The organism is Streptomyces sp. NPDC051987, from assembly GCF_040680735.1.
Classification (GTDB): Bacteria; Actinomycetota; Actinomycetes; order Streptomycetales; family Streptomycetaceae; genus Streptomyces.
Map to the genome: position 1 here is coordinate 1 of NZ_JBFAXI010000058.1, position 50,715 is coordinate 50,715.

A 50,715-nucleotide genomic window follows, 5' to 3' on the forward strand; every position below is an offset into this window, starting at 1 on the left:
GTCGTGGCGCCGGCGGCGCCGGTCGTGCCCTTGCGGCGGGCAGCGCCACGGCCGCCGGGCGCCGGGGTTCCGGCCGACGCCCCCGCGGTCGCGGACCGGAGGCCCGAGTCCCGGCCGCCCGTCCCGGGGGCCGCTTCGCTCCGGCCCCCGCCGCCGCGGCGGCGGGACCGCCTGCCCGAGCCCGGCTTGGTGTCGGTCTTCCGGTCCGCTCGGGGCGCCGCGGTCGGCGCAGGCTGCGGAAGTTCGATGACGACGGGCACACCGGAGGGCTCGCGGGCGCCGGTGATCGTGGCCAGCTCCGTGTCGCTCGACGTGACGCGGGCCGACCGGGGCCTGATGCCGGCGTCCGACATGAGCCGGGTGACGTCCCGCTTCTGGTCCGGCAGGACCAGCGTGACCACGCTGCCGGAGCCGCCCGCGCGCGCCGTGCGGCCGCCCCGGTGGACGTAGTCCTTGTGGTCGGTGGGCGGATCGACGTTCACGACGAGGTCGAGGTCGTCGATGTGTATGCCGCGGGCCGCGACGTTCGTCGCCACCAGGGCGGTGACCTGGCCGTTCTTGAACTGCTCCAGCGTGCGGTTGCGCTGCGGCTGGGAGCGGCCGCCGTGCAGTGCCGCCGCGCGGACACCGACGGCCAGCAGCCGCTTGGCGAGCCGGTCGGCGGACCGCTTGGTGTCGAGGAAGAGGATGACCCGGCCGTCCCGGGCCGCGATCCGCGTGGTCACGGCCTTCTTGTCGGTCTCGTCCTGGACGTGCAGCACGTGGTGCTCCATGGTGGTGACCGCCCCCGCCGACGGGTCCACGGAGTGCACCACCGGGTCGCTCAGGAACCGCTGCACCAGACGGTCGATGTTGCGGTCGAGGGTGGCCGAGAAGAGCAGCCGCTGTCCGTCGGGCCGTACCTTCTCGATCAGTTTGGTGATCTGCGGCAGGAAACCCATGTCGGTCATCTGGTCGGCCTCGTCCAGCACCGTGATGCGGACGTCGCCGAGCACGCAGTCCCCGCGTTCCACGAGGTCGTTGAGCCGGCCCGGACTCGCCACGACCACCTCGGCGCCGCGCCGGAGGGTGGCGGCCTGCTTGGTGATCGACAGCCCGCCGACCACGGTGGCCAGCCGCAGGTTCACCGCCGTCGCGTACGGCGTCAGCGCGTCCGTCACCTGCTGGGCGAGCTCACGGGTGGGCACCAGGACGAGGGCGAGCGGCGCCCTGGGCTCGGCGCGCAGTCCGGCCGTACGGGCCAGCACCGCCAGCCCGAACGCGAGGGTCTTGCCGGAGCCGGTGCGGCCGCGTCCCAGCAGGTCACGGCCGGCCAGCGAGTTGGGCAGCGTGGCGGCCTGGATAGGGAACGGGGTCGTCACACCCTGCGCGGTCAAGGTTTTCAGCAGCGCCGCGGGCATGTCCAGGGCGGCGAAGTCGTCGACGGCGGGAAGCGCGGGTGTCGTGCTCTGGGGCAGCCGGAACTCGCGCGGTGCCGACCCGGACGGCGGCGCCGACGGGGCCGAACGGGCCGACGAGGTGCGCCTGTTCGGCGTCTGGGGCCTGCGGGACATGCGGTGGTCTGCCTTCCTGGAAACAGCGCAAACCGGGGTCCGCACCAGTGACGGTGCGGACCCCGGTGAGCGGATACGCGTCCGGCGATCAGGCGGGGACGATGTTCTCCGCCTGCGGGCCCTTCTGGCCCTGGGTCACGTCGAAGGAGACCCGCTGGCCCTCCTGGAGCTCACGGAAACCCTGGGACTGGATGTTCGAGTAGTGAGCGAAGACGTCGGGGCCGCCGCCGTCCTGCTGGATGAAGCCGAAACCCTTTTCGGCGTTGAACCACTTCACGGTTCCCTGTGCCATGACCTTCTCCTTCTGTAGGCAGAGGCCCCATCCGGAGATGCCGGAAAAACAAATAATGCGCCCGAAGGATAAACATTCCCGTCAGGCGCACATAGGTTCATGGGTACCACAACTGCAACGTCTCCAACCTTAGCACAGCTCCCCCGCAGACCGCCCGGCCCCATGCCGGCGATGGCGACGGTCGTGACCGCGTGACGTCGGGTCTCCTCTGGTCGTTCCGAGCCGGTACCAGCGCTGCGCGTGACGGTCTTGCTGGCCCATCCACACATGGCACCAGGCTGCGATCCTCGGGGTGCGCTCGTCACGGCTCGGCGAAGAGGAGCGTGACCGGCGGATCGCCCGCCTCTCCGTCTACGAGGTCTCGCCGACACGCCACGTCAACGCGTCGCCGGACCTCTCCGCCCTGGCCGCGACCCCGCTGCTCTGCGCGGTGTTGTGCAAGCTCCACGAGGTTCATGGCACCCGGCTCCCACGCTTCCGGCAGCAACTGCACGCGCGGACCGTCGACATGATGCTCGGCCTGCGCGACGCGGACCGTGAGGTGCCCGAGCCACTTCCTGGCCTGGACATCGAGCAACGCCGGGCGGTTCTCCAGGGACCGGATCACATGGGGCTGAGGTACTGACACCACCCCTCAAATCGGTAGCGGCGCAATGCCGGTGCCGCTAGGTTGATGTCCGCTCCACACGGTGGCTGTCGGCTGCCGTTGCCGGCCGAGCGAGGAACGGGAGGTGTTGACCGATGACTGTCGTTGCGATGGGCGCTGCCCGCGATCAGAAGTTCATCCATTCCACCTCCGCGGCCACCGGCTGACCTCTCCGCTTTCCGGGGCCGCCCTTGTGAAGGGTCACCCTTGACTTCCAGCTCTGCTGTTTTCTCCGCGCTCGCTCCCTACGGCTGGGACGAGACCTGGGCGAAGGCGTTCGCCCCCTACGACGCCGAAGGCCTGCTGGCCGGACGCGTCGTCCGGGTCGACCGCGGGCAGTGCGACGTGATGACCGCCGGCGGTCCGCTGCGCGCCGACACCGCGTTCGTCACGCCGCACGATCCGCTGCGCGTCGTCTGCACCGGCGACTGGGTCGCCGTGGAGCCCGGCGGCAACCCCCGGTACGTGCGCGCGTATCTGCCCCGCCGCACCGCCTTCGTGCGCTCCACCTCCTCCAAGCGGTCCGAGGGGCAGATCCTCGCCGCCAACGTCGACCACGCGATCGTCGCGGTCTCCCTCGCCGTCGAACTCGACCTCGGCCGCGTCGAGCGATTCCTGGCGCTGGCCTGGGAGTCCGGGGCGCAGCCGGTCGTCGTCCTCACCAAGGCCGACCTGGTCCCGGACCCGGCGACCCTCGCGCACCTCGTCCAGGACGTCGAGACGACGGCCCCGGGCGTACCCGTCCTGACGGTCAGCGCGCACGCCGGGGACGGCCTGGACACACTGGTCGCCCTCGTCGGCTCCGGCACGTCGGTGCTGCTCGGCCAGTCCGGCGCCGGCAAGTCCACCCTCGCCAACGCGCTGCTCGGGGAGGACGTGATGGACGTCCGGGCCGCCCGGGACGTCGACGGCAAGGGCCGGCACACCACCACCACCCGCAACCTCCTCGCCCTCCCGGGCGGGGGCGTGCTGATCGACACGCCCGGACTGCGGGGCGTGGGGCTGTTCGACGCCGAGACCGGGGTCGGGCAGGTGTTCGCCGAGATCGAGGAACTGGCGGAGGACTGCCGGTTCGCCGACTGCGGGCACGAGAGCGAGCCGGGCTGCGCGGTGCGCTCCGCGGTGGCGGCCGGGGAACTGCCCGTGCGCCGGCTGGACAGCTACCGCAAGCTGATGCGGGAGAACCAGTGGATCGTCGCGAAGACCGACGCACGGGTCCGGGCCGAGATGAAGAAGGACTGGAAGAAGCGGGGCGCGGAGGGGAAGGCGGCGATGGAGGCGAAGCGGGGGCGGTGGCGGTAGCCGTTCCGGCGCGGGCGCGTGGCGGCCAGGGGCGCGGGCAACCGCGCGACCTGCCCCCACGGCCCGCGGCTGCACACTCACCGTCGTCACTGCTCCACCCCGTCTCACCCGCACTCGAACGGTCGGCACCGCTCCACCCCGTCTCACCCGCATCCCCACCGTCGGCCTCCCTCCACTCCGTCTCACCGGCACCCGAACTGTCGGCCTCCCTCCACTCCGTCTCACCGGCACCCGAACTGTCGGCCTCCCTCCACTCCGTCTCACCGGCACCCGAACTGTCGGCCTCCCTCCACTCCGTCTCACCCGCATCCCCACCGTCGGCCTCCCTCCACCCCGTCTCACCGGCACCCGAACTGTCGGCCCCCCTCCACCCCGTCTCACCCGCACCCGAACTGGGAAGCGCCGCCCCGGCCCTCCGGTCGCCGACCCGCTGCGCCAGCCGGGTGGTGTGGCGGTCGGGTTGCTGTCCGGGGCGATCCCCGTGTGCCACCTTCCCCTCCAGTGGGCCTTCGGAAGGGCAGGTGTGGATGGGCACGGTCGGGCGACTGCTCGCGGTGGTGTCGCTGCTGGTGCTGGGGGTGACCGGCCGGGCCGGTGCCGGCGAGGGGCCCGCGCCGTGGGCCGGTAGCTGGGAGGCCGCGCCCTCCGGTACCGACCCGGCCGTGCCCGGCGCCGCGTTCCGCAACGTCCTTCACCTGAGCGTCGGGGGCGACGTGATCCGCGTGCGGGTCAGCAACCGGCTCGGCAGCGCCCCGCTCCGGCTCGGCGCCGTCACCGTCGCTCTGCGCCGGGGCGCCGGCCCGGACGCCGTACCCGGCTCGATGCGCGCCGCCACCTTCGCGGGCGCCGGCACCGCCGTCGTACCCGTCGGGCAGGACCTGGTCAGCGACCCGGTGCCGCTCACCGTCCCGGCCGCCGCCGATCTGCTGGTCACCGTCGAGACCCCCGGGGACTCCGGGCCCGCCACCTACCACCGGGTCGCCCTCCAGACCAGCTACCTCGCCGAGCAGGGCGCCGGCCGGGCCGCCGACGAGGACGGGGGCGCCTACACCCGCACCACCGGCCACTGGTACTACGTCACCGGCGTCGACGTCGAGGCCGCGGCCCGCGGCAGCGTGGTCGCCTTCGGCGACTCCCTCACCGACGGCAACGGCACCAGCATGGACGCCAACCACCGCTGGCCAGACCGGCTCGCGGCCCGGCTGCGGCCCTTCCGGGTCGGCGTCCTCAACGCCGGGATCTCCGGCAACCGGCTCCTGCTCGACAGCACCGGCGGACCGGCCGCCCTGCGGCGCCTGGACGCCGACGCGCTCGACCGGAGCGGGGTGCGGACCCTGGTCGTGCTCGAAGGCATCAACGACATCAAGGGCACCCCGGAGGCCACGGACCCCGCCGACTTCGTGCGGGCCTACCGGACCCTCGTCACCCGCGCCCACCACCGGGGGATCCGGGTGATCGGCGCGACCCTCACACCGTACGCCGGGTACAGCGGGTACACCGACGCCCGGGAGGCCGTACGGCAGGCGGTGAACGCCCTGATCCGCACCCGGCACGTCTTCGACGCGTACGTCGACTTCGACGCCGTCGTACGGGATCCGCAGCGGCCCGGCCGCATCCGGCCCGCCTACGACCCGGGCGACCACCTCCACTTCAACGACGCCGGCACGCGCGCCCTGGCCGACGCCGTCCCGCTCGCCGACCTGCTCCGGCCGGTCAGCCGGCCCAGATCACCGCGGTCAGCCAGCCGGCCGTGACCAGCAGGCAGGCGAACAGCTCCGCCAGCACGCTGGAGCCGCCCGCGTTCATGGTGGTGCGCAGGGCTGCCCGCGCCTCGGCGCGCCGGCCGAGACGGAGACGTTCGTGCAGGTAGATCCCGGCCATGAAACCGGGGATCGCGCCGAGCACGGGCACCACCACGAAGCCGAGGACGGCGCCGATGCCGGCGTACACGGCCATGCGGGGGGTGGCGCCGCTCGCCCGGAGCCGACGCGGCGGCAGGGCCCAGCGGACCGCCAGCGCCGACAGCAGCACCACGGTCGCCCCGACCAGGACCGTCCATGCCACCGGGCGCGGGTCGTACAGCGCCCACCACAGCACCGCGGCCCACACCAGGGCTGTACGGGGCACCCCGGGCACCAGCACCCCGCACAGGCCGAGCACCAGCACCAGGCCGACCAGCAGGAGTTCCCCTGGTCCCATCTGCCCAGAGTGCCGGACGGGGGCGGGAGGCGCAGGTCGTTTCGCACGGGAGACCGACCAGCCGTTCACAGCTGACCGTCAGGAAGGCCCGTCATCTGTCGCCGGGTGGTTCTCCCGTGGGGGGCGACCACCCGGCGACTCGCACGTCTCAGCCCGCGGCACCCCCGGCACCTGCGGCACTCCGGTCGGCCGTGCCTCGCCTGTGACTTCGCGCGGTAGATGGCCAGCGGCGGACAGAGAAGCGCAGGTCATCGCCTCGTGACCAGTCGTAGTTGGCCATTGTGACGACCGATAGTTGGCCAGTCGGGATGTCGACGGGCCATTCCCGCCGGGCGTTTGTCTTGTCGCTCCGGACAGGCTCATGGGCTGGCCGAGGCCGTATGTACCGAGGAGGACACGGAGGAACTGCGCAGGTCTGCCGTCGTGGCGCCCACCACGGCCACGGCGCCGAGGCAGAGCAGGCCACCGCTGACGAGGGCCGTTGCTCCCGAGGTGGCATCTGCCACGAGGCCGCCCCGCATGTTGCCGATGTCGGGCCCGGCTTGCCCGACAAGCTGTTCAGCTGCACTGACGCGGCCAAGTAGCTCGTGAGGTGTGTGCATCTGGACGACGGTGCTCCGGGAGACGACGGAGACGGTGTCGGCGGCGCCGGCTACGACGAGGAAGGCCAAACCGATCCATCGGTTGGGTGATATGCCGAACAGCGTCAACGCTGCGCCCCAGGTGGCGGAACCGCCGAGCATCACCAGGCCGGGGCGGGGGAACCGGGTGAAGGTGCCGGAGAAGAGTGACGCTGCAACGCCGCCGACAGCGATGGCTGTGAGGAACAGTCCGAGAGTGCGCGGGTTGCCGTCGAACCGTTCTGCGTTGATCAAGGGAAACAGGCTGATGGGCATCGACAGCACGGTGGTGGCCAGGTCTGTGAGCAGGGCCCCGCGAATGACGGGGGTGCGGCCCAAGAAGGCCAGGCCGTCCAGAACCCCCCGCAGGCCGGGCCGTGCAGGCTCGTCTCCGGAGTTCATCTGCGGCAAGCCGAAGGCACCGTAGAACGCGGCGACGAACGTCAAGGCGTCGATCAGATAGCAGGCGCCGACTCCCAGCCCGCCCACGATCAATCCGCCGAGCGCGGGACCAAGCAGCATGGCGCCCTGGAAGGCGATTCGTCGCAACGCCAGTCCTGCGGCCAGTTGCTGCTTGGGCAGGAGGTGCGGGATGAAGGTGCGCGAGGCCGGGCCGCCGCCTGCGACGAAGCATGACTGAAGGGCGACGAGCCCCAGCACGCCAGCGGCAGGACCATGCCCGAGGACGCCCTGCAGTGCGAGCAGGAGCGAACACACGGCCTGTCCGCTGGTCGTGAACAGGTAGAACTTCCGGCGGTCCACCCGGTCGACGAGCGATCCGGCGAACAGTCCGAGCGCGATGAGCGGAACCGCCTGGGCCAGCCCGACAGCACCCGTCCAGGTGGGGCTCTTCGTCAACTGCCAGACCTGGAACATGACGGCGACGAGCGTCATCTGGCTGCCGAAACCGGACAGGGTCTGGCCGATCCACAACCGCCGGAACGGTGGTGACGACCGTAAAGGAGTCACGTCGATCAGCGTGCGCTTCAGCCCCATGCGGGATCCTCCGCCAGCTTCTCGGCGATCCGGTCGTGGAAGCTCTTGCGCTCCAGAGCCCGCTCGATATCGGTGACGGCCTGGGAGAGCGGGTAGGGAATCTCGGCTTCCAGGTCAGCGACGGCGGCCTCGGTGGCCTGCCATTCCGCCGCCAGGCGATCCACGACGCGGCGGGCCTTGTCAGTGAGCGTCACCTTCCTGGTGCGTGCGTCCTCGCCCACGACGGTCTGAACCCAGCCGGCTGTGCGCATCGCGGCGACCTTCTGGCTGAGTGCCGAATGTGTGCGCTGGACTGACTCGGCCAGTTCCGCGATGGTCATGGGTCCGCAGGCGTGAAGCCGGAGCAACTCCATTACAAAGCTGGGCTTGAGCCCCTCGATCTGTTGCTCGGAGTAGATCCGGGCGATGTCGGCGTCCATGGACGCCTGCAGTAGGCGCAGGGGCCGCCAGAGGCTCTGCTGCGTCGGGTCGAGCGCGGGGGTGTCGGCCATGCTGTGCATCGTAAAGCACTTATATAAGCGCTGTTGTTTTTTACTCGGCTCTCGACGGGAACCTCAAACACTTGCCTGGTTGCTGGCGAGTTGGTCGGCGTACTCCGTCAGCAGCGACTTGAGCTGGGCGTCATGGGTGTTCGGTCTCGGGGTGGCGAGGCAGTTGGTGATCGATCCCCAGTGCCTTCGGTGCCGTAGCTGGGGCGGCAGGGCGGGGATGAGAGGGGCGAGCGCGCGTTCGCTGCCGGTGACGCGCGACCAGACGAATTCCGAAGCGGCCTGGTGCTTCCGTGGGCTGTCGACGGGTGGGGTGGTGCCGGGCCTCGGAGTGACCTGCGCCCAGACAGTGGCCCAGTGCGTTTGGGGCAGCGTCCAGGTCGCCAGGCTGATCCGGCGGTGGCGGTAGTCGGTGGTGCAGGTGGTGTCGCTGATCCGGTTCGCCAGGAGTTCGATCTCTCGGTCGTTGAGGAACAGGGCGATGGGCAAGCGTTGGTTGCCGGCTCGGCGCTCGGGCCAGGTATCGGGGATGCCGAGGAAGCGCGCCGCCGCCTGGACACCCATGTGGGACACCATCCGAATGAGCCGGACGGCGGCTGCACGACGCTGCATCGGATGCCGGAGGCGTGGGGCGAGGAGGTCGCCGTTGGGGTATTCCAGCCAGTGGTCAGGCAGCCATTGGGGGTGTGCTCTGGGCGGTAGCTGTCCGAACCGAGTCGGCTGCTGGGACCGCGCGCCAGATTCTGCGACCGGCGGTCTCGGGCCTGCATGACCGCGCTGCGAAAGGAGAGCGAAGCGTGGAACAGGTGAAGGTCGGTCCGCCCCCATTTCCCGGAGTCCGGGTCGGGCCCGGAGCGGAGCACCACTCACGCAAGCAGCACAGCAGCCCCACTCCTGCCCCGTGTACCGAAGGACGTACTTGATCAGAAGACGCGTCTCACGACCGCCCGATCGAGGGAGCCGGCCAAGGATCGAACGAGATGGCCAACTACCAGTCGACGTCACATCGCCCGTGTCGTCGATCCCGTTTCGCCGTACGGGTGTTCAGGACGTCACTCGCCATGCCGTTCGAGACGGGCTCGGGTGCGGGATTTTCCCGATGCCCCGTTTTCATCCGGCCCGTGCGGTGGACAATTAGGGGCATGAGCCAGCCAGGGGGTAGGCCCGCCCGTCATGACGACGACTGGTGGGGGCAGTTGTACGACGACTCCACCGAGGACACCGGGCCGACGGCCGCGCCGGATTCCCTGGACGACCGCTTCGCCTCGGCGAAGAAGACGGTGGGGGGCCGTCGAGGCGGCACCGCGGAACCGGGCGACGAGCAGCCACCGCCGACCGTGCCGGCCCAGCGGGCGCCCACCGTCCCCGCCGAGGGCACCGGGGCCGCTTCGACGGCCTGGCCGTGGGACGAGGAGGGCACCGGGGCCGCTTCGCAGGGCTGGCCGTGGGAGGAGGACCAGGAGCTGCCGGAGGCGGACGACGACACCCCGGCCGGTTCCCACCCCGCGCCCCGGCCCGACCTGACGGCCCCGCCCTCGCATCCCGCCCCACAGACGCCGCAGACGCCGCAGGCCCCAGCGTCGCCGGAGCCGCCGGGCGCCTCGTACGGCCCACAGCCGCCGGAGCTGCCGGAGGCCGCATACGGTCCGCAGCCTGCGGAGCCCCCGGAGGCCTCGTACGGTCACCCGCCGGAGCCCCCGGGCGCCTTGTACGGTGCGCAGCCCCCCGAGCCGCCGGAGGCCGCATACCCTCCGCAAGCTCTGCAGGCTCTGCAAGCTCCGCACGAAGCGCCCTCGGCGCCCTCGGCCGTCCCTTCGGCCCCTTCGGCCTCCTCCGTCGACTACGTCGGCTCCGGACCGCCCACCTACGATGCCGAACCAACCGCCCTGCCCGCCGCCGACCCCGACGAACTCGGCGACCTGGTCGCCGACACCGTCCTGGAGGGCGCCCGGTACGGCTCCTGCACCCTGCGGGCCGTCTCGCAGCGCGGAGACTCCGCCCGGTACCGGGGCGAACCGCGCCGCGACGCCCTGCTCACCGCCCGGTTCGGGGCCGGCGAACAGGCCCTGGTCCTGGTCGCGATGGCCACCGGCGCCCGAGCCACCCCCGGCGCGCACCGGGCCGCCGCCGAGGTGTGCCAGTGGATCGCACGGGCCGTCGGCCGCAGCCATCAGCGGCTCACCGAGGACATCCAGGCCGCCCGGCGCGGCGACCTGAAGTCGGGGCTGCACCGGCTCACCGACCGCAGCCTCGGCAAGCTCCGCGCCAGCGCCGCCGAACAGGGCATCGCGCCCGAGGAGTACACGGCCAGCCTGCGCTGCCTCCTCCTCCCCGCCCACCCCCAGTGCCGCACCCGCGTCTTCTTCGGGGTCGGCGAGGGCGGGCTGTTCCGGCTCCGCGGCGGCGAGTGGCAGGACATCGAACCGCGCGTCGACACCGACGCCGTCGGCGAGCCGGTGCTCGGCTTCGGCTCGCTGCCCTCCGAGACCCCGCAGGGCGACCGGCTCACCATGGACCTCGGCATCCCGACCCCGCCGAGCCCCTACGAACCGGCCCCCGAGCCGCCCCGAGACCCGTTCCTGTTCCGGGCCTCGGTAGCCCGGCCGGGTGACGCCCTCGTGATGTGCACGGGCGGCCTCGCCGAGCCGCTGCGCGGCGAGCCCGCGCTCTGCGCCTACCTGGCCCGACGCTGGTACGGGCGCACCCCGCCGGGCCTCGCCGCCTTCCTCGCGGACGCCCAGGTACGGGTCAAGGGGTACGCCGACGACCGTACGGCGGCGGCCGTCTGGGAGGCGTGAGCGCGGCCGTTGTGGATACATGGAAGGGCATCGCGGGGGGAAGCCGGAGATCCGCGCAGCCGAAGGGTGCCCGACCGCCATGGCCAAGCAGAACGTCGCCGAGCAGTTCGTCGACATCCTCGTCCGCGCCGGGGTGCGCCGCCTCTACGGCGTCGTCGGCGACAGCCTCAACCCTGTCGTCGACGCCGTCCGCCGCAACTCCGCCATCGACTGGATCCACGTCCGCCACGAGGAGACCGCCGCCTTCGCGGCCGGCGCCGAGGCCCAGATCACCGGCACGCTGGCGGCCTGCGCCGGCTCCTGCGGGCCCGGCAACCTGCACCTGATCAACGGCTTGTACGACGCCCACCGTTCGATGGCCCCGGTGCTCGCCCTCGCCTCGCACATCCCCTCCAGCGAGATCGGCCTCGGGTACTTCCAGGAGACCCACCCCGACCGGCTCTTCCAGGAGTGCAGCCACTACAGCGAGTTGATCTCCAGCCCGCAGCAGATGCCCCGGCTGCTGCAGACCGCCATCCAGCACGCGGTCGGCCGCAGCGGGGTGAGCGTGGTGAGCCTGCCCGGTGACATCGCCGACCGGCCCGCCCCCGAGCAGTCCGCCTCGGCGGCCCTCGTCACCTCCCGGCCCACCGTCCGCCCCGGGGACGAGGAGCTCGACAAGCTGGTCGCGATGATCGACGCGGCGGACAAGGTGACCCTGTTCTGCGGCAGCGGCACGGCGGGCGCCCACGCCGAGGTCATGGAGCTGGCGGAGAAGATCAAGTCCCCGGTCGGCCATGCCCTGCGCGGCAAGGAGTGGATCCAGTACGACAACCCGTACGACGTCGGCATGAGCGGGCTGCTCGGCTACGGCGCCGCCTACGAGGCCACCCACGAGTGCGACCTGCTGATCCTGCTCGGCACCGACTTCCCGTACAACGCCTTCCTCCCCGACGACGTGCGGATCGTCCAGGTCGACGTCCGCCCCGAGGTGCTGGGCCGCCGCTCCCGGCTGGACCTCGCGGTCTGGGGCGATGTGCGCGAGACCCTGCGCTGCCTGGTGCCGCGGGTGCGGGCCAAGGAGAACCGGCGGTTCCTCGACCGGATGCTGAAGAAACACGCGGACGCGCTGGAGGGGGTGGTGAAGGCGTACACCAGGAAGGTCGAGAAGCACGTCCCCATCCATCCGGAGTACGTGGCCTCGGTCCTCGACGAACTCGCTGACGAAGACGCCGTGTTCACCGTCGACACCGGCATGTGCAACGTGTGGGCGGCCCGCTACATCTCGCCCAACGGCCGCCGCCGGGTGATCGGTTCGTTCTCGCACGGCTCGATGGCCAACGCGCTGCCGATGGCGATCGGCGCCCAGTTCACCGACCGGCGGCGGCAGGTCGTGTCGATGTCCGGGGACGGCGGATTCGCCATGCTGATGGGCGACTTCCTGACCCTCGTCCAGTACGACCTGCCGGTGAAGGTGGTCCTGTTCAACAACTCGGCGCTGAGCATGGTCGAGTTGGAGATGCTGGTCGGGGGGCTGCCCGCGTACGGCACCGCCAACACCAACCCCGACTTCGCCGCCGTCGCCCTGGCCTGCGGGGCCTACGGGGTGCGGGTCGAGAAGCCCAAGCAGCTCGCGGGGGCGCTGAAGGCCGCCTTCAGGCACAAGGGACCCGCCCTGGTCGACGTGGTCACCGACCCCAACGCGCTGTCCATCCCGCCGAAGATCAAAGCGGAGATGGTCACCGGCTTCGCGCTCTCCGCGTCCAAGATGGTCCTCGACGGCGGTGTCGGCCGGATGGTGCAGATGGCCCGCTCCAATCTGCGCAACGTGCCGCGGCCGTAGCTCAGCCTTCGGTCGGCACCCACTGGCGGACGCCGTCGACGAAGCCGTACCAGTAGTGCGGCAGGCCCTTGATCGAGCTGGTGCGGAACGGCCGGCCGTGGTCGTCGATCCGGACCGTTCCGCTGCGGCCCTGTGACGACCAGTCGAGTTCGAGGTACCAGCGGCAGTCGCAGCCGACGGTGCCGGCCTGCACCCGCAGCACCTCCGGGTCGGTGGCGGAGACCCGGTACGGCAGGTGCATGGTGGAGACGGTCTTCCCGTCGGGGCCCTCACCGGCTACGGGCCGGGCGATCGGACGGTCCTTGTCCAGGTTCACGTCGAAGTAGCGCGGGGTGAGCCCGCCGCCGCAGCCGTCGGCCATCGAGTACGCGATGCCGGGCGCGGGAGCCGTACGGCCGACCACGCGCACCCGCAGGTCCTCCAGCACGACGGCGGTGGACGAACGGCCCTGCACGGAGACCTCCACGATGGTGTTGCCGCCGTGCACCGCGCCCTGGGTGGCCGCCCAGGTGCCGGCGTCCTGCGGGGCGGGCGGCGGCGGAACCTGGGCCGGCTGCTTGTCGATGACGTAGTCGTGGTCGCAGCCCAGGTCCCACAGCTGCGAGTTCGCCGTCCAGGTGAGGGGCACCGCGGCGGGCTCCGTGCCCGGCCCGCCGGAGGAGGAGGCCGCGCTGTCGCCCGACGCGGAGGACGAGGTGGACGAGGGGGACGGGGATGACGGGGAGGACGCGGAAGGGGACGACGGGGTGGCCGAAGCGTGGTCCCGAGCCGGGCCGGTGGCGCCGCCGCGGTGGCGCTCGGTGTCACCGGCGGCGGTGGTGGTGCGGGTGGCGGCGGAGCCGGTGCCGCGGGCGCCGGTGCCGTCGGCCTGACGGCCGTCCGGGAGGGCGGCCAGGCTGCCCAGCGTCGCCAGGACCACGGTGACCACGGCCGAGGCGATCAACGTGCCCCGCCGCCGGTACCAGGGGCGCGCCACGGAGGCCGCTGCCACCGGGGGTTCGACAGCGGCTCCGGAAGTCCCCGCCGCTGCACGGGCACCGGCAGGTTCGGGGGCATCGTCGGTGGTCGGCACGGTCTCCGTTCTCTCCGCCGGCTCCGTGTCCGTCGCGCCCTCCACGGCGCGCGGTCGCTGTCGGGCCGCCGCGGCTCGTAGCCAGCACTCGTGGAGTTCGAGGCGTTCCTGCGGTGTCGCTCCGCAGAACGCCGCCAGCCGCTCCACCGGCGCGAAGTCCAGCGGCACCGCCTCGCCCGCGCAGTAGCGGTGCAGGGTGGAGGTGTTCATGTTCAGCCGACGGGCCAGGGAGCCGTAGCTCCGGTCCGTACGGTCCTTCAACTGCCGCAGCAGCGCCGCGAACTCCTCGACGTCGTCGCGCACGGACGCCCTCCCCCCGGTCGTCGCCATCCCAGGCACTCATATACCTGCACGTCAACAGGGCTGGGATGGTTCCAGGGCGGGGAAACGGGCGGTCGCCGTTGCGGTTCACGCCGGTGACGGCCGATGCTCTTGGTGTCGCGACCGAACGGGCCGGACCGACCAGTCGGCCACACCGGCGACAGCCCACACCCATGCACCGAACCACGGGGGATCACCCATGCCCAAGCGCACCCGAGCAGGCGCGCTCACCGCACTCGCCGGCGCCGCACTCGTCGCCGGTACCGCGCTCGCCGTTCCCGCGGCGGCCGCGCCCAAGGCGCCCGGCTTCCTCAAGGCGGCCGACCTGCCGCCGCGGGCCGGCACGTCCTGGACGGCCGGCAAGGTCACCGCCGGCATCCCGGAGGAGGTCAAGGAGGACATCTGCATCGGCGTCGGGCTCGGCCGCGGTCAGGACTCCTGGTACCGGACGTTCCGCACCGACCTCGACACGAGCGCCCGCCAGGTCAGCGCGGAACTGCCCAGCGTCCGCCTGGCGAAGGGCCGGTTCGCGAAGCTCGACGAGGACATCGTGTCCTGCGCGGACCGGATCGAGATGGCGGACCCGCAGATCCAGGCCACGTTCCAGGACCACGGCACCCTGCCGGTCGGGGACGGCGCCCATGTCTACGCCCTGCGCACCGTGACCGCCTGGGGCACCAGTGACATCCGGCTGATCTCCATCGGCCGGGAGGGGCGCACCGTCACGGTCGTGGACTGGGGGCAGCTCGGCGGCTTCGTGGACGCGCCCGTGAAGGCCTTCAAGAAGACCACCGTCACGGCCGTGAACCGGCTCCACTGACCCACACCGACCGGGGCCGCCCTCTCGCTCGGGGGAGGAGAGGACGGCCCCGGACACGGAAAAACCGCGCACCAAGACCCACGCACGAAATCCCACGCACCAAATCCCACGCACGGACAACCCGCGCACGGACAACCCGCGCACGGACAACCCATCTTCAGAACACGGGGAACAGACATGAGCAGCAAGACCCGCGCCGTCCTCACCGCCGGCGTCCTCGCCGTGGCCCTCGGCCTCGGCGCCACCGCCCAGGCCTCGGCCGGCGCCCCGCGCAGCGTGAGCGGCAGCCCCTCCGACAACATCACCCGCATCTCCGACTTCTACGGCGCCTACATCGACGCCGAGAGCGACCCGGACGGCAGCGGCAAGCTGCCCACCGCGCTGCGCGCCTACTACATCGCCCCCTCCTACCTGAAGAAGCTGCGGGCCTGGGAGGAGCGCGAGCACGCCGACGGGGTGCTGCGGGCCCAGAACACCCCGCTCAAGTGGAAGGTCACGGACAACGGCACCAGGAAGTACACGGAGGCCGTCATCACGCTCACCTGGAGCAGCAGCAGTGCCACGAAGCTGGTCGTCGACATGACCCGCGACACCCACAAGATCGTCAACATCGGCACCAAGGGCCTCGGGAGCAAGTAGCCGGAAGGACAGATTTCGGCCAGGTTCGCCAGTGCCGTGGACCGGGGGAATCAGCTCGGCGGCTTGCCCGAGGGGCTGATTCGCGCCGGGTCCACGGCACCGGTGGCGCGTACGGGACGGTCCGGGCGAGGGCGTGCGGACCGGAGCGGATCCGGGACTTGGCCGAACACCCGGCGGTCATCGACGTGACATGACTGGCCCGTGCCCGAGCGGGCATGGATCCCCGTGAACGTGTTCGATCAGGAGGGGATCCGGTAACGGCGTGCGGGCGGGGGCCATGAACAGTCAGGCACGAGGGGGCGGTCCCGTGGCCGTCGGGGCCTCCTCGGCGCAGACGGCAGGGGAACAGACCGACACGACGGAGCGGAACCAGCCGCCGCAGTTCCGGCGCCGGCTGGGGCGGTCGGACCTGCGGGCGGTGCCCGAGGCGCGCAGGGAACTGCGGGAACTGCTGCGGCACTGGGGTTGTCCCGGCCGCTCCGAGATCGCGGAACTGCTCACCAGTGAACTCGTCACCAACGCGCTGGTCCACACGGACCGCGAGGCGGTGCTGACGGCGGTCGTGGCGCCGAGCCAGCTACGCGTGGAGGTGCGGGACTTCGTGGCCCGCAGGCCGCGGGTGTGCGTCCCGGACATCGATGACGGCACGCACGGCCGGGGCCTGGTGCTGGTCGACGCGCTGGCCGACGCGTGGGGCGTCCAGCCGCACGAGGTCGGCAAGTCGGTGTGGTTCGAACTGGACGCGGACGCCGCCTAGCGGGACCACGGCCGGGGTGCGCGACGGGACGGGGGCGTGACCCTGGCGGTCACGCCCCCGTCCCGAGATGCCGTACGGCAGCGGTCGGTCAGCCGAACTGCTGCTCGAGGTCCTTGAGCTTGCGCTCCAGGGAGTCCAGGCGCGGCAGCGCCATTGTGTCGTCCTCCGCGGTCAGGTCGACGGTGATCGGGTCAGACCCTTTGCGGACGGGCTGAAGGGAGGGCCGCTGGCGTACGGGCAACTGCTCCGGCGCCGCTATGGCAGGCTCCGCAGTGGGCTGGGAGGCGCGCTCCACCTGGTGCACCTCGTCCTGCCGGCCGCGTCCGACGAAGCCGCGGTGGCCCCGGCTTATGGCCTTGAGCTGGGCCCGCTCCAGGCGGTCCTGCTCGCGGCGGCGCAGCCGGTTCGCCTCCTTCTGCCGCTTGTCCTCGCGCACCTCGTCGACCGCCTCGTCCAGGCTGCGCACGCCCTCCAGGAGCATCAGCGACCAGGCCTTGTAGGTCTCACGGGGGGCACGCAGCCAGCGGACGATACGGATCTGCGGCAGCGGGCGCGGCACCAGGCCCTGCTCGCGCAGGGCGGCCTTGCGGGTCTGCTTCAGCGCGCGGTCGAAGAGCACGGCCGCGGAGAGCGACATGCCGGCGAAGAACTGGGGAGCGCCCGCGTGGCCCCCGCCCCTGGGGGCGTGCACCCAGTTGAACCAGGCGGACGCGCCCGCGAAGGTCCACACGAGGATCCGGGAGCCGAGCGCGGCGTCACCGTGGCTGGCCTCACGCACCGCGAGGACGGAGCAGAACATCGCGGCGCCGTCCAGGCCGAACGGGACCAGGTACTCCCAGCCGCCGGAGAGGTTGAGGTTCTGCTGGCCGAAGCCGACCAGTCCGTGGAAGGAGAGGGCCGCGGACACCGCCGCACAGCAGAAGAGGAGCACGTAGGCGGCGGTGGCGTAGATGGCCTCCTTGCGCCGGCGGCGCTCCTCGCTGCGCTCCCACGAGTCGTCCTTCGCGTGCTCCCCGCCGGACCGCTTGGAGCGCGTCAGCACCGCCACCGCGACCAGCATGCCCAGGAGCAGTACGGCGCCGGGAAGCAGCCAGTTCAGCGATATGTCGGTCAGTCTCATCTAGGGGTCCCTTGCATTGGGATAGGGCGTATCGCCCGCCATAGTGGCCCAATCCCACGGGCCCTCAGGGGGTTTCGGGGCAAGAGGCCGCCAAGGAAGTGCAAGGGGATGCCCCAGGACGGCATTCTGCTCGAACTGCCGCATGAGGGGCGGGAGTTGAGTTCGAGTAAGACTACCCATACGGGTGGTTCCTCGGAAAGTTCCTGCGGCAAGTGAGGAAGTTGTGAATTCCCTGTCGTCACAGGAGCGCCCTCGCTGTCGGCGATCTTAGTGGATGCCGCGGGGTGCCGTGACCCGGGGGTGGGGTGGCGGGTGGGCTGAGGGAGGCTCAGGCCGCCGCGGCCGCCGCGAGCTTGGCGATCCGCGCGTCGTCGCAGGTGCGCGGGCAGGTGGCGCAGGTGTCCTCCGGGCGCAGGGTGTAGTACATGCAGCAGCTCGCCCGGTCCCGGGTGGCCAGCGGTTCCCCGCCGGGACCGGTCAGCACCCGGAAGGCGGCCGAGCCGACGTACGGCGCCGTCGCGCCCGGCAGCAGCTGTTCGAGCTCGCGTACGGCTCGCGCTTCCTCGCCGAGCGGTCCGGCGACGTACCAGAGCCCCTCGACGACCTCGTCCGTCGCCATGCCCCACAGCGCCCGCCCGCGCCGCCGCATCCGCGGCCCGAAGCCGCCGAGGACCGGTTCCAGGTGCTCGGCGACGGCCGCCCGCACCTCGGCCCGCAGCGCCTCCTCGCCGGACATCACGACCGCGCCGGGCAGCGCCGCCGCCGGGTCGCCCGGGAGGCAGGCGAAGGAGGCGACGCGCACGGCCATCCGGCCCGCCGTCCGGTCGTACGACACCTCGGTCGCCGGGAGACGGGGGACCCGGCGGTCCAGGAACCAGGGGAGGGTGATCAGGAGGCAGGCGGCCCAGCCGTACCGGTGCAGCCCGAAGCCCGCGACCACGTCGGGGCGGGCCGGCCTGCCCTCGTCCCGCAGGATCTGCTCCTCGTCCCAGGCCAGGAAGGCGTCCAGGGCGGAGCCGCCGGCCGCCAGCTCGGCGGCGCCCACCCAGCCGCCGCCCCGGGGTGCCGTGTCCCCGGGACCCAGCTCCGTGACCACCAGGGAGGGGCAGGCCTCGGTGAGGCGCGCGTAGGCGGCGGACACGGGGGAGGGCATGGAGAACCACCGATCGGACGCGGGCTGCGGACCAACTGCCGGATAAGTAAGCCTTACCTTACTCAGTCGTACGGAAGTTTGAACCAGCGCCTTGTGCGCCTAAGGTGCTTGACGGACAAGTAACAAACCGCCGTTAATGACCCGAGTGCCGACGACCCGGAGGAGACCCGTGAACCAGCGCGCGCACGCGGCTCCCGCCGAGACGGCCAGGGTGCCGGCGCAGTCGCGGTCGGAGCAGTCGGTGCGCGAGGCGCCCGGTTTCCCCGCCGGCCCGCCGGTGGCCCGGGGCGAGCACACGCACGGCGAGCGGCCGATCCCGCAGCCGAGGGTCGCCGTGCAGCGGCCGTCCGTGCGCGGGCAGGTTCTCGACGCACTGCGTACGGCACTGGTCAGCGGGGACCTGGCACCGGGCGCGGTGTACTCGGCGCCGGCGCTGGGGGAGCGGTTCGGGGTCTCCGCGACACCGGTGCGCGAGGCGATGCAGCAGCTGGCGCTGGAGGGCGCGGTCGAGGTCGTGCCCAACCGGGGGTTCCGGGTCGTCGAGCGGGGCGCTCGCGAACTCGCGGAGCTGGCCGAGGTGCGGGCGCTGATCGAGGTGCCGGTGATCCTGCGGCTGGCGCGCAGTGTGCCGGCCGAGCGGTGGGCCGCGTTGCGGCCGCTGGCCGAGGAGACGGTGCGGGCGGCGGCGTCGGGGTGCCGGGCGACGTACGCGGAGGCCGACCGGGCGTTCCACCGGGCGGTGCTGGCCCTCGCGGACAACGAGCAGCTGGTGCAGATCGCGGAGGACCTGCACCGGCGGGCGGTTCCGCGGCAGCGGGGGCGGGCCGACCTGATGGCGGACGCCGGGGAGCACGCGGCGTTGCTCGACGCCTTGGTGGCGGGGGAGCTGGACGCGGTGCGGAGGCTGGTGGCCGGGCATTTCGCCGCCGGCTGAGGGGGCCGACGGCTGTCCGCCGTAGGGCTGCGGACCGGATGCCGGGTGCGGGTGGTGCCTGGCTGGTCGCGCAGTTCCCCGCGCCGCCTGCGGGGCGCTTCACACACATGGCTCGGGGGTCCGGGGCGCGTGCCGGGTGCGCGTCCGTCGTGGCTGGTCGCGCAGTTCCCCGCGCCCCCTGCGGGGCGCTTCACACACATGGCTCGGGGGTCCGGGGCGCGTGCCGGGTGCGCGTCCGTCGTGGCTGGTCGTGCAGTTCCCCGCGCCCCTTGCGGGGCGCTCATGCCGTGGCTGCTCCCGGTGGGGTGAGTTGTCTGGCCAGCCAGGTCGGGACGCCGCCCAGCAGGCGGAACAGGCGGCCCGCCTCCTCCCGCAGCCGCGACGCCTCCGGCTCGGACTCCGTGTCGGCCAGGGACGCGAGGGCGGGGGCCGTGCCCACCAGGTAGCCCAGTTCCTCCCTGATCCGCAGCGACTCGGCGAATCCGTGCCGCGCCTCGCTCACCTCCCCGTCCCGCAGCGCCAGACCGGCCAGGTGGCGCCAGGTGAAGGAGAGGAGGAGGTGGTCGGCGTGGGCCGTGGCCCCGGCGTGGGCGCGCCGGTAGGCGGCACGCGCGGCCTGCGGGGACCGGGTGAGGTTCTCCGCCAGCAGCCCCCGGCGGAAGTCGAGCAACGCCCGCCCCGGCGCCCCCGGAGGGATCAGCGCCGCCGCCCTGCCGAGCGCGGCCCGCGCCTCGTCGGCCCGGTCGCGGACCCCGTGCAGCGTGGCCGCGTAGGCGAGTTGGCCGCGCTCGCAGGCCGCCGCCCCCCGCTCCTCGTCGGACCGGGCCACCGCCTCCGCCGTCCGCAGCGCGTCCTCCGCCTCCTCCCAGCCCCGCTCGGTGTACAGGCACCGCTCGACCATCAGCCCCGCCCGCTGCAGGGTGGACGCCGGCGTGTCCGACGGCAGCAGGGCCGCCGCGTCGGCCCAGCAGGCCCGCGAGCGCAGCCGCCATACCGCGGTCTGGAGCGGATCGTCACCAGCGGTCGTTCCGTTCCCAGACATGGCGGAATACGCCACGTTGCCCTCCCCTAGCGCGCCGTCGAGCAGTGAAGTGGTGGCCGCATTCCAGCACCGATCGCCGCGCGGGGCCAAGAGGGTGGGTGAATAATTTCACAAAGTCGTGGGACGGCGGGGGCACTTGGCGGGAGCCGGTCGTACGCCCGCGTGACCTCAGCTCATCCGCAACGCCAAGAAGAAATCGAGCTTGTCCTCCAGCCGGGACAGGTCCCGCCCCGTCAACTGCTCGATCCTCCCCACGCGGTAGCGCAACGTGTTGACGTGCAGGTGAAGACGGCCGGCGCAGCGCGTCCAGGAGCCGTCGCAGTCGAGGAACGCCTCAAGGGTGGGGATCAGTTCGGCGCGGTGGCGGCGGTCGTAGTCCCGCAGCGGGTCCAGCAGCCGGGCGGTGAAGGCGCGGCGGACGTCGTCGGGCACGAAGGGCAGCAGCAGGACGTGCGAGGCCAGCTCCTGGTGGCCGGCCGCGCAGACCCGGCCGGGGCGGGCGGCGGCCACCCGGCGGGCGTGCCGGGCCTCCTCCAGGGCGCCGCGCAGTCCCTCCGCCGAGTGCACGGCCGCGCTGACGCCCACGGTGACCCGGCCGTCGTCGTCCAGGCCCGCCGACAGCGGGTGCCGTACCGACGCCAGCAGGGCGTCGGCGTGGATGCCGGCCCCGGAGCCGTCGTGCTCGGCGGTGACGGCGGGCAGCGGGACGAGGGCGATCGCCTCGTCACCGGTGTGGGCGACCGCTATCCGGTCGGACGGCTCCGGGCCGGTCGCCAGCGGGTCGACCAGGATCTCCTCCAGCAGGGACTGGGCGACCGGGCCGCCCGGCACCTCTCCGCCGTCCCACTCGACCCGGGCGACCACCACCTGCCAGTGCGGGGCGGCGCCGAGTCCGGGCAGCAGGACCGGCGCGGCCACCCGCAGCCGGGCGGCGATCTCGGCCGGTGCCGCACCCGCCTGGACCAGCTCCAGGACCTCCTGCGCCAGCCGGCGCCGCACCGTGCGGGCCGCGTCGCGGCGGTCCCGCTCCACGGCGATCAGCTGGGCCACGCCCTGCAGCAGGTCGAGCCGCTCCGCGGGCCAGTCGCCGGCGTCCGCCTCCACCGCCAGCAGCCAGTCCGACAGCACCGTCTCCCGCACGTCCCGCGCGGCGCCCTGCGGGGAGCGGCCGGTGGAGCGGACCGGGAACAGCGAGTAGGTGGTGGAGCCGAGCAGCACGCGGTGCGGGCCGCGGCGGCCGGTGCGGGTGGCGGCCAGGTGCTCGGCGGCCAGGGCGGCACAGGCGTCGGCGGGCAGCGCGGGCCCCGACACCTTGGGCCCCGCGATCAGGCGGCCGGCCGGGGAGAGCACCCAGGCCCGCAGGTCGAGGTCGGAACCGAGCAGATCCAGGACCACGTCCGGGCCGCCGCCTGCCGGGCCCGACGTCATCATCCGCCGGTGCCGGTCCACGACGGCCGCCAGGTCCCCGGCGCGCTCGCCGCTGACCTGCCGGACGACATGCTCGGTGATCGTCGCGAACGCCACCGACTCGTGGACCGCGAAGAGCGGCAGGCGGTGGCGCGCACAGGCCACGACCAGGTCCTCCGGGATGTCGCCCAGCTCCGCCTCGCCGGCCGCCAGCGCGGCCACCCCGGCCTGCACCAGCAGTCGTACGAACGGCTCGGAGTCCGCCGCGTCCCGGCGCCAGGCCAGGCCGGTCAGCACCAGCTCGCCGCCGGCCAGGTAGCGGCTGGGGTCGCGCAGGTCGGTCGTCATGACCCCGCGCACGGTTCGGTCCAGCTCGTCCTCGCCGCCGAGCAGCCGCAGGCCCAGCGCGTCGGTGTCCAGCAGTGCGCGCAGCCGCATCTCGTCGCCGCCGTTCTCTGTCTCGAAATCTACGATGAATCGTGAAGGGTCGTGAGTGAGGCGCCCGGACCGGCGGGTCCGCGGGCCGTCACCGAGGGTCGCCTGACCGCAACCGACGGCTGCCAGGGCGTTTCCCGCGTTTCCACAGGAAGACCAGGAGGTTACTGAGGACCCCCGTTCATACGAATCTACAAGATGGCCGTGCTGGCCAGCTAACTCCTTCATGGTTTCGGTGACTGACCCCGCTGGAGCAACGGGCGGTGTACTGACCTCGTTCCGCGTGAACAGGACATGAACGAGCCGGGCCCGCCGCACACGGATTGGCTCAATCCACACGACTCACGAGACGTACCGAGACGCAGAAGAGAGCCGGTCATGGACTTCCTTCGCCCCGCCAGCTGGGAGGAGGCGCTCGCCGTGAAGGCCGAGCACCCCACCGCCGTGCCGATCGCGGGTGGCACCGACGTGATGGTCGAGATCAACTTCGACCACCGCAGGCCCGAGTACCTCCTCGACCTGAACCGCATCGGCGATCTCTACGAATGGGAGGTCGGCGAGGAGAGCGTACGGCTCGGCGCCTCCGTCCCGTACACCCGGATCATGGAGCACCTGCGCGCCGAACTGCCCGGCCTGGCGCTCGCCTCGCACACCGTCGCCTCCCCGCAGATCCGCAACCGCGGCGGCGTCGGCGGCAACCTCGGCACCGCCTCCCCGGCCGGCGACGCCCACCCCGCGCTGCTCGCGGCCGGCGCCGAGGTCGAGGCCGAGTCGGTGCGCGGCACCCGGCTCATCCCCATCGACGACTTCTACACCGGTGTGAAGCGCAACGCCCTCGCGCCCGACGAGCTGATCCGCGCGGTGCACGTGCGCAGGGCCGACGGCCCGCAGCAGTACTCGAAGGTCGGCACGCGCAACGCGATGGTGATCGCCGTGTGCGCCTTCGGGCTCGCCCTGCACCCCGCGACGCGGACCGTACGGACCGGGATCGGGTCGGCCGCGCCCACCCCCGTGCGGGCGAGGACCGCCGAGGAGTTCCTGACCGCGGCGCTCGACGAGGGCGGCTTCTGGGACAACGGGAAGATCATCACGCCGTCGGTCGCCAAGCGGTTCGCGGACCTGTGCGCCGCCGCCTGCAACCCGATCGACGACGTCCGGGGCACCGCGAGCTACCGCCGCCACGCGGTCGGCGTGATGGCCCGCCGGACCCTCACCTGGACCTGGGAGTCGTACCGCGGCACCACTCAGCAGAAGGGGAGTGTCGCCTGATGCGCGTCAACTTCACCGTCAACGGACGCCCGCAGGAAGCCGACGACGTCTGGGAGGGCGAGTCCCTGCTGTACGTCCTGCGCGAGCGCCTGGGCCTGCCCGGCTCCAAGAACGCCTGCGAGCAGGGGGAGTGCGGGTCGTGCACCGTCCGGCTGGACGGCGTGCCGGTGTGTTCCTGCCTGGTCGCGGCGGGACAGGTGGAGGGCCGCGAGGTCGTCACCGTGGAAGGGCTGGCGGAGTACGCCCGGCAGCGGGCCGGCGGGACGGACTCACCGGCCGGCGAGCACACCGAACTCTCCCCGGTGCAGCAGGCGTTCATCGACGCGGGCGCCGTCCAGTGCGGCTTCTGCACCCCCGGTCTGCTGGTCGCCGCCGACGAGATGCTGGAGCGCAACCCGAACCCGAGCGACGCGGACATCCGCGAGGCGCTCTCGGGCAACCTGTGCCGCTGCACCGGCTACGAGAAGATCATGGACGCGGTCCGCCTCGCGGCCGCCCGGCAGTCAGAGGCGGTCTGAACCCGATGCCCACCGACAGCGCCCCCTTCGGCACGCCGGCCAAGGTCACCCAGGGCTCCCGGACCAAGGGCGGCATCGGCGAGTCGACGCTCCGCCCGGACGGCACCCTCAAGGTGACCGGTGAGTTCGCGTACTCGTCCGACATGTGGCACGAGGACATGCTCTGGGGCCAGATCCTCCGCTCCACCGTCGCGCACGCCGAGATCGTGTCGATCGACACCGCCGAGGCCCTCGCCCAGCCCGGCGTGTACGCCGTCATGACCTACGACGACCTGCCCACCGAGGTGAGGAACTACGGCCTGGAGATCCAGGACACCCCGGTCCTGGCCCACGGCAAGGTGCGCCACCACGGCGAGCCGGTCGCGATCGTCGCCGCCGACCACCCCGAGACCGCCCGCCGCGCGGCCGCCAAGATCAAGGTCGAGTACCGCGAACTGCCCGTCATCACCGACGAGGCCTCCGCCACCGCCCCCGGCGCGATCCACGTCCACGAGAACCGCGACGACCACCACATCGGCCACGTCCCGCACCCCAACATCGTGCACCGCCAGCCGATCATCCGCGGCAACGCGGACGAGGCGGCGAAGAGGGCCGACGTCGTCGTCAGGGGCGAGTACCACTTCGGCATGCAGGACCAGGCCTTCCTCGGCCCCGAGTCCGGCCTCGCGGTGCCCGAGGAGGACGGCGGCGTCCACCTCTACATCGCCACCCAGTGGCTGCACAGCGACCTGCGCCAGATCGCCCCGGTGCTCGGCCTGCCCGAGGACAAGGTGCGGATGACCCTGGCCGGCGTCGGCGGCGCGTTCGGCGGCCGCGAGGACCTGTCGATGCAGATCCACGCCTGCCTGCTGGCTCTGCGCACCGGCAAGCCGGTCAAGATCGTCTACAACCGCTTCGAGTCCTTCTTCGGCCACGTCCACCGCCACCCCGCACGGCTCTCCTACGAGCACGGCGCGACGCGCGACGGCAAGCTGACCCACGTCAAGTGCCGGATCGTGCTGGACGGCGGCGCCTACGCCTCCGCCTCCCCGGCCGTCGTCGGCAACGCCTCCTCGCTCGGCATCGGCCCCTACGTCGTCGACGACGTCGACATCGAGGCCATCGCGCTGTACACCAACAACCCGCCCTGCGGCGCGATGCGCGGCTTCGGCGCGGTCCAGGCGTGCTTCGCCTACGAGGCGCAGATGGACAAGGTCGCCGCGCAACTCGGCATGGACCCGGTGGAGTTCAGGCAGTTGAACGCCATGGAACAGGGCACCCTCATGCCGACCGGGCAGCCGGTCGACTCCCCGGCGCCCGTCGCCGAACTCCTGCGCCGCGTCAAGGCGATGCCCCTCCCGCCCGAGCGCCAGTGGGAGAGCAGCGAGGGCGCCGACGTACGGCAGCTGCCCGGCGGTCTGTCCAACACCTCGCACGGCGAAGGCGTGGTGCGCGGCATCGGCTACGCCGTCGGCATCAAGAACGTCGGCTTCTCCGAGGGCTTCGACGACTACTCGACCGCGCGGGTGCGCCTGGAGGTTGTCGCCGGCGAGCCTGTCGCCGTCGTGCACACCGCGATGGCGGAGGTCGGGCAGGGCGGTGTGACCGTGCACGCGCAGATCGCGCGCACCGAGCTCGGCGTGGCCCAGGTGACCATCCATCCCGCGAACACCCAGGTGGGCTCGGCGGGTTCGACCTCGGCCTCCCGGCAGACCTACGTCACCGGCGGCGCCGTGAAGAACTCCTGCGAGCTGGTCCGGGAGAAGGTCCTGGAGCTGGGCCGCCGCAAGTTCGGCACGTACCACCCCGCCTGGGCCGGTGCCGAACTGCTCCTGGAGGGGGGCAAGGTCGTCACCGACGGCGGCGAGGTGCTGGCCGACCTGGTGGACGTCCTCGGTGACGAGGCGGTGGAGGTCGAGGCGGAGTGGCGGCACCGGCCGACCGTGCCGTTCGACCTGCGCACCGGGCAGGGCAACGGCCACGTCCAGTACAGCTTCGCCGCCCACCGCGCGGTCGTCGAGGTGGACACCGAACTGGGCCTGGTCAAGGTGATCGAGCTGGCCTGCGCCCAGGACGTCGGCAAGGCGCTCAACCCGCTCTCCGTCGTCGGCCAGATCCAGGGCGGCACGATCCAGGGGCTGGGCATCGCGGTGATGGAGGAGATCATCGTCGACCCGAAGACCGCGAAGGTCAGGAACCCGTCCTTCACGGACTACCTGATCCCGACCATCCTCGACACGCCGACCATCCCCGTCGACGTCCTCGAACTCGCCGACGACCACGCCCCGTACGGGCTCCGCGGCATCGGCGAGGCCCCGACCCTGTCCTCGACCCCGGCCGTCCTCGCGGCGATCCGGAACGCGACCGGGCTGGAACTGAACCGCACGCCGGTACGCCCGGAACATCTGACGGGCACCGCGTGACACCGCCCCACGGCATCCCGGCGCCGGGCGCCCGCTCGACCTCGGGAGACGGCGCCATGACCCAGCAGTGAGCGGGGCCCAGGGCGACGGCCGGCGATGCGGGCGAAGGCACCCGCGTCGGCTGGGCGTCCCCTGGGCGCTGCCGCGGGCAGCGCCGCAGATGACCACAGTCCCGCGCCCCTTCGGGGCAGGCACCTGGCCCTGAACTCGTTCGAGGAGACCGAGAGATGCTGGACATCGCCGAAGAGCTGAGCCGGTGGGTTGTCGAAGGACGTGACTTCGCCGTCGCCACGGTGGTGGCGGTCGGGGGGAGTGCGCCGCGGCAGCCCGGTGCCGCGCTCGCGGTGGACGGGGAGGGCACCGCCGTCGGGTCGGTCTCCGGCGGGTGCGTCGAGGGCGCCGTGTACGAGCTGTGCCGACAGGCGCTCCAGGACGGGGAGACCGTCCTGGAGCGGTTCGGGTACAGCGACGAGGACGCCTTCGCCGTCGGCCTGACCTGTGGCGGCGTCATCGACATCCTCGTCACCCCGGTACGGGCGGCCGACCCCGCCCGGCCGGTGGTGGCGGCCGCGCTGGCCGCCGCCGCGCGCGGGGAGGCGGCGGCCGTCGCCCGCGTCGTCACCGGACCGCCCGAACTGCTGGGCCGCGCCCTGCTGGTGGCCGCCGACGGCTCCCGTGCGGGCGGCTTCGGCGCCCACCCCGCACTGGACCGCACGGTCGCCGCCGAAGCCGCCGTCTTCCTGGACGCGGGCCGCACCGGCACCGTGGAGATCGGAGAGCAGGGCTCTCGGTGCGGAGCGCCGCTCACGGTGCTGGTCGAGTCGTCCGTCCCGCCGCCCCGGATGATCGTCTTCGGCGCGATCGACTTCGCGTCCGCGCTGGTCCGCGTCGGCAAGTTCCTCGGCTACCACGTGACGGTGTGCGACGCGCGGCCCGTCTTCGCCACCTCGGCCCGCTTCCCGGAGGCCGACGAGATCGTCGTCGACTGGCCGCACAGGTACCTGGACCGCACCCCCGTCGACGGCCGTACCGTCCTGTGCGTCCTCACCCACGACGCCAAGTTCGACGTCCCGCTGCTCCGGCTCGCGCTCCGCCTCCCGGTGGCCTACGTCGGCGCGATGGGCTCCCGCCGCACCCACCTGGACCGCAACGAGCGCCTGCGCGAGGGGGGCGTCACGGAACTGGAGCTGGCCCGCCTGCGGTCACCCATCGGCCTCGACCTCGGCGCCCGTACGCCCGAGGAGACCGCGCTGTCGATCGCGGCCGAGATCGTCGCGCACCGCAGGGGCGGCAGCGGAGTCCCCCTGACCGGCGCGCACACCCCGATCCACCACGACGCGCCGTCCTCGACGGCCCCGTCCCGGCGGATCGGATCGGTGGCCTAGGAGCCGGCACGCCCCAGCGGTGTCCGACGCCGCGGTCGAGGCCACCGGGGCCAGGGCCGCCGGGGTCAGGGCTGCCGGAGCAGCGAGTTGACGGCCCGCCCGAACACCGCCTCGGAGGCCCTGCGCACCAGTGGGTCGAAGGCCGACGGCAGCCCCCGGATCCGCAGCTCCTCGTGCCAGACCACCCGGGTACGGCCGCCGGGGCCGGGGTGCACCTCCAGTTCGGCCCAGCCGAGCACCACCCGGCCGTGCTTGACGAGCCGGCACCGGCCCGGTCGGCCGTCCTCGGGAGGATGCCAGACGGTCACCTCCATGGGATCCTCGAAGGACAGCCGTCCGAGACCGGAGCGCGCCACGAAGACCGTGCCCTCGTGGGTCGGGGGATCGGTGACCACGGTGATCCGGGTCAGCGGAACCGCGTCGGCGTGCCGGGACCACTGCGTGAGCCGTCGCCACGCCTCGTCGATCGGCAGCGGAGCCGTCCGCTGAAGGAGGAAGTTGACCACGGCACGATCGTAGGGAACCGGCCACCGTTCGCGAATCCCCCACGGCATGTTCACACGACCGGCGGATTCGCCCAACCTGGGCCGTGGTCGGCCCCGGGCTCGTACGATTTCCGCCATGGGCGGGCGAACCGCCTGCTTTTACGGGGAGTTGGTCATCATGCCGTTGAAGACCTATGGCGTACTGATCACGCGGGCGGTCGGCGTCCGGCGCGAAGGCGCCGCCGAGACCCCGCACTACCAGATCCATCTCACCGACGACGCCGGCGTCCACTACCGCGCCGCCGTCAACGTCCTGTCCCAGCAGCGGCCCGCCGACCTGCTCTACCTGGTCGACGACGACTTCAGACACCCCCTCACCGACCGCCTGACGGGCCTGACGAGCGGCTGGAACACCCTGCCGCCGGGCCCCGGCGGACCCAACCTCGACTTCGTGCGCGGCAACCTCTTCGACCCGGCGAAGCTGCGCGTCCTGCCGGCGGACCGGCCCGGCCCCGACAACGACCTGGCCGACCTGCTCGACCACTACGTCCAGCGGGCCGTCGACGACCCCCGGGTCCTGCTGTACCTCTTCGGCGAGCGCTGGGGGCCCGAAACCGGCGTCAAGGACAAGGTGTTCGGCTTCCTGCCCGGCAACGGCGTGCACGACATCCACATGAACCAGGGCAACAGCGGCCGCTTCACCGGTGACGACGGGGTGTGGCAGGACGGCGGACTCCTCATCCGCCTGCCGGGCGACGGCGGCGGACAGGAGCGCTGGGTCGGGATCTTCCTCGCCTTCCAGAGCCAGGCCTGGCACACCGACGACGTCACCGGCCATGCCCTCCCCGGCGTCGACACCTCCCGGCCCGCCCCCGGCGACCAGCCGGTCCGGATCGTCGCCGCGCTCGTCAACCCGCCCGGCCGTGCCCCCGAGGCGGAGGCCGTCACCCTCCTCAACGCGTCGCCCGCCCCGGTCGACCTCACCGGCTGGCGTCTGCTCAACCGCATCGGCCAGGCCTCCCCGGTACCGGCCGGTCCGCTGGCCGCCGGCGTGACCCTCACCGTGCCGCTGCCGGACGGTGCCCGGCTGGGCGACAACGGCGGCGAGATCACCCTCCTCGACGCCGCCGGACTCAAGGAGCACGGGGTGTCCTACACGGCCGAACAGGCGGCTCGCGAGGGGTGGTGGGTCGTCTTCTGACCCGACCCCGTCGGCACCGCGCGGCGGTACGGCACCACGACACGGTCCGTACCGCCGGCGTCGTCCAGCGGGGAGGAGGCCGCCCGCTCCGGCCGCGCCTCGCGCAGGACCGTCCGGTCGCCGTGCGGCCGACGCTCATCCGGCGCCCACCGCAGGAACTGCTCCTCACCTGGGAACCCCTCCGTCGTTGAACGCATGTGCGAATTCGGTGGGTGAGTTGGGTCCTCGGCGCCTTCGGGTGTGAGCATGGAGGAAGGGGGCCGACCTCGGCCGGAGAGGACGCTCCATGCGCTACCGGGACCGCGCGCACGCCGGTCGTGAACTGGCGGTCGCCCTGGGCGAACTGCGGGACGAGGGCGCGCTGCCCGACCCGATCGTGCTGGCGCTGCCCCGGGGCGGAGTGGCGGTGGCCGCGGAGGTGGCGCGAGAGCTGCCGGCCCCGCTCGACGTGCTCGTCGTACGCAAGATCGGGGCCCCGCACCACGAGGAGTTCGGCGTCGGCGCGATCGCCGGGGACGACCCGCCGCTGCTCGACCGGGCGACCCTGGCCCAGCTGGACCTGAGCGAGGAGTCCCTGGCCTCCGTGGTGGCGCGGGAGCGGCGGGAGCTGTGCCGCCGCGAACGCCGCTACCGGGAGGGCCGCCCGCCGCCTCCGCTGCGCGGCCGTACCGTGATCGTCGTCGACGACGGACTCGCCACCGGCTCCACCGCCCGCGCCGCCCTTCGCCACGTACGAGGGCGGGGCCCGGCGCGTACCGTGCTGGCGGTCCCGGTAGGCGCGCCCGACTCCCTGGACGCGCTCGCCGCCGAGGCCGACCTCGTCGTCTGCCCCTACCGGCCGGTCCTGTTCAGCGCGGTGGGCCAGTGGTACGACGACTTCGGGCAGCTGACCGACACCGACGTGCTCGACGCGCTGCACCGGGTCTGACCGGACCCGCGGACGGGGCACGAGGTGCCGGAGCCGGCGAGGGGCGAGGCGCGGCACCCGATGGCCCCGGGAACGTCACCAGGCGGACCGGGTGGACCCGGCGGACCCGTGCTGATCTTCTCGCGGGCCCCGGACCCGCTGGATACGATGGGGGTGATGGCGACGCGCATCGCGGGCTACGAGGTCCAGGGCGAGATCGGGCGCGGCGGCATGGCCGTCGTCTACCGGGCCACGGACCTGCGTCTGGACCGGACGGTCGCGCTGAAGCTGCTCGCCCCCGAGCTGGCCCGCAACGACACCTTCCGCCGCCGTTTCACCCACGAGTCACGGGTGGCCGCCGCCATCGACCACCCGCACATCGTGCCGATCTACGAGGCCGGCGAGGCGGACGGCGTGCTGTACATCGCGATGCGCTACGTGTCGGGGCCGGATCTGCGCGCGCTGCTGGACAAGGAGGGCGTGCTGCCGGTGGACGCGGCGCTGCGGATCGCGGCCCAGGTGGCCTCCGCGCTCGACGCGGCGCACGAGCACGACCTGGTGCACCGGGACGTCAAACCCGGCAACGTGCTGGTGGCCCAGGGCACGGACACCGAGCACCCGGAGCACGTCTACCTCACGGACTTCGGGCTCACCAAGCGGTCGCTGTCGCTGACGGGGTTCACGACGGCCGGCGAGTTCATCGGCACGCTGGACTACGTGGCACCGGAGCAGATCTCCGGGCGCCCGGTGGACGGCCGCTGCGACCTCTACGGGTTCGCCTGCGTCGTCTTCGAGATGCTCGCCGGAGTCCCGCCGTTCGTCCGGGACCAGGACGTCGCGCTGCTGTGGGCGCACCAGTTCGACCAGCCGCCCGCGCTCAGCGAGGTCCGGGCGGGCCTGCCGCCGGCGTTCGACGACGTGTTCGCGAGGGCGCTGGCCAAGGCTCCCGAGGACCGGTACGGCTCCTGCCTGGAGTTCGTCGGCGAGCTGCGGCGCGCCGCGGCCGGCGGGCACGGCACCGTCCGGGTGGCGGAACCGGCCGCCCACCGGGTCGCCGCGCCCGCCCCGACCGTCGTACGGGACTCCGCCCACGGCCCGCAGCCGCCCGCCTGGGCCCGCCCGGTCTTCCGCCGGTAGCGCACTCCGCCCGACAGATCCGCCCCGACCGTGACAGCGTGGGGGGAGCGGCTGAGCACGGTGGTGTCCTGGAGGCGGAGATGACGGTGAACGGGCTCGGACTGGTGGTGCACGGCGGGCGCGCCGAGGCGGTGGAGGCGGCCCGTGGGGTACGGGCGTGGGCGGCGGAGCACGACGTGCGGTGCACCGACATCGACGTGTGGCACGACGGCGGACGGCACCACTCGGGGGAGGAGGTCGCCGCCGCAGGCGATCCCGACCTGATCGTCACCCTCGGCGGGGACGGCACCTTCCTGCGCGGCGCCCGGCTCGCCGCCCGCAACGACGCCCTGGTCCTCGGCGTCGACCTGGGCCGGGTCGGCTTCCTGACCGAGGTGCCGGTCCGCTCGGTGCGGGAGGCGCTGGACGCGATCCGGGAGGACCGCTACTCCGTCGACAGCAGGCTGCTGCTCACCATGCGCGCCTCCCGGCGCCTGGAGATGCCCGCCGACATGGAGCGGCTGATGCAGTACGGCCGCGGTCCGCTGCTGCCGCCGCCGCAGGTGCGCACCGACTGCGAGCAGGACACCGACTGGGGCGTCCCGCTGCACGTCACCGCGGTCAACGACGTCGTCCTGGAGAAGCTGTCCCGGGACCGTCAGGTCTCTGTCGGCGTCTACGTCTCCGGCCGGCTGCTCGCCTCCTACTCGGCCGACGCGCTTCTGGTGGCGACGCCGACCGGTTCGACCGCCTACAGTTTCGCGGCCGGCGGACCCGTCGTCTCGCCCTGCGCGGACGCGCTCGTCTTCACACCGGTTGCCCCGCACATGACGTTCAACCGGTCGGTCGTCACAGCCCCGAACGAACCTGTGGGCCTGCGCGTCCTGGAGCGCTCCGGGCAGGCCGCGGTCAGCGTCGACGGCCAGGTGCGCGGCGTCCTGGAGCCGGGGGACTGGATCGGCGTGTACGCCGCCCCGGCCCGGCTGCGGGTGGTCCGGCTCGCGGCGATGGACTTCTACGGCCGCCTGCGCGAGCGGATGAACCTGACCGACGCCCCGGCCGCGGTCGCCGACGGGACGCCCCCGCCCCTGTGGTCGCTGACGTCGCCGCCGCCCGGCGACATGGCCCACCTGTCCATGCCGCTCCTCGCCGCGCAGCACGCCCAGGCGGAAGAGCTCTGCGCCGACGGGACGGACGGTCTCCCCGCCCCGGAGGCGCTGCGCGAGGTCACGGGCCGGCCCGAACCGCGGGCGTAGGAGGGTCTACCCCGGGCACCCCGCGGATCACCAGCCCGTGAACAGCAGGTGGTTCAGCAGCAGCGCCAGCAGGGCCTGGGCCGTCAGCCAGGCGCGCGGTCGCGGCAGCAGCGCGCAGGCAGGCAGCAGCCACATCGCGAACGGCAGCCAGATGCGCTCCGTCTCCGCCTTGCTCATCCCCGACAGGTCGGCGATCAGCAGCGCGAGGAGGGCGGCGCCCGCGAGGAGGGCGAGCCGGGTCCGCCCGGCGGCCGGGGTACCCCGGTGGGCCGCGGCCGCCGTACCCCGCTCGGCCTCGGCCGCGGTACGGCGGTGGACCAGTGCGGCACCCGCCCTGCGCAGACCGGCCGCCGTGGCGGGGCCCGTGACGACCATCGTGCAGGCCAGGTTGGCCCACACCCAGTAGCCGTACGGCCGTGTCCCGCCGATGCCCTGGTAGTAGCGGGTGACCAGCAGCCGGTACCCCTGCCACCAGTCGAACCCCGCCAGGGTGAACACGAGCGGCACGACCGCCGCCCCGGCCAGCAGCAGGGCGAGGACGACAGGGCGGGCCCGCCCCCGGCGCCGCCCCAGCACCAGCACGGCCACCCCGATCAGCGCGAACAGCGTCAGACCGTACGACAGATAGCAGGTCAGCCCGTACAGCAGTCCGGCACCGGCCGCCCACGCCACGGACCGCCCGGTCACCGCGAGCGCCAGCAGGGCCACCGCCCAGGCGGCGACCGCCGCGAAGTACCCGTCGGCCGACACGCCCACCCACACCGCGGCCGGGGCCAGCACCAGGAAGGGCGCGGCCCGCCGGGCGAGCCGCTCGTCGGCCAGCGCCCGCACCGCGACCAGCACCGCGACGCCCGCCGTCGACCCGACGGTGACGCACCAGGCCCCCGCCCAGCCGCCGCCGCGCAGCCCGATCCGGTCCAGCAGGACGAAGGTGAGCGTGGCCGCCGGCGGATGCCCGGCGATATGGGCCGGCCAGGCTGCGGGTGAGCCGCTGACGATGTGGTGGGTGAAGTCGCGCAGCGTCGCCGGGACGTCCTGGAAGCGGCCGATGACCGTGAGGTACTCGTTGGGGCGGGTGAGCCTGGTCGCCACGCCCCGCCGCCAGCCGTCCACCAGCGCCAGCGACCACGTCCAGGCCAGACTGGTGCCCCAGGCCGCGCCGAGCAGCCCGCGCCAGGGCAGCCGGAGGGCGAGGCCCGGCCCGTACGCCACCACCGCGGCCGCGACCAGCACGGCGGCCGGGGTTCCCGGCCCCACGTGCGGGTCCCAGTCGGCGAACAGCGGCGGCCAGTGCACGAACAGGACGCGGTAGGTGTCCTGGAGGTGTCGGCCGACCAGGACGGCGACGAGCAGGAGCAGGGCGGCGGCGAGGACGGCGATCAGGTCGGCGGACAGATCGGCGTACCGGTCACGGAGCGGGGCGCGGGTCACACCGGAACGCTAGGTCGGCGACCGCGCCGGAGCGTGGATCAGGCGGCTGACGTCAGACTTTCGTCATGGGGCGCGGACCCCTTTCCGGGGTTCCCCCGGCCTACGGTCGGACCATGCGAGACGACCGCCCACGCACCGTGCGCAACGACGGCGCACGGCTTCCCACCTCACCCGGGTTCTGGCGCAGCCCGGTGCGCGGCACCTGGTTCACCTCGGTGCTCGGCCTGGTGCTGCTCGTCGGCATCACCGTCCTGTTCGTGACGGGACTGCTGTCGTACGCCGCGTACAACCCCGACCTGGCCCCGGTGAACGACCAGACCCCGGACAAGGGCCTCCTCGGCTTCTACCTCTTCGCCTGGCCGACGAACCCGTACTGGCTCTACCGGGTCACCCAGGGCCTGCACGTCACCCTCGGCATCACCCTCGTCCCGGTGCTGCTCGCCAAGCTCTGGTCGGTGGTGCCGAAGCTGTTCACGCTGCCCCCGGCCCGCTCGCTCGCCCACGGCCTGGAGCGGATCTCCCTGCTGCTGCTGGTCGGCGGCGGTCTCTTCGAGTTCACCACCGGCGTCCTCAACGTCCAGCTCGACTACCTCTTCCCCGGCTCCTTCTACCTCCTGCACTTCTACGGCGCCTGGGTGTTCTTCGCCGCGTTCCTGGCGCACGCGGCGCTGAAGACACCGGCGGCGCTCCGGGCCGTCCGCGGTCGGCGTCAGGACGAGGCGGAGCTGGAGTCACCGCGGCCGGACGCGCCCACCGTCTCGCGACGCGGTGCGCTCCGGTTCGTGTCCGGCGCCTCGCTGCTGCTGCTCGTCACGACCGCCGGGCAGAGCATCGGGGGCGCGCTGCGCCGCACCGCGCTGCTCGCACCGCACGGCGGAGCCGACCCCGGGAGCGGCCCGGACGGCTTCCAGATCAACAAGACGGCCGCGTACGCCGGCATCGATCCCAAGGAGACCGGCGAGGACGCGTGGCGGCTCGTCGTCACCGGACTCGGCGGCCGCACCGTCCGCCTCAGCCGCCCCCAACTCCTGCGGCTGCCCCAGCACAGCGCCGCGTTGCCGATCGCCTGCGTGGAGGGCTGGTCGACCGCCGACCAGTGGTGGCGCGGGGTGCGGCTGCGCGACCTCGCCGCGCTGGTCGGCTACGACGGAGACCCGCCGGACGTGCTCGTCGAGTCCCTCCAACGGCACGGCGCCTTCCGGCGCGGGGCGTTGCGCGCCAACCAGGTCGCCGACCCGCGCTCCCTGCTCGCCCTCCAGGTGAACGGCGAGGACCTGTCCCCCGACCACGGCTACCCGGCGCGCGTGATCGTGCCCGCCGCACCCGGTGTCCTCAACACCAAGTGGGTGGCCCGGATCACCTTCGGAGACCTGTGATGCGTCCGCGTCCCGCCCTCGGCAGCCCCCTCCAGATCCTCCTCCTGGTCTGTTCCTTCGCGCTCGCCGCCTACGCCGGCGTACGGCTGCTGTCCGGCGACTGGCTCGGCGTCGCGCTGTGGGTGGTGGGGGCGGCCCTGCTGCACGACCTCGTGCTGCTGCCGCTGTACGCGCTGGCCGACCGGGCGGTGGTACGGGGGCTGGACACCGCCGGGCGCCGGGACCGGACGATGTACGTCCGGGTCCCGGCCGCGCTCTCCGCACTGCTCCTGCTCGTCTGGTTCCCGCTGATCAGCGGCATGGTGGACGACCGCTACCGGTCCGCCACCGGCCAGTCCACGGACGGCTTCCTGCTCCGCTGGCTGCTGATCACCGCCGCGCTCTTCGGCGGCTCGGCCCTGCTGCTGGCGCTGCGGCTGCGCAGGGCCACGAAGCGGCGCCCGCCCGCCGCCCACTGAGCGGCCTGCGCCCAGCCGCGCGCGTAGCGCAGCAGGGCCGGGGTGCCGAGCCGCGCCCAGAGGAACGGGGCGCCGACGGCCTCCCGGGTGTCGGTGAGGTGGACGCGGGCCCGTTCGTCCACGTCCACCTCGGTCGTCTCGGCGATCAGCAGCCCGCCGGGGGCGAGGAGCCGGGCCACCCGGTCCAGCAGGGCGCGCGGGTCGCCGCCGATGCCGACGTTGCCGTCCATCAGCAGCACGGTGCCCCACCGGCCCTCGCCGGGCAGCGGATCGAAGACCGAGCGGCACAGGGCCTGGCCGCCGAGCCGCACGGTGTGGTCGACGGCGGCCGCGCTGACGTCGATGCCGAGGACGGCACGACCCCGGCCGGCGAGTTCGACGACCAGCCGTCCGGGGCCGCAGCCGACGTCCAGGACCGCGCCCTCGCAGCGGTCCAGCACCGCCCGGTCGACCGCATCGGCCCGCGCGCACCAGCGTTCGACGTCCAGCGGCAGCAGCCAGCCGTCGGCGCGGCGCAGGAACAGCGGTCCGTGCCCGGCGCGCAGGGCGGCGGCATACGGGTCGGTGCCGGTCCAGGGGGCGGTCGGCGGGGCGGTCACCGGCGGTCCGTTCCACTGCCCGCCGTGCACCTGTTCAACAGGGCGGCGAACCGGCCGTGCGGGACGAGGGCGGCGACCGCGGCCGCGTCGGCCGCGGTGTCCACGTCCCGCAGCCGGGGCAGATCGCGCACACGCAGTCCGGCGGTGCGCAGGCGCTGCCGCTGGATTGCGCCGGTCTCCGCCGTGGACATCGGCACCCCGCGCAGCAGCGCCGGGTCCGGGTCGGCCAGCCCCAGCGCCCAGAACCCGCCGTCCTCCGCGGGACCGAGGTACGCGTCGCACTCCGCGAAGTCCACGGTGAGGAGGGCCGGGGTGACCTGAGGGGTGTCCATGCCGATGAGGAGGGCGGGGCCGCGGCAGTGGGCGAAGGCGTCGGCCAGCCGTTCGTCCAGACCGCCGGCACACTGCGGCACGACGTCGAAGCCGGGCGGCAGCCAGGGGCCGGGCCGGCCGTCGAGCACGAGCACCCGGCGTGTCGCCGAGGTCCGGGCGACGGCGTGGAGGGTGTCCGCGAGCGACGCCTCGGCCAGGGCGGCGGCCTGCTCGGGGGAGAAGGGCGGGGTGAGCCGCGTCTTGACCCTGCCGGGCCGGGGTTCTTTGGCGATGACGAGGAGGGTGGTCATGCGGGGGTCCCTTTGACTGGTGCGGTGGGGATGGACCGAGGGGTGAGGACGCGCACCGCCCGCGAAGCAGCACCGCGGCCGTGACTGGGTGGGTGCGGCGCCCCGTCAGGGGCGCGGGGAACTGCGCGACCAGGCCCCACCGGCCCGCGGCCGAGGTGTCTCGTGAGGCTCCGGCGGCTGGGGAGACGCGGTCGATGCGGCGCCCCGTCAGGGGCGCGGGGAACTGCGCGACCAGCCCCCACCGGCCCGCGGCCGGGGTGTCTCGTGAGGGTCCGGCGGAGAACCGCGCGTTCAGGCTCCGTCGGCCCGGACCGGAGGTGGTTCGTGGAGTACGCGGCTCATGTCCCGTACCGCCTGCCAGGTGCCGCGCCAGGTTCCCGTCACCTTCGAGGAGCCGACACGCGGCCGGTACGGCACCTCGTGCTCGGTGACACGCCACCCCGCGTCGGCGGCCCGGACGACCATCTGCAGCGGGTACCCGCTCCGCCGGTCGTCGAGCGACAGCCCGAGCAGCGCCTCGCGGCGGGCCGCACGCAGCGGACCGAGGTCGTGCAGGCGCAGCCCCGTACGGCGCCGCAGCATCCGCGTCAGCGCCAGATTCCCCGCACGGGCGTGCGCGGGCCACGCGCCCCGCCCCTGCGGGCGCCGCCTGCCCAGCACCAAGTCCGCGTCGCCGTCCAGGACTTCCCGTACGAACGGCACGAGGAGCCCGGGATCGAGCGAGGCGTCGCAGTCGCAGAAGCAGACGATGCCGGCGGTCGCCGCCGCCAGCCCCGCATGGCACGCCGCACCGAACCCGCGCCGCGCCTCGTGGACGACGCTCGCCCCGTGCGCGCGGGCGATGTCCGCCGAGCCGTCGGTGGAGCCGTTGTCCACCACGAGGGCTCGCCAGCCCGCCGGAATCCGGCCGAGCACCCAGGGCAGGGCCGCCGCCTCGTCCAGGCAGGGCAGGACGACGTCCACATCGGCCACGGGGGGAGGGAGAGAAGGGGAGGAGGAGGTGGTCACGGCTCTCACCCTACGGACGCGAAACGGGCATATCGGTCCCGACCGCCTTACGAAACGCGGACGTCGGCGCCCCGGCCCCGCCTCCCCCGGTTTCTTACGAATCGCGGACGTCGCACCCCGAGCCCGCGCTCGGCCGCGACACTCCGGACGGCCCGGTGCGAGGGTGGAGGCATGCAGCAGCCGTACGAGCTCACCGAGACCCAGGCCGGCGGCACCGCCACCGCAGGTGCCGCCCGGGTTCTGGTCGTGGACGACGACCCGACCGTCGCCGAGATCGTCGCCGGATACCTGGAGCGCGCCGGGTACCTGGTCGACCACGCCGACGACGGCCCCGCCGCCCTGACCCGCGCTTCCGCCCACTGGCCGGACCTGGTCGTGCTCGACCTGATGCTGCCCGGCATGGACGGCCTGGAGGTCTGCCGCCGGCTGCGCGGCCACGCCCCGGTCCCGGTCATCATGCTCACCGCACGGGGCGACGAGGACGACCGCATCCTCGGTCTGGAGGTCGGCGCCGACGACTACGTCACCAAGCCCTTCAGCCCCCGCGAACTGGTCCTGCGGGTGGAGTCGGTGCTGCGCCGCAGCCGTCCCGCCCCCGCCGGCCGGTCCTTCTCCTCCGCCGGTCTCACCCTCGACCCCGGCGCCCGCCGCGCCACCAAGGACGGCACCGAACTCGCCCTCACCCTGCGCGAGTTCGACCTCCTCGCCTTCTTCCTGCGGCACCCGGGGCGGGCGTTCGGCAGGGAGGACCTGATGCGCGCGGTGTGGGGCTGGGACTTCGGTGACCTGTCCACCGTCACCGTCCATGTCCGCCGGCTGCGCGCCAAGGTCGAGGACGACCCGGCCCGGCCGCGGCTGATCCGCACGGTATGGGGCGTCGGCTACCGCTTCGAGCCGACCGCGTCAGACGCCCCCGACGGACCAGGTGGACGATCCGCACCAGGCGCACCCCACGCGTCGGAAGGGGCCGCCTGACCATGCGCGACACGCTCCTCATCGCCCTGTACGCCTTCGCCGGCGCCGCCGGGACGGGGTTGCTCGGTGCGGCCGCCCTGCGTCTGCTGCGGCGCCGTTCGCTGACCGCGTCCCTCGCCGTGGTGGCGACCGTCGGCGTGGTCGCGATGCTCGCCGGCACCCTGGCCGTCGCCTGGGCGATGTTCCTCTCCCCGCACGACCTGTCGGTGGTGACCACGGTCGTCGCGATGGCGGCCGTGGTGTCCCTCGCCACGGCGCTGGTACTGGGCCGCTGGGTCGTCGCCCGCAGCCGTGAACTCGCCCGCGCGGCACGCTCGTTCGGCGAGGACGGCGACTTCGCCGTGCCCCCGGTGCCGGCCACCGCCGAACTGGCCGAGGTGAGCCGCGAACTGGCGGCCACCAGCGCGAAGCTCGCCGAGTCCCGGGAGCGGGAACGCGCGTTGGAGACCTCGCGCCGCGAACTGGTCGCCTGGATCTCGCACGACCTGCGCACCCCGCTGGCCGGTCTGCGCGCCATGTCGGAGGCGCTGGAGGACGGCGTCGCCACCGACCCCGGCCGCTACCACCGACAGATCCGCACCGAGGTCGAGCGCCTCAACGACATGGTCGGCGACCTCTTCGAGCTGTCCCGCATCCACGCGGGCACGCTCGCGCTGAGCCCGAGCCGGATGTCCCTGTACGACCTCGTCGGCGACGCCCTCGCGGGGGCCGACCCGCTCGCCCGCGAGCACGGCGTCCGGCTGGTCGGCGACCGGGTGGAGCCGGTGCCGGTCGAGGTGGACGGCAAGGAGATGAGCCGGGTCCTGGGCAACCTGCTGGTGAACGCCATCCGCCGGACACCCCCCGACGGCACGGTCGCGGTCGCCGCCGAGCGGTCCGCCGAGGGCGCCGTCGTCCTGTCCGTCACGGACGGCTGCGGCGGCATCCCCGACGAGGACCTGCCGCGCGTCTTCGACACCGGCTGGCGCGGCAGCCACGCCCGTACCCCGCCGGCCGGGGCCGGCCTCGGCCTCGCCATCGTGCGCGGGATCGTCGAGGCCCACCAGGGCCGGGCCACCGTGCACAACATCCCCGGCGGCTGCCGCTTCGAGGTCACCCTGCCGGCGGCGCCGTAGCTCACCGCGCCCGCGCGAACTCCCGCATCCCCTCCGCGAACCCGACCTCGGGCTTCCAGCCCAGTTCGGTCCGCAGCCGGGAGGAGTCGGCGGTGATGTGCCGCACGTCGCCCAGCCGGTACTCCCCGGTGACCACCGGGGCCGGTCCGCCGTGCGCCTCGGCCAGCGCGCGGGCCATCTCGCCGACGGTGTGCGGCTCGCCGCTTCCGGTGTTGTACGCCGTCAGCACACCTGGGACCGGCGCCGCCTCCAGCGCCACCGCGTTGGCGGCGGCCACGTCCCGGACGTGCACGAAGTCCCGGCGCTGCCGCCCGTCCTCGTACACCCGGGGCGCCTCACCCCGGGCCAGCGCGGACCGGAAGAAGGAGGCGACGCCCGCGTAGGGGGTGTCGCGCGGCATCCGCGGCCCGTACACGTTGTGGTAGCGCAGCGACACCGCCGAGGCGCCCGTCGACCGGGCCCAGGCGGCGGCCAGATGCTCCTGGGCCAGCTTCGTCGTGGCGTACACGTTCCGCGGGTCGGCCGGCGCGTCCTCACCCACCAGTCCGGGTGTCAGCGTCGCGCCGCACTCCGGGCAGCGCGGCTCGAACCGACCGGCGTCCAGATCGGCGACCGCGCGCGGGCCGGGCCGTACGACGCCGTGGCGCGGGCACTCGTACCGCCCCTCCCCGTACACGACCATCGACCCGGCGAGCACCAGGCGCCGTACCCCCGCGTCGGCCATCGCGGAGAGCAGCACGGCGGTGCCCAGGTCGTTGCGCGAGACGTACTCCGCCGCGTCCCCGAACCCGGCCCCCAGGCCGACCATCGCGGCCTGATGGCAGACCGCGTCCACCCCCGCCAGCGCCCGCCCGACCGCCCCCGGGCTGCGCACGTCGGCGCCCGGGTCGTCACGCACGTCGAACACGACCGCCTCGTGCCCGCGCGCCGTCAGCGCCTCGACGACATGGGACCCGATGAACCCGGCACCGCCGGTGACCAGTACACGCATACGGTCACGCTAGGCGCGCGCGGCGCCCGCACCACGCGCCCACGCCCGCACGTCACGACTCCGTAAGACGCGCTGCCGTCCCGGCTGTGTCCTGGGTTGAACGGCCCGGCCGGGGGTCACGTACCTGTCGCTGTGGGCGGCGCCGTGCCGCCCGGAGGCGCCCGAACCCAGCGAGAAGTCGCGCGCCGGTCGCCGCCCGGAGAAGGGGTTGAACGATTTCAGTGGATGCGAGTCGCCCGGCCGGCGGTGCTCTCGACCTGGCCGTCCCGGTGCGCCAGGAGGAGAACGGGAACGGGAACGGCGACGGAGCGGGGAGCCGTCGGCAGGTGCGGGGCCTGGACGGGCTCCGTGGCCTGGCGGCCCTGTACGTGGTCCTGTTCCACTGCTGGCTGTACACCTTCCCCGGTTACCCGCGCAGTTCGGCGCCCGGCTGGCTGGGCGGTCTGATGTTCGGGCGCCTGGCCGTCGTGTTCTTCCTGGTGCTGTCCGGGTTCTCCCTGGCGATCTCCCCGGCACGGCACGGCTGGCGGCCGGCCGGCGTCGGTGAGTTCCTGCGCCGCCGCGCCTGGCGCATCCTGCCCCCGTACTGGGCGGCGCTCGCCATGAGCCTGCTGGTCTCGTGGTGCGTGGTGCCGGCCTCGCACCTCGGGCCGCCCACCGGCGCGACCGTCCTGGTGTACGGCCTGGTCGCCCAGGACGTGGTCAGCGCCCCGACGCCGAACGGCGCCTTCTGGTCGATAGGCGTGGAGGCCGAGCTCTACCTCCTCTTCCCGCTGCTGCTGTTCGTCCGCCGACGCTGGGGTGCCGTGCTGCTGGCCGCGTGCGCGGCGCTCCCCGTGATCGTCTGGGGCCTGACGGCGCCCGGCGCGAACCCGGTGGAGGGCGACAACTGGCTCGCTCCCCATCTCGCCCCGGTGTTCGCCGCGGGGGTGCTGGGCGCGGGTGCCGTCGCCGCCCCGGACCGGGTGCGGCGCCTGCCCTGGGGATGGTTCGCCACCCTGGCCGCCCTGCCGGTCCTGGCGCTGTGCGCCGTCCGCGGCTCCGTCTGGACGGTGCACCACTACTTCTGGATCGACCTGGCCGTCGCTCCCGCGATGACCCTGCTGCTGGCCGCCGTCGCGACCGGAAGGCCCGCCGTCCTGGTACGACTGCTGACCGCACGCCCCGTCCACGGCCTCGGCGGCTTCTCCTACAGCCTCTACCTGATCCATCTCCCGATCGTCCTGGCCGTGATCCGCCGAGTAGCCCCGCATGTCGTGGCACCGGGCCTGCCCACGTTCTGTTTCACACTGACCGTGGGCCTGCCGGCTTCGATCCTCGGGGCGTGGCTGTTCTCCAAGGTCTTCGAGATCCCGTTCAAGCGGAACAGGTCCTGGAAGTCGATCGCCGCGCTGGGCGTCAGCCCGTCGCGGTGGACTTCTGGCCCGAGGGAGTGACGGCGTACCACTCGCCGTCCTTCCCCTCGCCGTTCGTCTGTCCGGCGGCCGTGTCGCCCACGTACCGGTAGAGCGGCCAGCCGGCCAGGGTGAGCTGCGTCTGGCCGTTCCGGTGGACCGTGCCGAGGAGGCTCTTCTCCACCCCCGAGGTCTGCACGGACTCGGGCACGATCACGGGCAGCCAGGTCCTGGTGCACGCACCCTTGCACGTCCACTTGGACGGATTCGGCTCGTCCTTGTCGTAGCGGTAGAGGGTCATCCCCTTGTCGTCGGTGACGATGCTGCCCAGGCCCTGGGCCGTCCTGGCGGTCACCGCGGCGGTCGTGACCGGCTGCCCGCTCACGGCACCGGCGGCGGCGGCCGGTGCGGAGGTCGCCGGAACCGGGGTCGCCGCAGCGGCCGACGTGGCCGACGTGACCGGGGCCGTGGGGGCGGCGGGGGCGGCGCCGGCGGTCCCGGTGCCGTCCGAGGAACCGCACGCCCCCAGCAGGAAAGCGGAGGCGAGCCCCGCGGTGATGCTCAGGCCGATGCGTCGCGGAATCAAGGAGGTGCCCTTCGTCGGAGTCGCGTCTACCTGCCCCTTCAGTACGTCGGCCGGCTCCCGCCCGCTCAGCCGCCCCGGCCATGTGACGCACTCTTGACCATCGGCGTGCGGCCGGGCGGCCCCGGTGGCCTGGGCGGCCGTGGAAAACCGCTGGCGCTCGGGAAGGGCCGTCGTTACTGTCCCGAGGATGGAGATCGAGATCGGCGAAGTCCTGGGCGGCGGTCCGCAGGACGACCCGGTGTGGGAACTGGTCGACGAACTCGGTCAGCGCGACTGGGTGCGGTTCACCGCGGAGTTCCATCGAAGCTCCCACCTGCTCGCCGCGTACACGGCCGGCACACCGGTGGGCTTCTGCCGCTACGTCGTGCAGCCCATAGGCCCCGACACCGGATGCCCGCCGATCACCTTCGAGGGGGAGGCGGTGCACGAGGCGAAGATCCTCGCCTTCGGTGTGCACGGGCGATGGCGTCGACGGGGAGTGGGGACCGCCCTGCAACGAGCGGTCGTCGCGGCCGCCGGCCGGCAGGGCTGCCACCAGGTCAGGTCGCACAGTTCGGGCGACAGCGTCGGGAACCACCAGCTCAAACTGCGCCTCGGCTTCGCCGTGCACCCCGTCGTGCGGGACGACGACGACCGAGGCTGCTACTTCGTCCTTCCGCTGGCTCAGCGCGGCTAGCGCCGGGTCCGGAGCACCTTCCGCCCTCGCTCACCGGGGCGTCGGGCCGACGGTCGTCGTCGACGGGTGTCAGCGAGCGGTGCCGAAGTCCTGGGTCCAGTAGCTGTCGGGCTGTGCCAGACCGACGCCGATCTCCTTGAACGCGCAGTTGAGGATGTTGGCCTTGTGGCCCGGACTGGCCATCCAAGCCGCCATGACCTGCTCGGGCGTGGCGTAACCGTAGGCCACGTTCTCGCCGTAGGCGCTCCAGGCGTAGCCGGCACTGGTGAGCCGGTCGCCGGGGGAGGAGCCGTCGGAGCCGGAGTGCGACATGTTCTGGTGCAGGGCCATGTCCTCACTGTGCGCCTGAGCGACCTTGGACAGGGTCGGGTTCAGGGTGAGGGCCGAGCAGCCGACCTTGCCGCGCTCGGCGTTGACGAGTTCCACGATGCGGGCGACGACTCCGGACGCCGTGCCGGTGGCCTTCGGGCTGCTCGACGGCTTGGGGGCGGGGGCGGAGGTCGCGGGGGCCGGGGCGGTGGTGTTCCGCGGGCCGGGGGACGCGCTGGTGCGGGGCTGGGGAGCGGCGGTCGGTGCGGTGGTCGGTGCGGTGGTCCGTGCGGCGTGCCAGGTCACGGTGGCCTTCGGCCTCGGCGCGCTGGCCTTCCCGGCCCCGGCCTTCGCGGGGGCGTGCGGAGTCCTCGTGGCGGCGGAGGCGCTCGGACTCTTCGTGCCGCCCGGCGCCGCCGACGCCGTCGCCGAGGGCTCGCCGGCCGGGGCGGCGTTCCAGGGGCGGACCCAGTTCGCCTCGTCCCACCAGCCCTTCGTGTGCCGCGACTCCTTCGCCGCGCTCTTCGTGGCGGCGTCGGACCGGTGTCCTGCGCTGACGGGCCAGTCGGTACAGGCCATGGCGGCGGACGGTATGCCCACGGTGCCCACGGCCACCGCGGCGACGACTATGCGCCTGCAACGCGTCTTCTTACGATGTGTACCCATGAGTAACCCGCTCCCGAGCTGCGGCGGCGTCGTACGGGTCGTCATTCTTAGGTCGCCTTGACGCGATGCGCAAAGGCCTCCGGTACTAGCACGCTTCGTAGGCTCGGGCGGCCCTCGTCGCGAGGGCGGTGCGCGCTGATCCGGTTTCCCGCACCCGTGCGGAGGCCTGTCGCCCCGTCAGAATCCCTGTGGGCGGCACCGAACGGATGGCGATGGTTCGCGGAAGGGAAGCCGTGAATACGGGTGGGGCAGCTGTCGCCCCCAAGCCGGACAAATCCCGTATGTCGCCAGAGGAGCCGCTACTATCCGGCACCCCTAGATCCGAAACCGCTGTGACGGACGTCACGGAATAATGGCAATCGCGCATGCGACGAACCGGGAGCCCTCCCCAGGATCCGGGTGGGCGCGGCACCCGCCGCGTCCCTCTGCGGTGTTCCGGCGAGGCGTCCCGGTCGCCGCGTCCGGCCTGTCACGTGCGGGACGGACCACGGCCGGGCCACGGCGCATCCGGCGTGGGCCGCTCAGTCGTGCGGCACGATCGCCACCGGACAGCGGACGTGGTGCATCACCGCGTGGGCGACCGGCCCGGTGTGCACGCCCAGCCGGGCCTGGCGGGTCCGGCGGCCGACGGCCAGCAGGCCCGCGTCCTGCGCGGCGCAGAGCAGCCGCTGTGCGGGATGCCCCTCCTCCACCAGCTCTACGACCTCCACCGTGGGGAACTTCTCCCGCCAGGGAGAGACCACCGTGGCCAGCGCAGCACGGGCGGCGGCCTCCTCCGTCTCGCGCGCAAAGGCATCCGCGGCGCCCCGCGCGAACGGCAGTCGCCAGGCGTACACCGCGCGCAGCGGCGCGCGGCGCAGGGCCGCGCTCTCGAATGCGAACGCCAGTACCTGCTCGGCCGGCCGCGCCGCGTCGACTCCGACGACGACCGTGCGGTACGGGGTCGCCGCCGAAGGGCGGCCCTCCGCGTCCGGGACGTGTTCGTCCTCGGCCGTCTGACCGGCCCGTACCAGGACGACGGGCTGTTTCACGTGGGTCACCGCCTGCAGTGCCACGGAGCCGGCCAGGAACCCGCCGAATCCGCTGAACGCGCGGCTGCCGAGCACGAGCAGTTCTCCGGCGTCTCCCGCGGTGACGAGCGCCTGCGCGGCGGGCGGGGCGACCTGCTCGCCGCGGAGGTAGAGCTCGGGGTAGCGGTCGTTGATCTGTTCAGCGGCCTCGCGCAGGATGCGGCGCGCCCAGTGGCGCGGGACCGCGAGCTCCGGCAGGTCCGACGTGCCGTTGACCGGCGCCTCGGCCGCGTGCACGAGGCGCAGCGGCAGGTCGCGCCGCAGGGCCTCCCGTGCCGCCCAGTCGGCCGCCGTGAGGCTCTCACGTGATCCGTCCAGCCCTACGACCACGGGACGAAGCACGACCCTCACCTCCCTCGGATCGGTGCCTGCATCCGGTGCTGCAGGTTCCCCGCCACCAGCGTCTCCACGCGAAGCCGGCCGGGGCAGGGGCTGCCCGGCCCCGAGAGCGGGCCGAACGTCCCTCACCGCCGCAGGAGGGCGAACCCGGTGGTGTTTCCTCCGGTGGCGCGGGCCGCGCCGCGCCCCCGTCCGGCGGTGAGCGCAGGCACGGAGAAGCCCACCTGCAAGGAGAGGAACCGGGATCCGGCCACATGTCGTCCGGATCTGCTCGGTCGTCTCCCGGTGAGGGCCCGTCGGCACATGAACCGGGACTTCCGGCCCCTGCCTGCCGGAATCGCGCCGCGCGTTGAGTGACGGTGACCCCGATACGAGGACCCCGATACGAGCCGCTCGCTCCGTGCGGCGACGGCAGAACGGAGGGACGTCGTGACCGACGCTCCGCAGCACCCTCGGGCCTATCTCGCCGGTGGTGGCATCGCCTCGCTGGCTGCCGCGGCCTTCCTGATCCGCGACGGCGGATTCCCCGGCGACCACATCCACATCCTGGAGGAGCTACCGGTCGCGGGCGGCTCCATGGACGGCCGCGGCGGACCCGCCGGATACGTCAGCCGCGGCGGCCGCATGCTGGAGGACGAGGCGTACACCTGCCTGTGGAACCTCCTGGAGAGCGTCCCGACCCTCACCGACGAGACCGTGTCCGTGCGTGAGGAGATCCGGGCGTTCAGCGCCAAGTGGCCCACCGACGCCAAAGCCCGGCTGATCGGCAAGGGGGCCGAGATCCTGGACGCCTCCGACTACGGTCTCACCACCCGCGACCGCATGGAGCTGACCCGGCTTCTGGTGCTTCCCGAGCCGGTGATCGGGGCCCGCCGGATCGACGAGTTCTTCTCCCCGCACTTCTTCGAGACCAACTTCTGGGCGATGTGGCGCACCACCTTCGCCTTCCAGAACTGGCACAGCGCCATCGAGCTCAGGCGCTACTTCCTGCGCTTCATGCAGGAGTTCCCCCGGATGCACACCCTGTCGGGCGTGCGCCGGACCCGGCTCAACCAGTACGACTCGATCATCCGCCCGCTCCAGGCGTGGCTCACGGAACTCGGCGTGCGCTTCGAACACGGCGTCCGGGTCACCGACGTCGACCTCACCACCGACGCGAGCGGCACCCGGCGGATACGCCGCCTCCACCTCGACCGTTCCGGGCAGCCCGACGCGTACGACCTCGCGACCACCGACTACGCGTTCCTCACCCTCGGCTCCATGACCGCCGACTCCGCCTACGGCGGCGACGACACCGCGCCCGAGCTGATCCGCGACAAGCGCGACGGCGGCTGGCGGCTGTGGGAGACCCTCGCCGCCAAGGCCGACGACTTCGGTCGCCCGGCTGTCTTCCACGGCAACGTCGACGAGGCCAAGTGGGAGTCCTTCACCCTCACCCTGCGCAGCTCGCTCCTGCTGCACCGCATCGAGGAACTGTCCGGCAACCTCCCGGGCACCGGCGGGCTGATGACGTTCAAGCACTCCGGCTGGCTGATGTCGATCGTCGTCCCGCACGCCCCGCACTTCGAGGGCCAGCCCGAGGACGTGTACACCCTGTGGGGCTACGGCCTGTTCGTGGACCGCGACGGCGACTTCGTCGGCAAGCCGATGGCACGGTGCACCGGCCGGGAAATCCTCACCGAACTCCTCGGCCACCTCGGCATGTCGGACATCGAGGAGCAGGTCGCGGCCACCACGACCGTGATCCCGGTGATGCTGCCGTACATCACCAGCCAGTTCGCCCCGCGCACCCCGCAGGACCGGCCCCTGGTGATTCCGCGCGGCGCGGCGAACTTCGCCTTCCTCGGTCAGTTCACGGAGATACCGGAGGACGTCGTCTTCACCGTCGAGTACTCGGTGCGCGGCGCCATGCGCGCTGTCTACGGCCTGCTCGGCATCGACCGTGAGATCCCCGGTGTCCACCACGCCCTGGCCGACCCGAAGACGGCCTTCGGGGTGCTGAAGGCCGCCCTCGTCTGAGCTGCCGCCCGCACTGACCGCGCACGCAACCGCCGCCACGTCCGGATCCACGACCACGGCACCGACCTGCACGGGGTCGCCGACCGGACCCGGAACCGCTGAACACCCCTACCCGACAAGGAGTTCGCCATCATGACCGTACGCGTCGGCATCAACGGCTTCGGCCGGATCGGCCGCACCTTTCTGCGCGCGGCCCTCGACCGCGCCGAGGCGGGCATCCAGGACGTCGAGGCCGTTGCGATCAACGACATCACCTCGCCGGCCACCCTTGCCCATCTCCTGGAGTACGACTCGACGTTCGGGCACATCGGGCGCGAGGTCGTGCACGACGACAGTTCGATCACCGTCGACGGGCAGCGCATCGCCGTCACCGCGGAACGCGACCCCGCCGCCCTGCACTGGTCCGACTACGGGGCCGGGATCGTCGTCGAGTCCACCGGGCGTTTCCGGGACCGCGACTCGGCGGCCCTGCACCTGAAGGCGGGCGCTCACACGGTGCTGCTGTCGGCGCCTGGCAGGAACGTGGACGCCACCGTCGTCATGGGTGTCAACGACGGCACCTACGACCGGCGGCGGCACCAGGTCGTCTCGGCCGCCTCCTGCACCACCAACTGCGTCGCGCCCATGGTGAAGGTGCTGCACGAGACCTTCGGCATCGACCGTGGTGTGATGACCACCATCCACGGCTACACCAACGACCAGTCCCTTCTCGACGGCCCGCACAAGGACCTGCGTAGGGCCCGCTCGGCGGCGCTGAGCATCATCCCGACCAGCACGGGCGCCGCCCGCGCGGTGGGTCTGGTGGTGCCGGAGCTGGCCGGGGCCCTGGACGGGATCGCCGTGCGGGTGCCGGTGGAGGACGGCTCGCTCACCGACCTCGCGGTGGTGCTGAACCGCGAGGCGACCGCGGAGGAGATCAACGCGGCGTTCGAGGCCGCCGCCGAGGGCCCCCTCAACGGCATCCTGCGGGTGTCGAAGGCCCCCATCGTCTCCCGTGATGTCATCGGCGATCCGGCCTCCTGCATCTTCGACCCCGCCCTCACCCAGGCCAACGGAACCCTGGTCAAGGTCTTCGGCTGGTACGACAACGAATGGGGCTACACCAACCGGCTCCTCGACCTCACCGCCCTCGTCGCCGAGGACTGAGCACCGACCGCACCTCGTAGACGTCCGTCGTGGCGGGGACTGCGGTCGGCAGCGGGGCGCGCCGCACACGGAGCGGCACGCCCCGCAGCCGGGCCTCGTGGGCGGCCCGGCCGGCCGTGTCCCCACCGGGAACCGACGAGCCGGTACGGGCCAGGATCACGGGTTCCCTCGCTCAGCCCGTCCTGCGGCCCCACTACGGTCCGACGAGCTCCCACTCCCGCCCCCACAGCGCCGTCCGCCGCACCCGGCACCGCGGCCTCGACCCCGGCCGCTGCCGGGCTCGGTGGCTCGGAGACCAGGCGGGGCCGATCGGCGCCCGGAACGGGAAGGTCGGCCCCATCCCCGCCCAACTCCCGCGTACGAAGCTGGAGATGGCCAAGAACGAGAGGAGGCACAGGATGAGCGGCATACGTGAGCGGTGGCCCGGCTGGCCGGTCCTGCCCGACCTGTTCGGCTGGGCGGAGGGCGGTTTCCCCACCGCGCACGGGACTCCGGTCCTGCACGGCATCCGGGTCGAGGAGCACTTCAAGGACGGCATGTACGTGCTGCGGGCGGAGCTGCCCGGCATCGACCCCGCCAAGGACGTCGAGATCACCGTCGCCGAGGGAGTGCTGACCGTGCGCGCCGAGCGTACCGAGGAGAGCAAGGAGAAGCACCGGACGGAATTCCGCTACGGCACCTTCGCACGCTCGGTCCGGCTGCCCGTGGGAGCCAAGGGTGACGAGGCGACGGCGCAGTACAAGGACGGTGTCCTGACCATCGCGGTCCCGGTCCCGGAGGAGAAGGCGGCGACCAGGACCATCCCCGTGCGGACGGGCTGAGTCAGGGGGGTGGCGTCCGACCGCATGAGGTGTGGGGGGGCGCAGGGGGGCCGCCCCCCCGCCCCCCGGCCCCCCCGCACCGGCCACAGCCGCCCCGCGGGGGCGGGGGGGCGCCCCCCCCCCCCCCCCCCCCCCCGCGGGGCCCCCCCCCCCCCCCC

Annotated in this window: 45 protein-coding genes; 25 read left to right on the forward strand and 20 right to left on the reverse strand. The window is 73.1% G+C overall.

Annotated elements, in window-relative coordinates:
* Positions 1-1,553, reverse strand: a 1,553-nt coding sequence (locus AB0M11_RS27210; protein ID WP_365709909.1) for a DEAD/DEAH box helicase, incomplete at its 3' end; no start/stop codon positions are given.
* An 88-nt stretch (positions 1,554-1,641) separates the two neighbouring features.
* Positions 1,642-1,845 carry a cold-shock protein gene (locus tag AB0M11_RS27215; RefSeq protein ID WP_016578941.1) on the reverse strand — a complete coding sequence of 68 codons (204 nt, stop codon included), beginning with the start codon at positions 1,843-1,845 and terminating at the stop codon, positions 1,642-1,644.
* 292 nt (positions 1,846-2,137) lie between these two features.
* On the opposite strand from AB0M11_RS27215, the gene AB0M11_RS27220 reads away from it, so the two are divergent.
* From AB0M11_RS27220 to AB0M11_RS27230, 3 genes are all read left to right on the forward strand, one after another.
* Positions 2,138-2,470 (forward strand): hypothetical protein, encoded by a 333-nt coding sequence (locus tag AB0M11_RS27220; RefSeq protein ID WP_365709911.1) that lies wholly within the window; start codon positions 2,138-2,140, stop codon positions 2,468-2,470.
* 228 nt (positions 2,471-2,698) lie between these two features.
* Positions 2,699-3,793 (forward strand): ribosome small subunit-dependent GTPase A, encoded by a 1,095-nt coding sequence (gene rsgA / locus AB0M11_RS27225; RefSeq protein ID WP_365709913.1) that lies wholly within the window; start codon positions 2,699-2,701, stop codon positions 3,791-3,793.
* Positions 3,794-4,320: 527 nt separating this feature from the next.
* On the forward strand, positions 4,321-5,547 hold the full coding sequence (locus tag AB0M11_RS27230) for an SGNH/GDSL hydrolase family protein (protein WP_365709915.1): 1,227 nt from the start codon (positions 4,321-4,323) through the stop codon (positions 5,545-5,547).
* Here AB0M11_RS27230 and AB0M11_RS27235 read toward each other — a convergent pair.
* The 4 genes from AB0M11_RS27235 to AB0M11_RS27250 all read right to left on the reverse strand — a co-directional run bounded on the left by AB0M11_RS27235 (position 5,507) and on the right by AB0M11_RS27250 (position 8,660).
* Positions 5,507-5,992 (reverse strand): DUF456 domain-containing protein, encoded by a 486-nt coding sequence (locus AB0M11_RS27235; protein ID WP_365709917.1) that lies wholly within the window; start codon positions 5,990-5,992, stop codon positions 5,507-5,509. The genes AB0M11_RS27230 and AB0M11_RS27235 overlap by 41 nt on opposite strands.
* 359 nt (positions 5,993-6,351) lie before the next feature.
* A complete protein-coding gene (locus tag AB0M11_RS27240) occupies positions 6,352-7,608 on the reverse strand; it encodes an MFS transporter (RefSeq protein WP_365709919.1) in 1,257 nt (418 codons plus the stop codon).
* Positions 7,599-8,099 (reverse strand): winged helix DNA-binding protein, encoded by a 501-nt coding sequence (locus AB0M11_RS27245; protein ID WP_365709921.1) that lies wholly within the window; start codon positions 8,097-8,099, stop codon positions 7,599-7,601. The genes AB0M11_RS27240 and AB0M11_RS27245 overlap by 10 nt, the downstream gene beginning before the upstream one ends.
* 63 nt (positions 8,100-8,162) lie before the next feature.
* Entirely contained in the window at positions 8,163-8,660 is a 498-nt protein-coding gene (locus AB0M11_RS27250; protein WP_365709923.1) for a hypothetical protein, read from the reverse strand.
* A 578-nt stretch (positions 8,661-9,238) separates the two neighbouring features.
* Here AB0M11_RS27250 and AB0M11_RS27255 point away from each other — a divergent pair.
* Positions 9,239-10,894 (forward strand): protein phosphatase 2C domain-containing protein, encoded by a 1,656-nt coding sequence (locus AB0M11_RS27255; protein WP_365709925.1) that lies wholly within the window; start codon positions 9,239-9,241, stop codon positions 10,892-10,894.
* A gap of 79 nt (positions 10,895-10,973) precedes the next feature.
* Positions 10,974-12,716 carry a pyruvate dehydrogenase gene (locus AB0M11_RS27260; RefSeq protein ID WP_365709927.1) on the forward strand — a complete coding sequence of 581 codons (1,743 nt, stop codon included), beginning with the start codon at positions 10,974-10,976 and terminating at the stop codon, positions 12,714-12,716.
* A gap of 1 nt (position 12,717) precedes the next feature.
* Here AB0M11_RS27260 and AB0M11_RS27265 read toward each other — a convergent pair whose 3' ends face one another.
* A complete protein-coding gene (locus AB0M11_RS27265; RefSeq protein WP_365709929.1) occupies positions 12,718-14,118 on the reverse strand; it encodes a helix-turn-helix transcriptional regulator in 1,401 nt (466 codons plus the stop codon).
* A gap of 190 nt (positions 14,119-14,308) precedes the next feature.
* Between AB0M11_RS27265 and AB0M11_RS27270 the strand changes: the two genes are divergently transcribed.
* From AB0M11_RS27270 to AB0M11_RS27280, 3 genes are all read left to right on the forward strand, one after another.
* The gene (locus AB0M11_RS27270; RefSeq protein WP_365709931.1) at positions 14,309-14,929 is read left to right on the forward strand and encodes a hypothetical protein; all 621 of its coding nucleotides are present in this window, start codon (positions 14,309-14,311) and stop codon (positions 14,927-14,929) included.
* 177 nt (positions 14,930-15,106) lie between these two features.
* The gene (locus tag AB0M11_RS27275) at positions 15,107-15,568 is read left to right on the forward strand and encodes a hypothetical protein (protein ID WP_365709934.1); all 462 of its coding nucleotides are present in this window, start codon (positions 15,107-15,109) and stop codon (positions 15,566-15,568) included.
* A 307-nt stretch (positions 15,569-15,875) separates the two neighbouring features.
* Positions 15,876-16,325, forward strand: coding sequence for an ATP-binding protein (locus tag AB0M11_RS27280; protein ID WP_365709936.1), 450 nt, complete (start codon positions 15,876-15,878; stop codon positions 16,323-16,325).
* Between the two features lie 88 nt (positions 16,326-16,413).
* Here AB0M11_RS27280 and AB0M11_RS27285 read toward each other — a convergent pair whose 3' ends face one another.
* Together AB0M11_RS27285 and AB0M11_RS27290 are read right to left on the reverse strand one after the other, a co-directional pair.
* On the reverse strand, positions 16,414-17,445 hold the full coding sequence (locus AB0M11_RS27285) for a DUF2637 domain-containing protein (protein WP_365709938.1): 1,032 nt from the start codon (positions 17,443-17,445) through the stop codon (positions 16,414-16,416).
* Positions 17,446-17,773: 328 nt separating this feature from the next.
* The gene (locus AB0M11_RS27290) at positions 17,774-18,598 is read right to left on the reverse strand and encodes a (2Fe-2S)-binding protein (protein WP_365709940.1); all 825 of its coding nucleotides are present in this window, start codon (positions 18,596-18,598) and stop codon (positions 17,774-17,776) included.
* 169 nt (positions 18,599-18,767) lie between these two features.
* On the opposite strand from AB0M11_RS27290, the gene AB0M11_RS27295 reads away from it, so the two are divergent.
* Positions 18,768-19,532 carry a GntR family transcriptional regulator gene (locus AB0M11_RS27295; RefSeq protein WP_365709943.1) on the forward strand — a complete coding sequence of 255 codons (765 nt, stop codon included), beginning with the start codon at positions 18,768-18,770 and terminating at the stop codon, positions 19,530-19,532.
* Between the two features lie 280 nt (positions 19,533-19,812).
* On the opposite strand, the gene AB0M11_RS27300 is transcribed toward AB0M11_RS27295, so the two are convergent.
* Together AB0M11_RS27300 and AB0M11_RS27305 are read right to left on the reverse strand one after the other, a co-directional pair.
* Positions 19,813-20,574, reverse strand: a complete 762-nt coding sequence (locus tag AB0M11_RS27300; RefSeq protein ID WP_365709945.1) for a hypothetical protein — start codon at positions 20,572-20,574, stop codon at positions 19,813-19,815.
* A 168-nt stretch (positions 20,575-20,742) separates the two neighbouring features.
* Entirely contained in the window at positions 20,743-22,419 is a 1,677-nt protein-coding gene (locus tag AB0M11_RS27305; protein ID WP_365709948.1) for a PucR family transcriptional regulator ligand-binding domain-containing protein, read from the reverse strand.
* A gap of 375 nt (positions 22,420-22,794) precedes the next feature.
* On the opposite strand from AB0M11_RS27305, the gene AB0M11_RS27310 reads away from it, so the two are divergent.
* From AB0M11_RS27310 to AB0M11_RS27325, 4 genes are all read left to right on the forward strand, one after another.
* Positions 22,795-23,685 (forward strand): xanthine dehydrogenase family protein subunit M, encoded by an 891-nt coding sequence (locus AB0M11_RS27310; protein WP_365709950.1) that lies wholly within the window; start codon positions 22,795-22,797, stop codon positions 23,683-23,685.
* A complete protein-coding gene (locus tag AB0M11_RS27315) occupies positions 23,685-24,203 on the forward strand; it encodes a (2Fe-2S)-binding protein (protein WP_365709952.1) in 519 nt (172 codons plus the stop codon). The genes AB0M11_RS27310 and AB0M11_RS27315 overlap by 1 nt, the downstream gene beginning before the upstream one ends.
* A gap of 5 nt (positions 24,204-24,208) precedes the next feature.
* Entirely contained in the window at positions 24,209-26,605 is a 2,397-nt protein-coding gene (locus AB0M11_RS27320) for a molybdopterin cofactor-binding domain-containing protein (protein ID WP_365709955.1), read from the forward strand.
* A 227-nt stretch (positions 26,606-26,832) separates the two neighbouring features.
* Positions 26,833-27,990 (forward strand): XdhC/CoxI family protein, encoded by a 1,158-nt coding sequence (locus AB0M11_RS27325; protein WP_365709957.1) that lies wholly within the window; start codon positions 26,833-26,835, stop codon positions 27,988-27,990.
* A 65-nt stretch (positions 27,991-28,055) separates the two neighbouring features.
* Here AB0M11_RS27325 and AB0M11_RS27330 read toward each other — a convergent pair whose 3' ends face one another.
* Positions 28,056-28,496, reverse strand: coding sequence for an SRPBCC family protein (locus AB0M11_RS27330; RefSeq protein ID WP_365709959.1), 441 nt, complete (start codon positions 28,494-28,496; stop codon positions 28,056-28,058).
* Between the two features lie 157 nt (positions 28,497-28,653).
* Here AB0M11_RS27330 and AB0M11_RS27335 point away from each other — a divergent pair, with 157 nt between their 5' ends.
* The 4 genes from AB0M11_RS27335 to AB0M11_RS27350 all read left to right on the forward strand — a co-directional run bounded on the left by AB0M11_RS27335 (position 28,654) and on the right by AB0M11_RS27350 (position 32,955).
* Positions 28,654-29,676, forward strand: coding sequence for a DUF2278 family protein (locus AB0M11_RS27335; RefSeq protein ID WP_365709997.1), 1,023 nt, complete (start codon positions 28,654-28,656; stop codon positions 29,674-29,676).
* A 286-nt stretch (positions 29,677-29,962) separates the two neighbouring features.
* Positions 29,963-30,604 carry a phosphoribosyltransferase family protein gene (locus AB0M11_RS27340; RefSeq protein WP_365709961.1) on the forward strand — a complete coding sequence of 214 codons (642 nt, stop codon included), beginning with the start codon at positions 29,963-29,965 and terminating at the stop codon, positions 30,602-30,604.
* Between the two features lie 147 nt (positions 30,605-30,751).
* Complete coding sequence (locus tag AB0M11_RS27345) at positions 30,752-31,720, forward strand: serine/threonine-protein kinase (RefSeq protein WP_365709999.1); 969 nt, start codon at positions 30,752-30,754, stop codon at positions 31,718-31,720.
* A gap of 80 nt (positions 31,721-31,800) precedes the next feature.
* The gene (locus AB0M11_RS27350; RefSeq protein WP_365710001.1) at positions 31,801-32,955 is read left to right on the forward strand and encodes an NAD(+)/NADH kinase; all 1,155 of its coding nucleotides are present in this window, start codon (positions 31,801-31,803) and stop codon (positions 32,953-32,955) included.
* Between the two features lie 27 nt (positions 32,956-32,982).
* On the opposite strand, the gene AB0M11_RS27355 is transcribed toward AB0M11_RS27350, so the two are convergent.
* A complete protein-coding gene (locus AB0M11_RS27355; RefSeq protein WP_365709963.1) occupies positions 32,983-34,386 on the reverse strand; it encodes a hypothetical protein in 1,404 nt (467 codons plus the stop codon).
* 113 nt (positions 34,387-34,499) lie between these two features.
* Between AB0M11_RS27355 and AB0M11_RS27360 the strand changes: the two genes are divergently transcribed.
* Entirely contained in the window at positions 34,500-35,762 is a 1,263-nt protein-coding gene (locus AB0M11_RS27360) for a molybdopterin-dependent oxidoreductase (protein ID WP_365709965.1), read from the forward strand.
* 313 nt (positions 35,763-36,075) lie between these two features.
* On the opposite strand, the gene AB0M11_RS27365 is transcribed toward AB0M11_RS27360, so the two are convergent.
* The 3 genes from AB0M11_RS27365 to AB0M11_RS27375 all read right to left on the reverse strand — a co-directional run bounded on the left by AB0M11_RS27365 (position 36,076) and on the right by AB0M11_RS27375 (position 38,459).
* Complete coding sequence (locus tag AB0M11_RS27365; RefSeq protein ID WP_365709967.1) at positions 36,076-36,819, reverse strand: class I SAM-dependent methyltransferase; 744 nt, start codon at positions 36,817-36,819, stop codon at positions 36,076-36,078.
* Positions 36,816-37,442, reverse strand: coding sequence for a DUF2064 domain-containing protein (locus tag AB0M11_RS27370; protein ID WP_365709969.1), 627 nt, complete (start codon positions 37,440-37,442; stop codon positions 36,816-36,818). Before AB0M11_RS27370 ends, AB0M11_RS27365 begins: the two co-directional genes overlap by 4 nt.
* 291 nt (positions 37,443-37,733) lie before the next feature.
* Complete coding sequence (locus AB0M11_RS27375) at positions 37,734-38,459, reverse strand: glycosyltransferase family 2 protein (RefSeq protein WP_365709971.1); 726 nt, start codon at positions 38,457-38,459, stop codon at positions 37,734-37,736.
* Positions 38,460-38,621: 162 nt separating this feature from the next.
* Between AB0M11_RS27375 and AB0M11_RS27380 the strand changes: the two genes are divergently transcribed.
* Positions 38,622-39,425 (forward strand): response regulator transcription factor, encoded by an 804-nt coding sequence (locus AB0M11_RS27380; protein ID WP_365709973.1) that lies wholly within the window; start codon positions 38,622-38,624, stop codon positions 39,423-39,425.
* 2 nt (positions 39,426-39,427) lie between these two features.
* A complete protein-coding gene (locus AB0M11_RS27385; protein WP_365709975.1) occupies positions 39,428-40,540 on the forward strand; it encodes a HAMP domain-containing sensor histidine kinase in 1,113 nt (370 codons plus the stop codon).
* A 1-nt stretch (position 40,541) separates the two neighbouring features.
* Here AB0M11_RS27385 and AB0M11_RS27390 read toward each other — a convergent pair whose 3' ends face one another.
* Positions 40,542-41,531 carry an NAD-dependent epimerase/dehydratase family protein gene (locus AB0M11_RS27390; protein WP_365709977.1) on the reverse strand — a complete coding sequence of 330 codons (990 nt, stop codon included), beginning with the start codon at positions 41,529-41,531 and terminating at the stop codon, positions 40,542-40,544.
* A 221-nt stretch (positions 41,532-41,752) separates the two neighbouring features.
* On the opposite strand from AB0M11_RS27390, the gene AB0M11_RS27395 reads away from it, so the two are divergent.
* The gene (locus AB0M11_RS27395) at positions 41,753-42,967 is read left to right on the forward strand and encodes an acyltransferase (RefSeq protein WP_365709979.1); all 1,215 of its coding nucleotides are present in this window, start codon (positions 41,753-41,755) and stop codon (positions 42,965-42,967) included.
* Here AB0M11_RS27395 and AB0M11_RS27400 read toward each other — a convergent pair.
* Positions 42,930-43,511 (reverse strand): hypothetical protein, encoded by a 582-nt coding sequence (locus AB0M11_RS27400; protein WP_365709981.1) that lies wholly within the window; start codon positions 43,509-43,511, stop codon positions 42,930-42,932. The genes AB0M11_RS27395 and AB0M11_RS27400 overlap by 38 nt on opposite strands.
* Before the next feature lie 187 nt (positions 43,512-43,698).
* Here AB0M11_RS27400 and AB0M11_RS27405 point away from each other — a divergent pair, with 187 nt between their 5' ends.
* Positions 43,699-44,187: a GNAT family N-acetyltransferase gene (locus AB0M11_RS27405; protein WP_365709984.1), complete on the forward strand. Its 489-nt coding sequence runs from the start codon at positions 43,699-43,701 to the stop codon at positions 44,185-44,187.
* 69 nt (positions 44,188-44,256) lie between these two features.
* On the opposite strand, the gene AB0M11_RS27410 is transcribed toward AB0M11_RS27405, so the two are convergent.
* Complete coding sequence (locus tag AB0M11_RS27410; RefSeq protein ID WP_365709987.1) at positions 44,257-45,162, reverse strand: CAP domain-containing protein; 906 nt, start codon at positions 45,160-45,162, stop codon at positions 44,257-44,259.
* A 521-nt stretch (positions 45,163-45,683) separates the two neighbouring features.
* The gene (locus tag AB0M11_RS27415) at positions 45,684-46,574 is read right to left on the reverse strand and encodes a universal stress protein (protein WP_365709989.1); all 891 of its coding nucleotides are present in this window, start codon (positions 46,572-46,574) and stop codon (positions 45,684-45,686) included.
* Positions 46,575-47,000: 426 nt separating this feature from the next.
* On the opposite strand from AB0M11_RS27415, the gene AB0M11_RS27420 reads away from it, so the two are divergent.
* From AB0M11_RS27420 to AB0M11_RS27430, 3 genes are all read left to right on the forward strand, one after another.
* Positions 47,001-48,590 (forward strand): oleate hydratase, encoded by a 1,590-nt coding sequence (locus AB0M11_RS27420; protein WP_365709991.1) that lies wholly within the window; start codon positions 47,001-47,003, stop codon positions 48,588-48,590.
* A gap of 132 nt (positions 48,591-48,722) precedes the next feature.
* Complete coding sequence (gene gap, locus AB0M11_RS27425) at positions 48,723-49,736, forward strand: type I glyceraldehyde-3-phosphate dehydrogenase (RefSeq protein WP_365709993.1); 1,014 nt, start codon at positions 48,723-48,725, stop codon at positions 49,734-49,736.
* A gap of 398 nt (positions 49,737-50,134) precedes the next feature.
* A complete protein-coding gene (locus AB0M11_RS27430; protein WP_365709995.1) occupies positions 50,135-50,557 on the forward strand; it encodes an Hsp20/alpha crystallin family protein in 423 nt (140 codons plus the stop codon).
* Positions 50,558-50,715: the final 158 nt, after the last annotated feature.

Excerpts from the sequence above, each read along its gene's own strand:
- gap (WP_365709993.1), top strand. The coding sequence starts at position 48,723 with ATGACCGTACGCGTCGGCATCAACGGCTTCGGCCGGATCGGCCGCACC.
- AB0M11_RS27285 (WP_365709938.1), bottom strand. The coding sequence starts at position 17,445 with ATGAGACTGACCGACATATCGCTGAACTGGCTGCTTCCCGGCGCCGTA.
- AB0M11_RS27230 (WP_365709915.1), top strand. The coding sequence starts at position 4,321 with ATGGGCACGGTCGGGCGACTGCTCGCGGTGGTGTCGCTGCTGGTGCTG.
- AB0M11_RS27360 (WP_365709965.1), top strand. The coding sequence starts at position 34,500 with ATGCGAGACGACCGCCCACGCACCGTGCGCAACGACGGCGCACGGCTT.
- AB0M11_RS27240 (WP_365709919.1), bottom strand. The coding sequence starts at position 7,608 with ATGGGGCTGAAGCGCACGCTGATCGACGTGACTCCTTTACGGTCGTCA.
- AB0M11_RS27265 (WP_365709929.1), bottom strand. The coding sequence starts at position 14,118 with ATGGCGACGACCGGGGGGAGGGCGTCCGTGCGCGACGACGTCGAGGAG.
- AB0M11_RS27370 (WP_365709969.1), bottom strand. The coding sequence starts at position 37,442 with ATGACCACCCTCCTCGTCATCGCCAAAGAACCCCGGCCCGGCAGGGTC.
- AB0M11_RS27245 (WP_365709921.1), bottom strand. The coding sequence starts at position 8,099 with ATGGCCGACACCCCCGCGCTCGACCCGACGCAGCAGAGCCTCTGGCGG.
- AB0M11_RS27260 (WP_365709927.1), top strand. The coding sequence starts at position 10,974 with ATGGCCAAGCAGAACGTCGCCGAGCAGTTCGTCGACATCCTCGTCCGC.
- AB0M11_RS27325 (WP_365709957.1), top strand. The coding sequence starts at position 26,833 with ATGCTGGACATCGCCGAAGAGCTGAGCCGGTGGGTTGTCGAAGGACGT.
- AB0M11_RS27270 (WP_365709931.1), top strand. The coding sequence starts at position 14,309 with ATGCCCAAGCGCACCCGAGCAGGCGCGCTCACCGCACTCGCCGGCGCC.
- AB0M11_RS27380 (WP_365709973.1), top strand. The coding sequence starts at position 38,622 with ATGCAGCAGCCGTACGAGCTCACCGAGACCCAGGCCGGCGGCACCGCC.
- AB0M11_RS27275 (WP_365709934.1), top strand. The coding sequence starts at position 15,107 with ATGAGCAGCAAGACCCGCGCCGTCCTCACCGCCGGCGTCCTCGCCGTG.
- AB0M11_RS27340 (WP_365709961.1), top strand. The coding sequence starts at position 29,963 with ATGCGCTACCGGGACCGCGCGCACGCCGGTCGTGAACTGGCGGTCGCC.
- AB0M11_RS27410 (WP_365709987.1), bottom strand. The coding sequence starts at position 45,162 with ATGGGTACACATCGTAAGAAGACGCGTTGCAGGCGCATAGTCGTCGCC.
- AB0M11_RS27305 (WP_365709948.1), bottom strand. The coding sequence starts at position 22,419 with ATGCGGCTGCGCGCACTGCTGGACACCGACGCGCTGGGCCTGCGGCTG.
- AB0M11_RS27310 (WP_365709950.1), top strand. The coding sequence starts at position 22,795 with ATGGACTTCCTTCGCCCCGCCAGCTGGGAGGAGGCGCTCGCCGTGAAG.
- AB0M11_RS27385 (WP_365709975.1), top strand. The coding sequence starts at position 39,428 with ATGCGCGACACGCTCCTCATCGCCCTGTACGCCTTCGCCGGCGCCGCC.
- AB0M11_RS27350 (WP_365710001.1), top strand. The coding sequence starts at position 31,801 with ATGACGGTGAACGGGCTCGGACTGGTGGTGCACGGCGGGCGCGCCGAG.
- AB0M11_RS27430 (WP_365709995.1), top strand. The coding sequence starts at position 50,135 with ATGAGCGGCATACGTGAGCGGTGGCCCGGCTGGCCGGTCCTGCCCGAC.
- AB0M11_RS27215 (WP_016578941.1), bottom strand. The coding sequence starts at position 1,845 with ATGGCACAGGGAACCGTGAAGTGGTTCAACGCCGAAAAGGGTTTCGGC.
- AB0M11_RS27405 (WP_365709984.1), top strand. The coding sequence starts at position 43,699 with ATGGAGATCGAGATCGGCGAAGTCCTGGGCGGCGGTCCGCAGGACGAC.
- AB0M11_RS27290 (WP_365709940.1), bottom strand. The coding sequence starts at position 18,598 with ATGCCCTCCCCCGTGTCCGCCGCCTACGCGCGCCTCACCGAGGCCTGC.
- AB0M11_RS27335 (WP_365709997.1), top strand. The coding sequence starts at position 28,654 with ATGCCGTTGAAGACCTATGGCGTACTGATCACGCGGGCGGTCGGCGTC.
- AB0M11_RS27250 (WP_365709923.1), bottom strand. The coding sequence starts at position 8,660 with ATGGGTGTCCAGGCGGCGGCGCGCTTCCTCGGCATCCCCGATACCTGG.
- AB0M11_RS27235 (WP_365709917.1), bottom strand. The coding sequence starts at position 5,992 with ATGGGACCAGGGGAACTCCTGCTGGTCGGCCTGGTGCTGGTGCTCGGC.
- AB0M11_RS27315 (WP_365709952.1), top strand. The coding sequence starts at position 23,685 with ATGCGCGTCAACTTCACCGTCAACGGACGCCCGCAGGAAGCCGACGAC.
- AB0M11_RS27345 (WP_365709999.1), top strand. The coding sequence starts at position 30,752 with ATGGGGGTGATGGCGACGCGCATCGCGGGCTACGAGGTCCAGGGCGAG.
- AB0M11_RS27320 (WP_365709955.1), top strand. The coding sequence starts at position 24,209 with ATGCCCACCGACAGCGCCCCCTTCGGCACGCCGGCCAAGGTCACCCAG.
- AB0M11_RS27300 (WP_365709945.1), bottom strand. The coding sequence starts at position 20,574 with ATGTCTGGGAACGGAACGACCGCTGGTGACGATCCGCTCCAGACCGCG.
- AB0M11_RS27390 (WP_365709977.1), bottom strand. The coding sequence starts at position 41,531 with ATGCGTGTACTGGTCACCGGCGGTGCCGGGTTCATCGGGTCCCATGTC.
- AB0M11_RS27255 (WP_365709925.1), top strand. The coding sequence starts at position 9,239 with ATGAGCCAGCCAGGGGGTAGGCCCGCCCGTCATGACGACGACTGGTGG.